At 70.9% G+C, this 55074-nt stretch carries 49 protein-coding genes and 3 tRNA genes; 15 read left to right on the top strand and 37 right to left on the bottom strand.

The annotated features are described in order from the left end of the window. Nucleotides 1–348 (top strand): HNH endonuclease signature motif containing protein (locus tag I847_RS26965; protein WP_028050431.1); only part of this gene is annotated, 348 nt, incomplete at its 5' end. Between the two features lie 610 nt (nt 349–958). On the opposite strand, the gene I847_RS0121090 is transcribed toward I847_RS26965, so the two are convergent. From I847_RS0121090 to I847_RS0121080, 3 genes are read right to left on the bottom strand one after another with little or no spacing between them, the layout of a single operon-like run. Then, on the bottom strand, nt 959–2254 hold the full coding sequence (locus I847_RS0121090) for an ion channel protein (RefSeq protein WP_028051287.1): 1296 nt from the start codon (nt 2252–2254) through the stop codon (nt 959–961). After that, complete coding sequence (locus tag I847_RS26960) at nt 2251–2400, bottom strand: hypothetical protein (protein ID WP_155856257.1); 150 nt, start codon at nt 2398–2400, stop codon at nt 2251–2253. The genes I847_RS0121090 and I847_RS26960 overlap by 4 nt, the downstream gene beginning before the upstream one ends. A 19-nt stretch (nt 2401–2419) precedes the next feature. Beyond that, nucleotides 2420–3451, bottom strand: a complete 1032-nt coding sequence (locus I847_RS0121080; RefSeq protein ID WP_081681212.1) for a cation diffusion facilitator family transporter — start codon at nt 3449–3451, stop codon at nt 2420–2422. 78 nt (nt 3452–3529) lie between these two features. Here I847_RS0121080 and I847_RS0121075 point away from each other — a divergent pair, with 78 nt between their 5' ends. The 3 genes from I847_RS0121075 (at nt 3530) to I847_RS25240 (ending at nt 5868) form a co-directional block, all read left to right on the top strand. Next, nucleotides 3530–4315, top strand: a complete 786-nt coding sequence (locus I847_RS0121075) for a VOC family protein (RefSeq protein WP_028051285.1) — start codon at nt 3530–3532, stop codon at nt 4313–4315. Between the two features lie 66 nt (nt 4316–4381). Continuing rightward, entirely contained in the window at nt 4382–5104 is a 723-nt protein-coding gene (gene trmB, locus I847_RS0121070) for a tRNA (guanosine(46)-N7)-methyltransferase TrmB (protein WP_028051284.1), read from the top strand. Then, nucleotides 5101–5868 (top strand): LysR substrate-binding domain-containing protein, encoded by a 768-nt coding sequence (locus tag I847_RS25240; protein WP_028051283.1) that lies wholly within the window; start codon nt 5101–5103, stop codon nt 5866–5868. Before trmB ends, I847_RS25240 begins: the two co-directional genes overlap by 4 nt. Nucleotides 5869–5913: 45 nt before the next feature. Here the strand turns inward: I847_RS25240 and I847_RS0121060 are convergent, their stop codons facing one another. Together I847_RS0121060 and I847_RS0121055 are read right to left on the bottom strand one after the other, a co-directional pair. After that, nucleotides 5914–6336, bottom strand: coding sequence for a DUF5997 family protein (locus tag I847_RS0121060; RefSeq protein WP_028051282.1), 423 nt, complete (start codon nt 6334–6336; stop codon nt 5914–5916). Nucleotides 6337–6398: 62 nt separating this feature from the next. Beyond that, nucleotides 6399–8870, bottom strand: a complete 2472-nt coding sequence (locus I847_RS0121055) for a glycogen/starch/alpha-glucan phosphorylase (protein WP_028051281.1) — start codon at nt 8868–8870, stop codon at nt 6399–6401. A 167-nt stretch (nt 8871–9037) separates the two neighbouring features. Here I847_RS0121055 and I847_RS0121050 point away from each other — a divergent pair, with 167 nt between their 5' ends. Then, nucleotides 9038–9430, top strand: a complete 393-nt coding sequence (locus tag I847_RS0121050) for a phage holin family protein (RefSeq protein WP_028051280.1) — start codon at nt 9038–9040, stop codon at nt 9428–9430. A 90-nt stretch (nt 9431–9520) separates the two neighbouring features. On the opposite strand, the gene I847_RS0121045 is transcribed toward I847_RS0121050, so the two are convergent. Next, nucleotides 9521–10045 (bottom strand): hypothetical protein, encoded by a 525-nt coding sequence (locus I847_RS0121045; RefSeq protein WP_028051279.1) that lies wholly within the window; start codon nt 10043–10045, stop codon nt 9521–9523. Nucleotides 10046–10353: 308 nt separating this feature from the next. Between I847_RS0121045 and I847_RS26025 the strand changes: the two genes are divergently transcribed. Beyond that, complete coding sequence (locus I847_RS26025) at nt 10354–11229, top strand: universal stress protein (protein WP_051275146.1); 876 nt, start codon at nt 10354–10356, stop codon at nt 11227–11229. A 29-nt stretch (nt 11230–11258) separates the two neighbouring features. On the opposite strand, the gene I847_RS25230 is transcribed toward I847_RS26025, so the two are convergent. Then, a complete protein-coding gene (locus I847_RS25230; protein ID WP_051275145.1) occupies nt 11259–12791 on the bottom strand; it encodes a GAF domain-containing sensor histidine kinase in 1533 nt (510 codons plus the stop codon). Between the two features lie 95 nt (nt 12792–12886). Between I847_RS25230 and I847_RS0121030 the strand changes: the two genes are divergently transcribed. Then, nucleotides 12887–13411, top strand: a complete 525-nt coding sequence (locus I847_RS0121030) for a flavodoxin family protein (RefSeq protein WP_028051278.1) — start codon at nt 12887–12889, stop codon at nt 13409–13411. Here the strand turns inward: I847_RS0121030 and I847_RS0121025 are convergent. From I847_RS0121025 to lysX, 4 genes are all read right to left on the bottom strand, one after another. Further along, nucleotides 13377–14033, bottom strand: coding sequence for a response regulator transcription factor (locus I847_RS0121025; protein WP_028051277.1), 657 nt, complete (start codon nt 14031–14033; stop codon nt 13377–13379). The two genes, I847_RS0121030 and I847_RS0121025, sit on opposite strands and share 35 nt — an antisense overlap. Nucleotides 14034–14066: 33 nt before the next feature. Then, nucleotides 14067–14999 (bottom strand): hypothetical protein, encoded by a 933-nt coding sequence (locus tag I847_RS0121020; RefSeq protein WP_155856256.1) that lies wholly within the window; start codon nt 14997–14999, stop codon nt 14067–14069. A 146-nt stretch (nt 15000–15145) separates the two neighbouring features. Beyond that, nucleotides 15146–15943 (bottom strand): hypothetical protein, encoded by a 798-nt coding sequence (locus I847_RS0121015; RefSeq protein WP_028051275.1) that lies wholly within the window; start codon nt 15941–15943, stop codon nt 15146–15148. Nucleotides 15944–16147: 204 nt separating this feature from the next. Beyond that, nucleotides 16148–19507: a bifunctional lysylphosphatidylglycerol synthetase/lysine--tRNA ligase LysX gene (gene lysX, locus I847_RS25225; RefSeq protein ID WP_196804643.1), complete on the bottom strand. Its 3360-nt coding sequence runs from the start codon at nt 19505–19507 to the stop codon at nt 16148–16150. 234 nt (nt 19508–19741) lie between these two features. Here lysX and I847_RS0121005 point away from each other — a divergent pair, with 234 nt between their 5' ends. Further along, nucleotides 19742–20191, top strand: a complete 450-nt coding sequence (locus tag I847_RS0121005) for a DUF6325 family protein (RefSeq protein ID WP_028051274.1) — start codon at nt 19742–19744, stop codon at nt 20189–20191. A gap of 1 nt (nt 20192) precedes the next feature. Then, a complete protein-coding gene (locus tag I847_RS27270; protein ID WP_196804642.1) occupies nt 20193–20366 on the top strand; it encodes a hypothetical protein in 174 nt (57 codons plus the stop codon). Between the two features lie 76 nt (nt 20367–20442). Here the strand turns inward: I847_RS27270 and I847_RS26415 are convergent, their stop codons facing one another. From I847_RS26415 to I847_RS0120985, 3 genes are all read right to left on the bottom strand, one after another. Beyond that, nucleotides 20443–22059 (bottom strand): DUF4157 domain-containing protein, encoded by a 1617-nt coding sequence (locus I847_RS26415; RefSeq protein ID WP_081681210.1) that lies wholly within the window; start codon nt 22057–22059, stop codon nt 20443–20445. 55 nt (nt 22060–22114) lie between these two features. Further along, nucleotides 22115–24010, bottom strand: coding sequence for an ATP-binding protein (locus I847_RS25215; protein WP_051275144.1), 1896 nt, complete (start codon nt 24008–24010; stop codon nt 22115–22117). Nucleotides 24011–24162: 152 nt separating this feature from the next. Next, nucleotides 24163–24235 (bottom strand) — tRNA-Arg (locus I847_RS0120985). A 79-nt stretch (nt 24236–24314) separates the two neighbouring features. On the opposite strand from I847_RS0120985, the gene I847_RS25210 reads away from it, so the two are divergent. Beyond that, nucleotides 24315–25568 carry a low temperature requirement protein A gene (locus I847_RS25210; RefSeq protein ID WP_051275143.1) on the top strand — a complete coding sequence of 418 codons (1254 nt, stop codon included), beginning with the start codon at nt 24315–24317 and terminating at the stop codon, nt 25566–25568. An 8-nt stretch (nt 25569–25576) separates the two neighbouring features. Here the strand turns inward: I847_RS25210 and I847_RS0120975 are convergent. Beyond that, nucleotides 25577–25668 (bottom strand) — tRNA-Ser (locus I847_RS0120975). A gap of 326 nt (nt 25669–25994) precedes the next feature. Here I847_RS0120975 and I847_RS25205 point away from each other — a divergent pair. Then, on the top strand, nt 25995–27536 hold the full coding sequence (locus tag I847_RS25205) for an MFS transporter (RefSeq protein ID WP_051275142.1): 1542 nt from the start codon (nt 25995–25997) through the stop codon (nt 27534–27536). A gap of 64 nt (nt 27537–27600) precedes the next feature. Here the strand turns inward: I847_RS25205 and I847_RS0120965 are convergent, their stop codons facing one another. The 13 genes from I847_RS0120965 to I847_RS0120905 form a co-directional block, all read right to left on the bottom strand. After that, nucleotides 27601–27834, bottom strand: coding sequence for a hypothetical protein (locus I847_RS0120965; protein WP_028051273.1), 234 nt, complete (start codon nt 27832–27834; stop codon nt 27601–27603). 42 nt (nt 27835–27876) lie between these two features. After that, nucleotides 27877–28461, bottom strand: coding sequence for a YdeI family protein (locus I847_RS0120960; RefSeq protein ID WP_028051272.1), 585 nt, complete (start codon nt 28459–28461; stop codon nt 27877–27879). After that, complete coding sequence (locus I847_RS26020) at nt 28458–29504, bottom strand: hypothetical protein (protein ID WP_051275141.1); 1047 nt, start codon at nt 29502–29504, stop codon at nt 28458–28460. The genes I847_RS0120960 and I847_RS26020 overlap by 4 nt, the downstream gene beginning before the upstream one ends. After that, a complete protein-coding gene (locus I847_RS25195) occupies nt 29504–30979 on the bottom strand; it encodes an RNB domain-containing ribonuclease (protein WP_081681209.1) in 1476 nt (491 codons plus the stop codon). The genes I847_RS26020 and I847_RS25195 overlap by 1 nt, the downstream gene beginning before the upstream one ends. A 140-nt stretch (nt 30980–31119) precedes the next feature. Beyond that, nucleotides 31120–32160 carry a J domain-containing protein gene (locus I847_RS26015; RefSeq protein ID WP_196804641.1) on the bottom strand — a complete coding sequence of 347 codons (1041 nt, stop codon included), beginning with the start codon at nt 32158–32160 and terminating at the stop codon, nt 31120–31122. Further along, complete coding sequence (locus I847_RS27265; protein ID WP_028051271.1) at nt 32151–32972, bottom strand: hypothetical protein; 822 nt, start codon at nt 32970–32972, stop codon at nt 32151–32153. The genes I847_RS26015 and I847_RS27265 overlap by 10 nt, the downstream gene beginning before the upstream one ends. A gap of 103 nt (nt 32973–33075) precedes the next feature. Next, nucleotides 33076–33167: transfer RNA gene (locus tag I847_RS0120935), tRNA-Ser, on the bottom strand. A 59-nt stretch (nt 33168–33226) separates the two neighbouring features. Then, nucleotides 33227–34711, bottom strand: coding sequence for a DUF2252 domain-containing protein (locus I847_RS25185; RefSeq protein WP_231384314.1), 1485 nt, complete (start codon nt 34709–34711; stop codon nt 33227–33229). A 46-nt stretch (nt 34712–34757) separates the two neighbouring features. Then, the gene (locus I847_RS0120925; protein ID WP_231384313.1) at nt 34758–35390 is read right to left on the bottom strand and encodes a hypothetical protein; all 633 of its coding nucleotides are present in this window, start codon (nt 35388–35390) and stop codon (nt 34758–34760) included. A gap of 99 nt (nt 35391–35489) precedes the next feature. After that, the gene (locus tag I847_RS0120920; protein WP_028046055.1) at nt 35490–36101 is read right to left on the bottom strand and encodes an ATP/GTP-binding protein; all 612 of its coding nucleotides are present in this window, start codon (nt 36099–36101) and stop codon (nt 35490–35492) included. Continuing rightward, nucleotides 36082–36459: a DUF742 domain-containing protein gene (locus I847_RS0120915; RefSeq protein WP_028051269.1), complete on the bottom strand. Its 378-nt coding sequence runs from the start codon at nt 36457–36459 to the stop codon at nt 36082–36084. Before I847_RS0120915 ends, I847_RS0120920 begins: the two co-directional genes overlap by 20 nt. A 19-nt stretch (nt 36460–36478) precedes the next feature. Beyond that, entirely contained in the window at nt 36479–36928 is a 450-nt protein-coding gene (locus tag I847_RS0120910; RefSeq protein WP_028051268.1) for a roadblock/LC7 domain-containing protein, read from the bottom strand. Between the two features lie 85 nt (nt 36929–37013). Further along, nucleotides 37014–41984: a sensor histidine kinase gene (locus I847_RS0120905; protein WP_034611418.1), complete on the bottom strand. Its 4971-nt coding sequence runs from the start codon at nt 41982–41984 to the stop codon at nt 37014–37016. A 289-nt stretch (nt 41985–42273) separates the two neighbouring features. Between I847_RS0120905 and I847_RS0120900 the strand changes: the two genes are divergently transcribed. Then, complete coding sequence (locus I847_RS0120900) at nt 42274–43254, top strand: NAD(P)H-quinone oxidoreductase (protein ID WP_028051266.1); 981 nt, start codon at nt 42274–42276, stop codon at nt 43252–43254. 24 nt (nt 43255–43278) lie between these two features. Here I847_RS0120900 and I847_RS0120895 read toward each other — a convergent pair whose 3' ends face one another. Further along, a complete protein-coding gene (locus tag I847_RS0120895) occupies nt 43279–44508 on the bottom strand; it encodes an AGE family epimerase/isomerase (RefSeq protein WP_028051265.1) in 1230 nt (409 codons plus the stop codon). A 74-nt stretch (nt 44509–44582) separates the two neighbouring features. Between I847_RS0120895 and I847_RS0120890 the strand changes: the two genes are divergently transcribed. Beyond that, complete coding sequence (locus I847_RS0120890; protein WP_028051264.1) at nt 44583–45086, top strand: bacterial proteasome activator family protein; 504 nt, start codon at nt 44583–44585, stop codon at nt 45084–45086. A gap of 106 nt (nt 45087–45192) precedes the next feature. Here the strand turns inward: I847_RS0120890 and I847_RS0120885 are convergent, their stop codons facing one another. From I847_RS0120885 to serS, 3 genes are all read right to left on the bottom strand, one after another. Beyond that, nucleotides 45193–46053, bottom strand: a complete 861-nt coding sequence (locus tag I847_RS0120885) for a DMT family transporter (RefSeq protein WP_028051263.1) — start codon at nt 46051–46053, stop codon at nt 45193–45195. A gap of 70 nt (nt 46054–46123) precedes the next feature. Continuing rightward, on the bottom strand, nt 46124–46933 hold the full coding sequence (locus I847_RS0120880; RefSeq protein ID WP_028051262.1) for an HAD family hydrolase: 810 nt from the start codon (nt 46931–46933) through the stop codon (nt 46124–46126). After that, entirely contained in the window at nt 46930–48213 is a 1284-nt protein-coding gene (gene serS / locus I847_RS0120875; RefSeq protein WP_028051261.1) for a serine--tRNA ligase, read from the bottom strand. Before serS ends, I847_RS0120880 begins: the two co-directional genes overlap by 4 nt. 194 nt (nt 48214–48407) lie before the next feature. Here serS and I847_RS0120870 point away from each other — a divergent pair, with 194 nt between their 5' ends. Further along, the gene (locus I847_RS0120870) at nt 48408–49547 is read left to right on the top strand and encodes a diacylglycerol kinase family protein (RefSeq protein ID WP_028051260.1); all 1140 of its coding nucleotides are present in this window, start codon (nt 48408–48410) and stop codon (nt 49545–49547) included. 93 nt (nt 49548–49640) lie between these two features. Beyond that, nucleotides 49641–51476 (top strand): M48 family metallopeptidase, encoded by a 1836-nt coding sequence (locus tag I847_RS0120865; protein ID WP_028051259.1) that lies wholly within the window; start codon nt 49641–49643, stop codon nt 51474–51476. Nucleotides 51477–51502: 26 nt separating this feature from the next. On the opposite strand, the gene I847_RS0120860 is transcribed toward I847_RS0120865, so the two are convergent. Genes I847_RS0120860 through I847_RS0120840 form a run of 5 tightly spaced genes read right to left on the bottom strand, consistent with a single transcriptional unit; the run spans nt 51503 to nt 55006 of the window. Further along, nucleotides 51503–51871 (bottom strand): hypothetical protein, encoded by a 369-nt coding sequence (locus tag I847_RS0120860; protein ID WP_028051258.1) that lies wholly within the window; start codon nt 51869–51871, stop codon nt 51503–51505. Beyond that, on the bottom strand, nt 51871–52455 hold the full coding sequence (locus I847_RS0120855; protein ID WP_028051257.1) for a hypothetical protein: 585 nt from the start codon (nt 52453–52455) through the stop codon (nt 51871–51873). Before I847_RS0120855 ends, I847_RS0120860 begins: the two co-directional genes overlap by 1 nt. Before the next feature lie 6 nt (nt 52456–52461). Further along, nucleotides 52462–53718: a hypothetical protein gene (locus tag I847_RS25180; RefSeq protein ID WP_034611415.1), complete on the bottom strand. Its 1257-nt coding sequence runs from the start codon at nt 53716–53718 to the stop codon at nt 52462–52464. Continuing rightward, nucleotides 53715–54473, bottom strand: coding sequence for an ATP-binding cassette domain-containing protein (locus I847_RS0120845; protein WP_196804640.1), 759 nt, complete (start codon nt 54471–54473; stop codon nt 53715–53717). The genes I847_RS25180 and I847_RS0120845 overlap by 4 nt, the downstream gene beginning before the upstream one ends. Before the next feature lie 2 nt (nt 54474–54475). Beyond that, nucleotides 54476–55006 (bottom strand): hypothetical protein, encoded by a 531-nt coding sequence (locus I847_RS0120840; protein ID WP_155856253.1) that lies wholly within the window; start codon nt 55004–55006, stop codon nt 54476–54478. Nucleotides 55007–55074 lie beyond the last annotated feature (68 nt).

Raw genomic sequence — 55074 nt, 5'->3', positions numbered from 1 at the left:
ATCATCGCCCGCGACGTGACCTGCACCTTCCCCGGCTGCCGACAACCCGCGACCCGCTGCGACCTGGACCACATCACCCCCTACGACCCATCCCAACCCGCGCACACCCAAACCACCGCCGACAACCTGCACGCCCTGTGCCGCCACCACCACCAAGCCAAGACCAAGAAACACTGGAACGTGCACCGCAACCCCACCACCGGAGTCACCTGGTGGACCAGCGCCGACGGCCTCACCTTCGCCCGCCACCCCACCCCCGCCCAGATCGACTACACCGCCCTCACCACCCACCCACCACCACCACCACGACACAGCGGCACAGCCGAGGACCGACCACCACCCTTCTGACGCAGCTGCCGCGTGCTTCGGACGCAGCTGCCGCGCGCTTCTGGCGAGTGCCGCCGGCTGCTGGCGAGAGCCGTTGGCTTCTGGCGAGTGCCGCCGGCTTCTGGCGAGTGCCGCTGGCCCATCACGAGTGCGCCGCGCAGCGTGTGCCGCGCCGGGGCTGGACGTCTCGGGAAACGGGCGCAACCCGGGACACGAGGGCGACTCGAGAGCAAGCACGGCTCAAGAGAGAAGCCGCCGCGGGCGTTCGTTGCCGGCGGCCACCAGATCAGACCTGGCCCGTTCACCGACCGGCGACCCGCGACCGGCAGATCACGCCCAGCCCAGCCACCGACCGGCGACCGCAGACCCGCGACCCCTGGATCACACGGGGCCCAGCCACCGCCCCGACCCGCGACCCGCGACGCGCGACCACCGGATCACCCCCGGCCCAGCCACCGACACCCGACCCCAGACCCGCGACCCACGACCCGGTTCACCCCCGGCCCAGCCACCGACACCCGACCCCAGACCCGCGACGCACGACCCGGATCACCCCCGGCCCAGCCACCGGCGGACGATCACAGACCCGGCTAGCGGTGCGTACGTTGACGACGGCTCGGCGACGAACCCGTCACGCCGGTCCTGCCTCGACCACGGCGGACGGCTGAGGCGTCGGCGCAGCCGGTGCGATGAGCTGTGGACGGTTGGTCACGAGGAGCCAGGCGACGAGCGTCGCGAGGATGAACGCGGGAAGCAGGACGAGCTGGGGCACCACGGCAACCGCCATGAAGATGCTGAGCCAGCCGCTGCGGGTGGCCGCCACGAGGATGCCGACGCACGCGCAGCCGACCGCCAGCGGCAGTGAGACGCTCGACCACGCCTGGTGGATCGCGAACCCGAGCGCCACGCCGACGAACAGCGTCGGGAAGATGCGACCGCCACGGAAGCCCGAGGTGGCAGCGACGAGCAGCGCGAACAGCTTGATCACGGCGAACCCCAGGAAGCCTAGGGCGGTGGTGGTCGCAGCCAGGCCCGGGAGCTCCTGCATCTGCTTGAGGCCCTTGAACAGGGTGACCTCGCCGCCGATCGCCCCGAGGACGCCGAGCAGCAGACCGCCGACGGTCAGCATGACGACGGGGTGCTTGAGCTTCTGGAACGCGGTGTGGAACGGCACGAACAGGTACACGGCGATCAGGCCGAACGCGGCCGCGGCGAGCGAGATGACGATGCCGATGCCGAGGTCCTTCAGGCCACCGTCCACATAGGTGCCGACGTCGACGGAGAGGTTCAGGTCGGCCAGGTTCATCGTCGTGAGGGCACCGGTGGTGGCAGCGACGAGCGGTGCGAAGAGCCGGTCCCACAGCGGGATGCGCTTGTCACCGGCGTTCAGCTCGGACAGGAGCAGTGCTGCGGCCACGGGCGTACCGAACATCGCGCCGATCGTGCCGGCGACGGCGACGGCGAGCCAGATGGGGGCATTGACCTGGGGGAACAGCTTCAGGCCCACCCAGACGATGATCCCGACGTTGATGCCGATGATCGGGTTCTCGGGACCCAGGCTCACGCCACCGGCCAGCATCAGCATCAGGGCCACCGCGAGGCCCGGCAGGACGACCGGCCGCAGTGGCGCTGCGACGAGCTCGACCGTCGCGGGGTCGGGGCCCGCGTGACCGGGCGCGTACCGCACGACGAGGCCGATCAGCAGGCCGGTGACGGTGAGCATGATGATCGTCCAGGCGTTGGAGTACGCCTCGAAACCGAACGACGCCGACAGGTCGTCCCACGCCCAGTCGGACAGGTGCTCGGCCAGGGTGCTGAGCGACAGCAGCGACAGCGAGCAGAAGATGCCCATCAGCGCCGCCGGTACAGCCAGCTTGACCAGGCTCCCGACCGGGACGTGGAAGGGTGCCTCGTCGACAGTGCTCACGGGTGTGCCCCTCGGTCGTCCTGGTCCGTCACCCGCTGCTGACCGCGCGTGACGGCTTCCTCCGAGGCCGCGAAGAACCGGACCCCCTCGTAGTCGAGCACGGCGACGGGGATCCTGACCAGGCCCGTCGCGTGCCCTGAGACCACGTGGGGTGTCCTGGGTGCGTCAAGAGTCCGTCGGAGTCTCGTTCACCGGGAGGATCGAGACGTCCTCCGGTTCGGCGAGGGACAGCAGCGCACCGACGATGTGGGAGTTCGCGGCGATTCGCCGTTCCAACGACGCGAGCACGTGAGACGCGTCGTCCTCGGTCGGGTTGCCGACGAGGTCCACCGCTCCGGTGAGGTACAGCATCCGCGCGCCGACGTACTCCAGCCGCAGCTCGGTGACCCGGGCGATCTGTTCCTGCTTCAGCAGCTCGCGCAGCACGGCGTCCAGCAGGTCAGGATCCGCGCTCTCGCCGACGAGGAACCGCCGGTTGCGGTCGATCAGCACGATCGCCACGACGCCGAGCAGTACGCCGACGAGGATCGAGCCGATCGCGTCCGGCGTCGCCGACCCGGTGAGCTGGTGCAGCCCGATCCCCGCGAACGCGATCGCGATGCCGACGAGGGCCGCAGCGTCCTCGAAGAACACCGCCCGCACCGTCGGGTCGCTGGTCGACAGGAGGTGGTCGATCACGTCCCGGTCGAGCCGGGCGGCCGCACGTTTCGCCTGCCGGGAGGCCTGGAAGAAGGACGCACCCTCGAGCAGCGCACTGACCGCGAGCACGATGTAGGCGATGCCGAAGTCGGCGGCAGGCTCCGGGTGGACCAGCTCCTGGATGCCGTGGGTGACCGAGACACCGGCGCCGACCGCGAACAGCCCGATGGCAGCGAACAGCGACCACACGTAGACCTCACGGCCGTAGCCCAGCGGATGGGTCGGGTCCGCCGGCTTGGCCGCTCGCCGCTGCGCGATGACCAGGAAGACCTCGTTGCCGGTGTCCGCCCACGAGTGCGCCGCCTCCGCGAGCATCGACGCCGACCCCGTCACCGCGGCGGCGATCGACTTGGCGACGGCGATGAGGAGGTTGGCACCGAACGCGACGACGACCGTCAGGACGCTCTCGTCCTTCGGCGCCTCTCCGTCCCCGCGCCCCGCGTCCTCGGGCACCGCACCCTCCGGCACCACCGGGATCTTCGGCTCGCTCGCGGACATGTGCCCTGGGTAGCACATCGGGCAGGAACCTGCGCGACTGATCTGCGCCGATGCTGGCCCTGGTGTTTGCTGGTCCATGTGACGACCCACCGTGACGCCTGGCCGCAAGGCTCGCCGGCCTGGGCCGACATCACCGTCCCGTCCCTGATCACCGCCCGGGAGTTCTACGGGCCGCTGTTCGGTTGGACGTTCGAGGTAGGCGGCCCGGAGACCGGCGGCTACACGCAGGCGTTCCTCGACGGGCGTCGGGTGGTCGGGCTGACCGAGCCCATGGAGTCCTCGTCGGCACCCGCTCCTGCGTGGTGCGTGTACCTCGCGACCGACGACCTGCTCGCCACCGCGGACCAGGTGGTGTCCGCGGGTGGCCGGGTGGTTCTCGCGCCCATGGGAATCCTCGGCTTCGGGACGATGGGCCTGTACTCCGACCCGACCGACGCCGTCTTCGGTCTGTGGCAGTCCGGCACGCACACCGGGTGGGACGTCGACGAGGAACCGGGCTCGGTCGCGTGGACGGAGGTCATGGTGCACGACCAGCCCCGTGCCCTGGCCTTCTACCGCGACGTCTTCGGATACCAGGTGGAGGACCTCAGCGCCCCGGGGTTCACCTACGCGTCCCTCTCTCTGGGCTCGGGCCCGCTCGCCGGCGTCGGCCAGTACAGCCCGTCCGCAGGTGCCTCTGCTCCACCGGCGTGGACTCTGTACTTCGCGGTCACCTCCACGGACGACGCCGCCGCCTCGGTCGCGTCCCTCGGCGGGACCGTGGTCAGCCCACCCACCGACACACCGTTCGGGCGCATGTCGATCGCGTCGGGCCCGTTCGGCGAGGTGTTCGCGGTGATGGGACCTCGACGCGACGCCGGATGAGGGCCTTCCCGGCCGGCGCTGCACGCCGAGGTCGGATGTCCGTCCCCAGCCGCCTAGGCTCGGTGCGTGAGCCTCCCGTCCGACGCGTTCCGCCTCGTCGCCGCGCGCCCGCACGAGCCGCTGCGGACGTACCACCCGCGGCGCTCGTCGCTGGGCCACGAGCGTGAGGAGGACCTGCGCGTCCACTTCCCGGTCTTCGGCTTCTCGGTGCACGACGACGTGGCCGACGGTCCGCTGGACACCACGGGGATGTTCGGTCGCTCCGCCCCGCTGGTCCTGGAGATCGGCTCAGGGATGGGCGAGACGACCGCCGCGATGGCCGCTGCCGACCCGTCCCGGGACTACCTCGCCCTGGAGGCGCACCTGCCGGGCGTCGCGTCGCTGCTCGGGCTCGTCGCGCGTGCGGGCCTGACCAACGTGCGCGTCGGGCACGGTGACGCGCTCGACCTGGTCCGTCGCGCTCTGCCGACCGAGTCGCTGGACGCTGTGCACGTGTTCTTCCCGGACCCCTGGCCCAAGGCGCGTCATCACAAGCGCCGGCTCGTGCAGCCCTCCCATGTGGCCCTTCTGCGGTCGCGGCTGGTCGTCGGAGGGGTACTGCACTGCGCGACGGACTGGGTGGACTATGCGGACGCCATGATCGAGGCGCTCTCGGCGGACCCGTTCCTGGAGAACACCGCCTCCGGCTTCGTGGACCGTCCTTCCCACCGGCCGGTCACCAAGTTCGAACAGCGCGGCCTCGACCTCGGCCACGAGGTCCGGGACCTGATCTTCCGGCGCGTCCGATGACCGACGACACCGCCTCCCTGCGCGTCACGTCGTTCCGGATCGCGCTGGTGCCCGGCGTGAACCCGGACCGCTGGCTGCGCGTCTGGCAGGAGCGGCTGGCCGACGTGCCCGTGGAGCTGGTGCACTGCTCGCCGGCCGAGGCGGTCGCGCATCTGCGGGCAGGGTCCGCCGACGTCGCGCTGGTCCGCCTCCCGGTCGCCGACGAGCTCTCCGTGATCCCGCTGTACACGGAGGCCACGGTCGTCGTCGTGCCCAAGGACCACCTGGTCACGGCAGCCGACGACGAGATCGATGCCGCCGACCTCTCCGACGAGACCCTCGTCGTCCCGCTCGACGACACCCTCGGCTGGGCCGCTCCCCCGGGCACACCGTTCGTGGGTGGCGTGGTGGAGACGACGTCCGACGCCGTGGATCTCGTCGCGGCCGGCGTGGGCGTGCTCGTCGTGCCGCAGTCGATCGGTCGCCTGCACCAGCGCCGCGGCCTGACCGTGCGCACCGTCCGGGACGCGCCGGGCTCCGCGATCGGGCTCGCCTGGGTCACCGACCGGTACGACGACCTGACCGAGGAGTTCATCGGCATCGTCCGCGGACGCACGGCGTCGTCCAGCCGCGGCCGCGGCGCCCCGCCGGCCCCGGAACCGCCCCAGAAGAAGCTGCACAAGCCCCGCGACGCGTCGTCGAGAACCTCGTCAAAACCAGCCTCGTCGAAACCCCGCCCGACGGCCAAGGGCAAGCCCAAGCCGAAGCCCCGCCGCCCGCGCTGAGAGGCAACAGCGGGCGCCGCGGGCCATCGGCCGCGGCCGTGAGGATCAGCGCTTGGGCTTCTCCGGGGCTGCGGCTGCTGCCGCTGCGGCTCGGCGGTCGGCCTCGCGGGACTCCTGGCGGCGCTCCTCGCGACGAACCTCGGCGGCGATCTCCCGCTCGCGGACCAACCAGGACGGCGGGTCGGCCTGCAGGGCCTCGATCTCGGCGGTGCTCAGTGGGTCGGTGACGCCGCCGCGCGCCAGGCCCGCGATCGAGATGCGCAGCCGGCCGGCGATCACGGAGCGGGGGTGCGGTCCGTCGCGACGGAGGTCGACCAGCCACTGCGGCGGGTTGCGCTGCAGCTCGGTCAGCTCCTCGCGACTCACGGACGACGCCTGGAACTCCGCGGGCGTCGCCGGCAGGTACACGTCGAGCTTGGCGGCGGCGGTCGACGCCTTCATCTCCTGGGACTTCTTGGGCGGTGTCACAAGGGCAAGGGTAGGCCCGGGCGGCGGACCGGCACGCCCGGGCCCGTCCCTGCGGGCGCGGCTCAGCTCCCGGGCAGCACCGGCTCCGTGTGCCAGATGCGGTCGATGTAGTCGCGCATGCTGCGGTCGGACGAGAAGTACCCCGACCGCGCGACGTTGAGCACGGCGGACCGCGTCCAGCCCTCGGTGTCGGCGTAGGCGACGTCCACTCGGGCCTGCGCGTCGATGTAGGCCTGGTAGTCGGCGAGAACCAGGAACCGGTCCTCCGACAGCAGGTTGGACACGATCGGCTCGAAGGTCGCGCGGTCGCCGTCCGAGAAGTGCCCGGACGCGATGAGGTCCAGGGCCTGCCTCAGCGACCGGTTCGACTCGTAGAAGGAGGTCGGGTGGTAGCCGCGATCGACGATCTCCGCGACCTCGGGCTCGAGCAGCCCGAAGAGGAAGAAGTTGTCGTCGCCGACGAGCTCGCGGATCTCGACGTTCGCGCCGTCGTCGGTGCCGATGGTCAGGGCTCCGTTGAGCGCGAACTTCATGTTGCCGGTGCCGGACGCCTCCTTGCCGGCCAGCGAGATCTGCTCGGACAGGTCCGCCGCGGGAATGAGCTTCTCGGCCAGCGTGACGTTGTAGTTGGCCGGGAACGCGATGCTCAGCCGGCCCTGGAGCTCGGGGGCGCCGTTGATGGTCCGGCCGACGGCGTTGATCAGGCCGATGGTCTGCTTGGCCATCCGGTAGCCCGGGGCCGCCTTGGCGCCGAACGCGAAGGTGCGTGGCGTGACGTCCTCGATCGCGAGCTGCCCGGACCGCACCTGGTCGTAGAGCGTCACGATGTGCAGGAGCTTGAGCGTCTGGCGCTTGTACTCGTGCAGGCGCTTGACCATGACGTCGAGCATGGTGTCGGGATCCAGGGCGATGCCGTCCCGGTCGGCCAGGACGTCGACCAGCCTGAGCTTGTTGGCGCGCTTGACCTGACGGAACGCCTCACGGAAGTCGGCGTCCTCCGCCAACGGCTCGAGCTCGCGCAGGCGTTGCAGGTCGGTGACCCAGCCGTCACCGATCGCCGACGTGATCAGGCTCGAGAGGCCCGGGTTGGCCAGCCGGACGAACCGTCGGGGCGTGACGCCGTTGGTGACGTTGGTGAACTTGTCGGGGTAGTGGTCCGAGAAGTCGTGCAGGACCTTGTCTCGCAGCAGCTGCGAGTGCAGGGCTGCGACGCCGTTCACCTTGGACCCGGCCACCGTCGCCAGGTAGGCCATCCGCACCGACCGCTCGGGGTACTCGGCGATGATCGACATGCGTCGCACGCGGAGCTCGTCGTCCGGGTAGGCGACGCGCAGCTCCGCCATGAACTCCTCGTTGATCTTGTAGATGATCTCGAGGTGCCGCGGCAGGAGCTTGCCCAGCAGGTCCGTGGACCAGACCTCCAGAGCCTCGGGCAGCAGCGTGTGGCAGGTGTAGGCGAAGCACTGCTGGGTGACGGCCCAGGCCTCGTCCCATTCCCACTTCTTCTCGTCGACGAGGATCCGCATGAGCTCCGGGATCGCGATGACCGGGTGCGTGTCGTTGAGCTGGAAGATGATCCGCTCGGGCAGCTTGCGCAGGTCGAAGCCCTCGGGCAGCACCTCGTCGAGGAAGTTGCGGATCGAGCACGCGACGAAGAAGTACTGCTGCTGCAGGCGCAGCTCCTTGCCCTGCGGCGTCGAGTCCTCGGGGTAGAGCACCTTGGTGATGTTCTCCGCGAACGTCTGCGCGCGCACGGCCTGCGCGTAGTCGCCGGCGTTGAAGATCTCGAGGTCGAACGCGCGGGTCGCCTGTGCGGACCAGAGGCGCAGCGTGTTGACGCGGCCGTTCTCGAAGCCGGGGACCATGTAGTTGTAGGGGATGCCGAGGACGCTCCAGCCCGGCACCCACTGAGAACGCGTCACGCCGCCGTCGTCGTACGTCTCGGTGTGACCACCGAAGTCCACCGTCACGGCGGACTCGGGGTGCGGGAACTCCCAGGGCGACCCGAGGGTCAGCCAGTCGTCGGGCTTCTCCACCTGCCAGCCGTCGACGAACGTCTGGCGGAAGATGCCGTACTCGTACCGGATCCCGTAGCCGATGCAGGGCACGTTCATCGTCGCGAGGGAGTCGATGAAGCAGGCGGCGAGGCGACCGAGGCCACCGTTGCCCAGGCCCGGCTCGACCTCGGCGTCGCGCAGCTCGGCCAGGTCGATGCCCAGCGACGCGAGGCCCTCCTCGACGATCTCGTCGAGGTCCGCGGCCAGCAGCGCGTTGTCCAGCTGGCGGCCCAGCAGGAACTCCGCGGACAGGTACGCCACCGACTTGGCCTGCAGCTGGTACTGCCGCCGCAACGTGGCCAGCCAGCGGACCATGAGGTAGTGGCGCACGGTGCGGGCCATGGCCAGGTACTTGTCGTTGACCGACGCCTTGGTCAGGTCGGTGCCCTGCCCGAAGTTCAGCTCCCTCAGGAACTCCCGGACAAAGCCCTCGACAGTGTGCTCACGGGTGGCGATGGGAATCGTTGTGTCCGTCACGCTTGTCACGGTAGCGGCAGAGCGTGAACCGGGCACATGAGTGCGATCACTCGCAACAATCGATCAGGTCACAGCACGTTTGCCGAGGGATTCCCCGACGACGCCCCAGTCCCTAGGGTGAAGCGCAGAGACCGCGCCGCCGGTCTCATCTCACGAGGGGTCCACCGATGATCCGGTTCTTGATTCGTACGGCGATCTTCATCGGCTCGTCCGCGCTCGGGCTGTGGCTCACGTCCCTGATCGTCGACGGCTTCCACGTGAAGGCGGAGGGGTTCCTCATCGCCGTGCTCGTGTTCGCCGTGCTGCAGAGCATCCTGTCGCCCTTCTTCCTGAAGACGACCGCGAAGAACGCGAGCGCGCTGACCGGAGCCGTCGGGCTCATCTCGACGTTCGTCGCGCTGCTCGTCGCCACCGCGATCAACGGGGCGATCACGATCGACGACGCACAGGCGTGGTTCTTCGGCACGATCCTGGTCTGGATCGTCACGATGCTCGCCACCCTGCTCCTGCCGGTCCTGTTCGTGAAGGACCGCGTCGAGAAGAATCGCGCGGCAGCCTGACGCGACGCCGAAGGGCGCGACACCTGGGGATGGTGTCGCGCCCTTCGGGTCCTGCGGTACGGACCAGGCCGTCAGCTTCTCTGGTGGAGATCAGGCGACAGCTGCTGCGTCCTTCTTCTGGCTCCGGGTGATCGCGTAGCCGACGAGGCCGAAGACCACGCCGATGCCCATGACCAGGGCGGCGACGCCGAACGCGACGACCGAGGTGAACAGCGAGGCCCGCAGGAACGAGCCGGTCATGACGACCTGCTTGAGACCGTTGAGCTTCGCGAGGTCGGGGTTGGCGGCCTGGTCGGCGGCCGACACACCGTCGGCGGTCAGCTTGTCACCGAGCGCCTTGGCCTGCGAGCTGACCTCGGCGTAGGTCTGGCCGCCGGTCGCCTTGAGCGAGTGGTGCTTGATGATGTCCGCCTGCGAGAAGGCCTCCCACGGCGTGTCGACGGCGGCGCCGCCGAAGTGCGCGGCGTCCGGCGAGACGGTGATCTTCTCGGCCTTGAGGTTCGAGGAGACCGCTCCCCAGGTGACACCACCGGCGATGAGGAAGACCGCCCCAGCGATCATCGTCAGGATGCCCAGGATGCGCACCACACCGTCAGGCTGGCGTACGGAGGACATGACGCCCTGTCCGGACGTCGCCACGCGCTGCGATGTCACAACCTCGGGGTGGTGGGTGGTGGCCATGGGACCTTCTCCTCATTGCGGGGGGTCTGTTGACCCCGGGGTGGTGTTCCGATGGGTCAACTGTGCGGGGCCGCCACAGGAGGCAGTTAGGGCCGAACGTCCTCTCGTGAGAACGGTTCCAGCGCCCTGGTCAGGGCCGTTGGTCCCGGGACGGGCCACCACCCCGGGGTGCAGTCTCGAGGTCAGCGGGAAGAGTCCACGACGACTTGTCGTGCGCCCCCGCGGGGATCGAGGAGGCTCCCATGCGTACCGACGGATCCGTCGTCATCGCTCTGGACGGTGCGGCCCACAGTGCGGGAACCCTCGCGTGGGGCGTTGCGGAGGCGGTGCGCCGGCGCGCCTCGGTGGTCCTGACCCAGGTCGTCGACACCCCCTGGATGTCCAGCTGGTGGGGCACCTACCCGGTGATCGACGTGGCCGACGCCGAGATCGAGGCGAAGGGCTACCTGTCCCGGCTGCAGCAGCGCGAGGGCAGGCGACACCCGAGCCTGGAGATCTCCGTCGACGTGCGGCACGGGCCGGCCATCCCCGAGCTGCGCGACCTCAGCACGGATGCCCAGCTTGTCGTGGTCGGCGCCGGACAGCCCAGCGCCCGGGGACGCACCGGTGTGCTCGGGGCGCACCTGGCGGCCCACGCACGCTGCCCGGTCGCCGTCGTCCGGCACGCCCCCGACCTGCCGACCCCGCCGGAGGCGCCCATCGTGGTCGGCGTCGACGGCTCGTCGGCGTCGATCGAGGCGGCCCGTGTCGCGGCCCGCGAGGCGTGGATGCGAGGCCGCACGCTCGTCCTCGTGCACGCCCGGCCGACCGTCCCCGACCCGTACAGCACGGGCAGCGTTCCGCCGTTGTCCACGCACGACGTCGACGACCCGACACACCGGGCAGCACGCCGCGTCCAGGACTCGCTGGTGCGCGAGAACCCCGGGCTGGAGGTCCGGCTCGAGCTCGTCGACGACGACCCGGCGACCGCGCTGGTGGGGATCGCGCGCGAGGCAGCGCTGCTCGTGGTGGGCACGCGCGGGCTCGGCAGCTTCCGCGGGATGCTGCTGGGGTCCGTGAGCACCGACGTGGTGCGTTCCGCCACGTGCCCGGTGCTGGTGGTGCACGGGCAGGGCTGAGCACGAGGGTGTGTGCCTGAGGTGGCGCCTCAGGCAGGAAGCAGCGGGACCGTCCAGGCCAGGAGCGTGCCTCCGTCGTCGACCGGGTTCACGCTCATCGAGCCGCCGCGACGACGTGCCCGCTCCTCGAGGTTGGCCAGACCGCTCCGGCGGGTGACGTGCTCGGGGACACCGACGCCGTCGTCCTGAACCTCGACCAGCACGTCGGCGCCGATGAACAGTCGGACGACGACCTCACGGGCGCGCGCGTGCCGGGCGACGTTGGCGAGCGCCTCCCGGACGACCGCGACCGTGTCCGCGCTGATGTTGTCGGGGACGGTCGCCGTGACGCCCTCGATGCGCAGGCGCGGGAGGAAGCCCAGCGTCTGGCGCGAGCGCACCACCTCGGCGTCGACCGCGTGCCGCAGGCCGGTGGTCGACCCGCCTCGCGCGCCGAGCCGGAAGATCGTTGTCCGGACGTCCTTGATGGTCTCGTCGAGGTCGTCCACGGCGCTCTCGAGCCGTTGCGTGACGTCCGGACGGACGGCGTCCTGCGCGGCACCCTGCACGGCCAGGCCGATCGCGAACAGCCGCTGGATCACCATGTCGTGCAGGTCGCGGGCGATGCGCTCGCGCTCCTCGAGCACCGCCAGCCGTGCGCGGTCGGCCTGCGCCTCGGCGACGTCCAAGGCGAGCGCGAGCTGCTCGGCGAACCCGGCGACGCTGGACAGGTCCACCTGCGGTCCGGCATCGCCCTCCGGCCCGGGCCAGCACGCCGTGAGCGCGGCGACCCAGCGCTCGGCGCTCCGCAGCGGCATGGCGAGCACCCAGACGGGTCCGTCGAGTCCGAGATCCTGACCGTCCGACATCCGGCGCAGCACCGGGGCATGGCCGACGAGATCCGCCTCCAGACCGGGCGGGAGGTCGTCGTGGAGCATGACCGCGGAGGCCTCCGCCACCGCCGCGACCCGGGCACGGACCGTCGCCAGCGCGTCAGCGCGCGGGATCCCGCTGGTCAGCGCCTCGCTGCAGGCGGCAGCGGCCTCGAGCCAGAGCTCGTGCTCGCGAGCGCGCCGGTAGGCCCGGGCGTGACCCACCGCAACGCCGGCCGCGGCCGCGAGAGCCGTCGCGAGCTGTTCGTCGCGTGCCGTGAAGTCGCGCGGCTCGCCGGCGGCGTTGTGCTTCTCGGTGAGGTAGAGGTTGCCGAAGATCTCCCCCCGAGCCATGACCGGCACGCCGAGGAACGTGTGCATGGGCGGGTGGTGCGCCGGGAAGCCGACGGAGTCCTCATGCTCGGCGAGCTCGTGCAACCGGATCGGGTGCGGGCTGGTGCTCAGGTGGCCGAGGACGCCCTGACCCGTGGGCAGCGGACCGATCAGCGCCACCGTCTCGTCGTCGATGCCGCGGTGCACGAACTCGACGAGACCACCGTGCTCCCCCAGCACGCCGAGCGCGCCGTAGCGCGCGCCCGTCAGGTGGCATCCGGCCTCGACCAGGCGCTCGAGCACCGTGGAGATGTCCAGCGTCGAGGAGAGCGAGACGACGGCGCTCATCAGCTCCTCGAGGCGCTCGTCGCGATCCATGCTCGGAGCATAAGCCGCCGGATCAGGGTCGTTCGGCCCTGGGGGCACGGGGGGCCGCGCCGAACACTGAAAAGCGACACAGGGAGGTGGAGACGATGCGAGCACTTGTCGTGTACGAGTCGTCGTTCGGGAACACGGGCATGGTCGCCGAGGCCGTGTGGCGCGGCCTGGCGGACCACGTCGAGGACGCGGCGTTGCGGCGCGTCGACGTGGCGCCGACGAGCCTGCCCCCGTCTCTGCAGCTCCTGGTGGTCGGCGGCCCGACGCAGGCCTTCGGCATGAGCCGGCCGTCCACCCGCCAGGATGCGCAGGCGAAGGCAGGTCTCCCGACGACGTGCCCGACGACCGGCGTCCGCGAGTGGCTGCACCAGCTGGAGCCGCCGAACCGGCCGGTCTACTCGGCGACGTTCGACACCCGCATCCACAGCCCGCACGTGCCGGGATCGGCGGCGGTCGGAGCGTGGCGCCTGCTCAACAAGGGCGGGTTCGAGCTGACAGCAGAGGCGGAGAGCTTCTGGGTGGAGGGCCTCAAGGGTCCGCTCCGCGACGGCGAGCTGGACCGGGCGTACACCTGGGGCGTGAGCCTCAGCGGTCTGTTGCTCGGTGCTGTTCGGCGATGAACAGGGCCGCCTGCGTGCGGCCGCGGACGCCGAGCTTGGCGAGCAGGCTCGAGATGTAGTTCTTGACCGTCTTCTCCGCCAGGAACATCTTGCCGGCGATCTCGCGGTTGGTCAGGCCCTCGCCGATGAGGTCCAGCACCGCGCTCTCCTGGGGCGTGAGCAGGTCGAGACGTGCGTCGTGGCCCTGGGACTCGCGGACGCGCTCGAGCACGCGCGCCTTGGTGGCGGGGTCGATCAACGACCGGCCCGCAGCGACGGCGCGGATCGAGTCGAGCAGCTGCGGCCCGCGGATCTCCTTGAGCACGTAGCCTGCGGCACCCGCGGTGATGGCGGCCAGGAGCGCCTCGTCGTCTTCGTAGGACGTGAGCATCAGGCACCGCAGCCCGCTGTCCGACGACGAGAGCTCGCGGCACACCTCGACCCCGCTGCCGTCGGGAAGCCGCACGTCGAGAAGCGCCACGTCGGCCTTCGCGACTGGTGCCCGCACCAGGGCCTCGGCGACCGTCGACGCCTCGCCCACGACGGACATGTCCGGGTCGGCGTCGATCAGCCGCAGCAGGCCCTGACGGACGACCTCATGGTCGTCGAGAAGAAAGACCCGGATCTGCGACGTGGTGGGCACATGCTCAATATGCCTCATCGCCTGTCTGCCGCGTCACTCCCACGTCGACGCGACTGCCGACAGATCCAGGATCTGGTCGGCCGACGGGGTGACGACGGGCCCCGGGGCACCGAAGCCGCTGTAGGTCACCTCGGCTGAGTACGCGCCCTGGGTGTACCGCATCTTGCGCGGCAGGTCGTCTGAGCCCAGCCAGAACGAGTAGGTGATCGTCGGAGGCGCCGGCGTCCCGTCGTCGTTGATGGGTGACGCGACCTTCGACGTGTCGTACGTGACGTCGTAGCGCTGGACGGTCGCTCCGTCGAGCTGCACGGACGGCGGTACCAGGCTGAGCATCGTGATGGCGTCGCTGGTTGCGCCTGTCGGCTGGCCCACCATCCCGTCGATACCGGTCATGCCGGCCTCGGCGTACTCCGGGGCGTTCGGGTCGAACAGGAGGAACTTTCCGTCCGCGGACTCGCCCTGCGCCATGTAGACCTTCGAGCCGATGACGCGGAAGTCGAGCGTCCCGGAGGGCGTCACTCCCGCCATCGCCCAGTCGTGGCCCGCAGCGGTCGTCACCAGCGACCCCTTCAGAACCAGAGCGTCGCCGCTCGGGTCGTTCAGCGTCATCGTGAAGGTGAAGCCGGAGACAGCCGCCTCGGCGGCTGTGAGGCGGGCGGTGAACGTCGCGGCGGTGATCGGCTCGGGCTGTGGCTGCGGTGTGGTCTGCGGATTCAGTGTGGACTGCGGCTTCGGTGTGGGCTGAGGAGCCGTCGTCGAACCGTGGGAAGGCTCCGGCCCCTGCGGCACCGCAGGATCCGCCGGCGAGCCGGGGGCGCCCGAGGCCTCGAGCGGCACCCGCACCGCGGTCAGGGCCATCGCCTGCGCGCCGGGGGGATCTGGGGTCGGGGCCGGCCCGGCGCATCCACCGGCAGCTCCTGCGACCAGCGCGGCTGCCACCGGAACGGCGAGAAGTCGACGACGCACCACGAGCCCCCCGGGACGTATCCCGCGCGAGCGCGCGGTGATGCTCCACGGTCCCACCCGACGACTGCGGACGGCATGTGCCGTGCGAGTGAACGACGGCCTCGGGAACCGGGGCGAACCGGTGGGAACAGGATCGCCAGCCCGCGTCAGGACGACGCCGATGCGCCGGGGATCGCGGTGAGCTGGTCGGCGGGCGGGGCGACCACGGGAGTCGGTGCGCCGAAGCCGCTGTAGCCGATCTGGACCGAGTAGGCGTCCAACGAGAAGCTCATCTTGCGCGGCAGGTCGTCCGGTCCGATCCAGTACGAGTAGGTCAGGGTCGGTGGCACGGACTGGCCGTCGACCGGCGCAGGGATCTTCGTCGTGTCGTACGTGACGTCGTAGCGCTGGACCGTCACCCCGTCCATCTGCTCGGGCCCTCCGACCGCGACGACGGCGGTGATGGCCGCACTGTCCGCGTCGGTCGGCTGGTCGAGCATCTTGTCGAAGTCGGTGAGGTCCTCGATCGAGTTGCTCGGGTCGTTCGGGTCGAGGGCCATGAACTTGTCGTGGGTCGCGGAGTTGAGCTTCACGTAGACCATCGAGTCGACGAACCGGATCTCCATCGGGCCGGACGGCGTCGTACCGGCCATGGCCATGTCATGACCGGTCGCCGTGACCACCATGGAACCGTGCATCGCCACGCTCCCCGCGGTCGGGTCGTTCAGCGCCATCGTGAAGTTGAAGCCCGTCACGGCGGCCTCGGCGGCGGCGAGGCGCGCGCTGATCGTGGCGGCGTTGAACGGTTCGACCGGGGGCGGCGTCGCAGTTGCCGGTGCCGTCGCGGGGTCGGTCGCGGTCGCGGGGTCGGTGGCGGTCGCGGGGTCCTGCGCGGTCGCGGGGTCCTTCGCCGTGGCGGCGCCGGTGGCGGAGTCGGACGGCACCCGCACGGCGGAGAGCGCCATCGCACGGCCACCGGGCGGCTCGGGTGGGGCTCCCTGCGCGGCACATCCGCTGGCGGCTCCGGCAAGCACGGTGCCCACCAGAAGGACGAGAAGTCGACGACGCACCAGACCCCCTAGACCTGCCCGCACGAGACCGCGCGGCGAACCACCACGATCGCATCGGCGAGGTGCGGACGGCGTGTGCCGTGCGAGTGAACGACGGCCTCAGGAACTGGGACGGACCAGCGGAAACAGGATGGTGTCCCGGATGCTCAGGCCCGTCAGGTTCATGACGAGCCGGTCGATCCCCATGCCCATGCCGCCGGTCGGCGGCATCCCGTACTCCAGGGCCGTGAGGAAGTCCTCGTCCACCTGCATGGCCTCGACGTTCCCGGCCGCGGCGAGCAGCGACTGCTCGACGAGCCGTCGACGCTGGTCCATCGGGTCGACCAGCTCGGAGTAGGCGGTGCCCTGCTCGGAGGCGAAGATCACCAGGTCCCACTTCTCGGCCAGGCGGGGGTCGACGCGGTGCTGTCGTGTGAGCGGCGAGCTCTCCTTGGGGAAGTCCGTGTAGAACACCGGCGTCGTGGTGGTGCTCTCGCACAGCAGTCCGTAGATCTCCTCGAGCACCACCGCCCACGAGGCGTCCTGGTCGAGCTCGAGGCCGATGGCCGAGGCGTGCCGCTGGAGCACCTGGACCGGCGTGTCCGCCGTGATCTCGTCCCCCAGCTTCTCCGAGACCGCCTCGCAGATCGTCTTGACCGGCCACGTGCCAGACAGGTCGAACTCCTGGATCTTGCCGGCCGCATCAGGACGTCGCGCGACCGGCGACCCGTGCACGGCGGTCGCGGCTTCCTGGATGAGCTCCTGCGTCAGCACACGCATCGTGGTGTAGTCGCCGTACGTCTCGTACAGCTCCAGCGACGTGAACTCCGGGTTGTGCTTGAAGTCGACGCCCTCGTTGCGGAACTGCCGCCCGACCTCGAACACCTTCTCCATGCCGCCCACGAGCAGCCGCTTGAGGTGCAGCTCCGTCGCGATGCGGAGGTAGAGGTCCATGTCGAACGCGTTCATGTGGGTCTCGAACGGCCGGGCGTTGGCACCGCCGTGGATCACCTGCAGGATCGGCGTCTCGACCTCGGTGAACCCACGGGCGTGCAGCGAGTCGCGCACGCTGCGCACCACGGTCGCCCGCGTGTAGGCGATGTCGCGGGCCGCCGGTCGGACGATCAGGTCGACGTACCGCGAACGGACGCGCGCCTCGGGGTCGGTCAGGCCGTGGTGCTTGTCGGGCAGCGGGCGCAGCGACTTGCTGGTCATGGCCAGTGACGACGCCCGGACGGACAGCTCGCCGCGCTTCGTCGCGACGACTTCGCCGGTCACCCCGATGTGGTCGCCGAGGTCGACGTCGTGCCTCCAGAGCTCGAGATCCTCGGCGCTGACGTCACGGGCGTCGACCATGACCTGCAGGTCGCCGGAACCGTCGCGGAGCGTGCCGAAGCCCAGCCGCCCCCCGTCGCGCTTGCGGATCACGCGCGCCGCGACCGACACGACGACACCCGTGGCCGCGCCCGGCGGCAGGTCGGGGTGCCCGGTGCGGACCTCCGCCAACGTGTGCGTCCGCGGGTACGTCACCGGGTAGGGGTCGATGCCGCGGGCGCGCAGCCGGTCGGCCTTGTCCCGGCGGACGCGCTGCTGCTCGGGCAGGTGGTCGGCCGCGAGCGCGAGCTCGACCGGGTCCGGAGCCTGCGGGATCCGCGCCTCCACCTGGGCTGCGTAGTCGAGCGCAGCCCGCTCGACGTCCCCGGCACCCACGGCCTTCCCGCGACGGTTGAGCAGCCGCAGCCTCGGCCGCGTGAGGAACCCCTCGGCGCTGCCGGCGGCCGTCCCGATCCGCGGCAGGTCCGACGCGTACTCGAAGCAGATGAACCGCGGCTGCCAGTCCGGCTGGTACTTCGCGTTCGACCGGTAGAGCGACTCCAGCTGCCAGTTCCGGCTGGCCAGCACCAGCGACGACCGCCACAGGCGCGCGATCGGCCCGGCGCCCACTTCGGCGCCGCGCTCGAACGCCTCGCGGAACATCGCGAAGTTCAGCGAGAGCCGGCCGGCGCCGAACGCCGCGGCCCGCTCCGCCAGCGCGGAGACCATGAGCTCGACCAGCCCGTTGTCGGCCGTGGGGTCGCGCCGCATCAGGTCGAGCGACAACCCGTTGCGGCCCCACGGGACGAAGCTGAGGAACCCGCGCAGACGCCCCTCCTCGTCGATCGCCTCGACCAGCACGCAGTCGTCGTCCAGGTCGTCGCCGAGCCGGCCCAGCGCCATCGAGAAGCCGCGCTCGTCGCCACCGTCCCCACGCCACCGCGCCGCCGCCGCGTCGAGCGCCGTGAAGCGGCCGGTGTCCAGCGCGGAGTGCCGCTCGACGCGCGTGGTGTAGCCCCGGCGCTGCAGGCGCGCCACCGACTGCCGGACCGCCTTCATGCCCGGGCCGGTCAGCGAGAAGGTCCGCAGGTCGAGGATCGCCTCGTCGCCGATCTCCCACGCCTTCAGTCCCGCCTCGGTGTAGGCCAGCGCCCCAGCACCGCCCGCACCCATCACGGCCAGCGACCAGCCGTTGGTGCGGGCCTGCCGCCGCCAGGCCTCGATCGCCGCGGGCCACCGCAGCGGGTCGCCGACGGGATTGCCGCTGGCGAGGCTCACTGATCCGACGACCCGGTAGGAGATCCCTGCCCGCGCGGTGTTCGCGTCGCCGGTGTCCCAGAGCACCGACTTGTCGCGACGGGTGGCGAAGTACCCCAGCGAGTCCTCCGAGCCGAAGTCGCGCAGGAGGGTGCGCACGCGGGCCTCGTCGGCCGCGTCGAGCGTGTGGGTGTACCGAGGCGTCCGGAACAGCAGGTACGCCGAGCCGAGGACCACCACGGCGCCGATCAGGTTGATCACCGCGCGCACCCAGAACGGCGCCGTCGCCTTGCTGGCCTGGTCCGTCAGGCCCAGGTCGCCGAGCATGCTGTCCCAGACGAAGTAGACCGACGAGCCCGCGCCGCTGGTGTGTCCGAACCGGGTCACCAACCAGGTGCCGACGAACAGGATCACGGCCCCGCCGACGAGGAAGAACGCGGTCGCGGCCCAGAACGAGCCGCGCCTCGTGCGCGCACGGAACTGGCCGCGGCAGCGCCAGAGCTGGACCAGCACCGCGCTCATCAGCACGAACCCGACCGCGTTGAGCCACGATCCGCCGTCGAGCATCTCGGTGAGCCGTGCCAGCTGCGGGAGGACGATCCACCAGACGACGAGCAGCCACCACGCGGCGCGAAGCCGGCGGTTGAGGGCGACGCCGATGCTCGCCAGGAGCGCCGCGTAGACGACGTTCGGGATGATCGGGATGGTGAGCACCGAGACGACGTCGTGCCCGGAGCCGAAGTACGCGCGCAGTGCGGGGACGACCGCTGCGACCAGGACGAGAGCGAGCGCCACGAACATCGCGGCGGCGATCCGGTCCGGCCACCGGTCGTCGATCGGGTGCGGCTCCGGGCGCTGCCCGGCCACCCGAGGCTCGGCGTCGGACAGAACGACCTCGGTACTCGCCACGTGCGTTCCGATCCCTCGTGCTGCGGACCTCGGCTCGTGCCGGTGACCCGTCTGACCAGCCCATCTGACCTCGTCGGACCCTAACCTCGGGCGCGCGACCGGTCCATACGCCGAGTTGCCCGACCCCCTGGTCGCAGCAGCGTCCGCGTGCCACTGTGAGCCTGCACGATCCGCCCGATTTCTCCGGGTCGACGCCCCGTGAAGGCGGCGCCCCATCAAGGCAGAGGATGAACGATGACCGTGACGTCGCTGGACGAGCTAGGCCCCGTGGACTATGTCGTCGTCGAGTTTCCGGCGGGTGAGCAGAACTTCACCGGGGAGATGGTCGAGGAGCTGCTGGCACTCGTGCGGGCCGGCACCATCCGGGTGATCGACGTGCTGATCCTGACCAAGAACGAGGACGGGTCCGTCGACGCGGCCGAGCTGTCCGACATCCCCGAGCTCGGCGAGCTCGAGGCGATCGAGGCCGAGCTGGCTGAGCTGCTGGCGGCCGAGGACGTCGACAAGCTGGCCAACGCCATGGACCCGGGGAGTGTGGCCGGCGTCCTGATCTACGAGAACCTCTGGGCGGCGCCGTTCGCGTCGGCCGCACGCCGAGCCGGTGGTCAGCTGATCGCCGACGGACGCATCCCGATCCAAGCCATCATCGCCTCGATCGAGGCCGACCAGCTCGAAGGAGCCTGACATGCCGCTTCGCCCCGCACGCATCGGACGGGTCGGTGTCATCGGCCACCCCGTCGCCAAGACGGCCGCCGTCGCCGCCGTCGTCTCGTCTCCCGGGCCGGCGCCGATCGCGAAGACCGCCGTGGTCGCCGCCGCCGTGACCCCGGGTCGTGGGATCGGCCGCCGCCGCATCTGACCTCACGACGACGGAGGCCCGCCCACTGAGAGGGCGGGCCTCCGTCGTTTGGCGGCCCCGCGCACCTCGACGACGGTCAGTCGGTCTTCTTCTCGTCCTTCTTCTCGTCTTCCGTCTCATCCTCGGAGAAGTCGAAGTTCATGTCCTCGATCTCGGACATCTCGCTCTCGCTGTCCTCGTCGTTGCGCTTCATCTCCGCTGGGATCGTGAACGAGTAGTCACCCTTGATGATCTCGATCTTCGTGTAGATCGGCTTCTTGTCCCTCGGGCGGAAGAAGCCGAGCGCCATCTTGGGTTTCTGGTGGATGACGTTCTTCAGGAAGTAGGCTTCGTCGACCTCCTTCACCTTGGCCACGAAGAGGAGCCCCGCCTGGGGAATTCCTGGGCCAGGCTTGACGAGCACCTCCTTGTCAGAAACCGCGATATTGATCGCCTTTCTTCGTTTCTGCTCCTCCACGCTGCCCTTGGGTATCGCCTTCTCAGCCTTCTCTTTGGTCGAGAGGTCGACATGGTCCGGGCTGGATGCTATGCCGCCGACGTAGCCGAGTCGCTTCTCCTTCTTCAGCTCGGACTCTTCTCGCGCGTCCGTCGTGTACGACTTCTTCCCCTTGAGGAAGCCGCCATCCTTGATGTCGACGCCCTTAGGTCGGTTCTTGGCGTCGACCGGCTTGGGCGCATACTTTCCGGCACTCACGCCCAGGCCCTCGGCCTCGAAGGAGAGGTACGGAGACGTCACGCTGTCGTCGACGATCTGCTGGACCGGTGTGTCCGTCCCACCGAGAGTCTGGGTCCGGAACACTATGTCGTTCTCGGAGAGCATGTTCTTGACATTGTCGGGGCTCATACCGCGGTACACCAGGTTCGCGATCCCGTCGGCACCCTGCACCACGACCGGGAAATTGACTTCTCGATTCGTCCCCGCACTCGGTAGGCGCGCACTGGGGACCTTGCTGCGTCGCTCCTTGCGCGTCTTCTTGCGGTCAGCGGAGGCCTTGAGCTTCTTCTGCTCGGCGAGCACCCCCTCGTCCTTGCCCGTGTAGGCAAGAATCTCCGCCGGTTTGGCGAGCCGAAACCCCTCGGGGATCTTCCCCTCGTCGGGCCAGGACTTGGGTGTCCGGTCGGTGGGCGATCCGATCCCCTTCTTGATGATCCGAACCATCTGCACAGCCGCGGTGCTGGTGGCGGCCGGCCCCTTCTGCAGCTGTGACGCCGTGAGCAAGCGCGTTCCGCCGCGCTGCCACCGAACGGCCCGCGCGCCCATCACGTCCGCCTCGTGCTCGAGCCCGTGGTCGTCGTTCACCCGGGTCGTGCCCTTCAGCTGCATTGTCGGCCGGACTCTGCCCTGGGCCTGCTGCACCACGTGCCACGCCTCGTGGGGCAGGTGCTCCTCCTGGCCGGGACCGACGTGGATCTCGCTGCCCTGCGTGTAGGCGAGAGCGCCGACCTGGGCCGGCCGGTCCGAGTCGTAGTGGACCGTCACGCCGTCGAGCGACACGCCCGAGAGCTGCTCGACCCCGGTCCGCAGCCCCTCGGGCAGCGGGGCGCCGGACGAGCGCTGTGCGGGGAAGGCGAGCCCGCCGACGACGGGCCGGGCGACGACGATCCGCTGTGTCGGCTGGGCGACGGGTTCCGTCCTGCCCGGCTCGACGTTCGCGGGTGCGGCCCTCAGCCGCGACTCTTCGAAGGTCTTCATCTCGGCGCTCCCCCGTGGACGACACCTGAACGCTACCGCCGCCATGTCCGAGTTGTCAGGAAAGTGTCGGAGCTCGTCGGCCCAGCTTCTGGTACTCCCGGGCCGCCGCCGCCGCGACGAGCTGCTGGCCTACCGGTCGCCCGGCGACCGCAGCGTCATAGGACGCCGCGACCACGATGTTGCGGATGTCGCCCCCAGCCAGCTCGAGGTCCGCGGCGAGCCCGTCCAGGTCGACCGGGTCGTCGGCGTCGTCTTCCCCGGCCTGCGCGAGGTGCTGCGCCCACAGTCGCCGCCGGGTCTCCTGGTCGGGGTCGGGAAAGTGCACGATGAACTGCATGCGTCGCAGGAAGGCCTTGTCGAGGTTTCCGCGCAGGTTCGTGGCGAGCACCGTGATGCCGTCGAAGTGCTCCATGCGCTGCAGCAGGTAGGAGACCTCCTGGTTGGCGTACCGGTCGTGGGCGTCCTGCACCGCCGAACGGCTGCCGAACAACGCGTCGGCCTCGTCGAAGAACAGCACCACGTTGCGGCTCTCGGCGGCGCGGAACACCTTCTCGAGGTTCTTCTCGGTCTCGCCGATGTACTTGTCGACGATCGCCGAGAGGTCGATCTGCATCAGGTCGACGCCGAGCTCGTCGGCGACCACGTGCGCCGCCAGCGTCTTGCCGGTACCGGGCGAGCCGGAGAACAGTGCCGCCAGACCACCGCCCTTGCCTGCCTTGTTGTGCAACGTGCCTCGCGCCATGACCTCCGGACGACGCTCCGCCCACCGCACGAGCCGCACCAGGTCCGCCTCGACGCGTTCTGGGAGCACGAGGTCGGCGAACGACGAGGCCATCGCGCCCTGCGAGATCTGACCGACGGTCAGTCCGGTGGCGGCGTTGCCCGAGCCCACGGTCCGGGCCGCGTCACGCAGCAGCTCCTCCGATATCGGCTGGTCGCGGGCCTCGGCCAGGAGCCGCGCGTAGCGGGTGGTCTGCAGGATCTCCTCCGGGCTGAGCCGCAGACCGACCACCGATCGCGCCGAGCTGACCTCGACCGGCTCCGTCAGGGCCGCGCCCCAGACGGCCGCACGGTCGGCGGCGCTCAGGAATGGCGCGGCGATCGCCAGGGGGGTCGTGGCGAGGAGGTCGGGCGGCCAGGCGCTGCTCCCCACGGCGACGACCGGCACAGGCGACGAGGCGAGGACCTGAACCGCGGGCGAGCCGGCCGAGAGCACGGCATCGCCCCCCGCGACGACGACGCCGGCGCCCATCAGCCCAGCCTCGAGGACCACGGACCTCAGGACGTGCACCACGTCGTTCTGGGGAGCGAGCCGGGCGTCGACGACCAGGCACTCGGCGCCGGCCGCGGCGAACGCGGCGGCAGCGACAGCCACCCCGGCACTGCCCAGCGGACCGTGCACCCACGTCAGCGGCTGCCCGCCCAGGAGCGCCCGAGCGAGCTGGTCCGAAGTGGGGGTGCGGTAGGCGAGGACGTCCATGGCGACGGCGGCGACCGAGGGCTCGGCGTCGTCATCGCCGACCAGGTGCCCACGGAGCCGGTCGGCGACGCCCAGCGTCCGGTCCAGCCAGCCGCCGTCCCCGGTCATCTCGACCAGGCCGACGTTCCGCAACGGCGCGGACGCGTGGAGCTCCGCCGAGCTCTCGACGCTCGCAGTGCCGAGGCCGGCCAGCTCCAGGGCCAGCGCCACGGTCACCCGACCGCCGAGCGTCCGGCCGGTCAGCAGGTCGTAGGCCTGGCCGAACGTGGGGTCCAGGGTCGGCGCGACCGCCACCGCGAGCAGAGCCGCGGCCGCGTCCGAGAGCTGGAAGCACTCGACCACGCCCGCGAACCGCTCGTCGTCGTCCTGTGCGCCCGACGGGTAGTCCTGCTGGAGCGCGATGACGACGACGGCGAGCCGCTCGGCGGTGTCCGGCCGACGAGCCGCCGCAGCGACGACCGCACGGGTCACGCTGCTCAACAGATCCTGCACGGATCGCCCCTGTTCCCCGGCGGGCGGCTCCTGCGATCCCGCCGCAGACCAGAGGCTACCGGCGTTCGCCGGACGGAGGGAGAAACGAACGAGAGCCCGGCCGATGGGCCAGGCTCTCGTCAGGGACTACGTGCGCCCGAAGGGACTCGAACCCCCAACCTTCTGATCCGTAGTCAGATGCTCTATCCATTGAGCTACGGGCGCGCTGGTCCCGCAGGACCGGAGATGACGATACAGGTCGTGAGCCCGACGCCCAAACCGCACGGGTGGCAGGATCGCGCGCATGACGGACCTCACACGCCTGGGCACGGGCGGCGGCCGTCGGGGGATGCGGTCCGACGTGCTGCGGCACGGCGCCGGCGAGGACTCGAGCAGGGTCGGCTACATCGAGCTGTTCTTCGACCTGGTGTTCGTGTTCGCGGTGACCCAGCTCTCCCACATGCTCATCCACCACACCGACGGGCGCACGCTCGTCCAGACGCTCGTGCTCGGCTGGGCGGTGTGGTGGCTGTGGATCGACACCACCTGGGTGACCAACTGGCTGGACCCCGACAAGGTCCCCGTCCGCACGATGCTGCTGGTGCTGATGCTGCTGGGCCTGCTGATGTCGTCGGCGATCCCGGAGGCCTTCGAGGACAAGGCGCTGCTGTTCGCGATCCCCTACGTGCTCATCCAGCTGGGGCGGACGCTCTTCACCGTCTTCGCGATGGGCCGGCACTGGCCGGAGAACGCGTACAACTTCCGCCGGATCACCGTGTGGCTGACGGTCTCGGGCGGGTTCTGGATCGCGGGTGCGTTCGTCGACGGGAACGAGCGGCTGGTGCTGTGGGTCGTTGCGGCGCTGATCGACGTCGCCGGGCCGCGCGCCCTGTTCTGGGTGCCGTTCATGGGCGCGACGGATCCCAGCACGTGGGCCGTGCGCGGCACGCACATGGCCGAGCGGGTGGCGCTCTTCCTGATCATCAGCCTCGGCGAGTCGATCATCGTCACCGGGAGCGCGTTCGCGGCGACGGAGGTCTCCGTCACGACGATCCTCGCGTTCCTCGCGGCTTTCGTCAGCACCGTGCTCATGTGGCTGCTGTTCTTCGACCGGTCGGAGCGACGCGCCACCGAGTTCTTCGCGGCGCAAAAGGACCCCGGGATGGTCGCGCAGACGGCGTACACGTACGTGCCCTACCTGCTGATCGTCGGCATCGTGCTCACCGCCGTGGCTGACGCGCTCGTCCTGGCGCACCCGCTGGGCGAGGAGGGGTCGACCGACGCCTGGACCGCGGGCCTCGTCTGCGGCGCCTCGGCCGTCTACCTGCTGGGAAACGCGTTGTTCCGACGGACGACCGGTGGCCGGTGGTCCGTGACGCACCTGCTCGGCGTCGTGGCGGTGCTCGCGGCGTTCCTGCTGCGGCCCGTCGTGACGCCCCTGACCCTGAACTGGGTGTCGAACCTGCTGCTGGCCGCGGTGATCGCCGGCGACGTGGCGCTCGCCCGCCGAACCGCGCCAGGACGACGAAAGCCCGGTCCTCGTCGGGACCGGGCCTGAATCGAAACTGGCGGAGACGGTGGGATTTGAACCCACGGAAGGCTTACGCCTTCACGACCTTAGCAGGGTCGCGCACTAGACCGGGCTATGCGACGTCTCCAGGACCTGCACAGGCTACCCGTGCGGGTGCCACTCCTCCAAAGCGGGCTGTGACCTGCCCCTTCACTGGGCGTTTCCACCCAGTCGACGAGGAATCTTTCTGTCGTGCGACGGCGTTCGGGGTGCATGACCGTCGTGGTTCAGGCGCTGAGAGGAGCCTGAGAGAATTCGCTCGGAGCGAAGACAAATTCCTTGACCCTCGGATGCATCGGCTGATGCACTGGCCGTAGGCCGCCCGGGTGAGGAATTTCGGGTCCTGCTCCTCCGGACCGTTGACGGTCCCACCTTCGGCGACGCCGCCACCCCCTTCGCACATCGGAGTTTGCTGTGTCCGAACCTGCCCTCACGACCGCCGACGCGGTCGAGTCACCACTCGACGACGCTGCCCTTGCCGCCGCCGCGCACGACCGTCGTCGCTGGGTGATCCTCGGCGTCATCGCCATCGCGCAGCTGATGATCGTGCTCGACTCCGCGATCATGAACATCGCTCTGCCATCCGCCGCCGAGGACCTCGGCATCCCGGCGCAGGACATCTCCTGGGCCATCACGGCCTACACGCTCGCGTTCGGCGGGCTGCTGCTGCTCGGGGGTCGCATCGCCGACTACATCGGTCGCAAGCGAGCCTTCCTCATCGGTCTGGTCGGCTTCGCGGTGGCCTCCGGGCTCGGCGGTGCCGCACAGTCCGAGTCGCTGCTGTTCGCTGCTCGCGCTCTGCAGGGCGCGTTCGGTGCGCTGCTGGCGCCGGCGTCGCTCGCCCTCATCACCGTCACCTTCACCGAGGGGCGCGACCGCGCGAAGGCGTTCGGCGTCTTCGGCGCGATCTCCGGCGGTGGAGCGGCCATCGGCCTGATCCTCGGCGGGATCCTCACGGAGTACCTCGGCTGGCGCTGGTGCCTCTACGTCAACCTTCCGATCGCCCTAATCACCCTCTTCCTCGGCATCAAGTACGTCCAGGAGTCCAAGGCGCCCGGCGATCGGCACCTCGACATCCCCGGCGCCATCCTCTCCAGCGTCGGCCTGGCGACCCTCGTGTACGGCTTCACGGAGGCCTCCAAGCCGAAGGCCGACGGCAGCGGAACGGTGGGTTGGACCGACCCGACCGTCGTGACCCTCCTGACCATCGCCGTCGTGGCGCTCGTCGCGTTCGTGATCGTCGAGACGCGCGTGAAGAACCCGCTGCTGCCCATGCGCATCGTGCTCGACCGCAACCGCGGCGGCTCCTACATCGTGTTCCTGATGATCGGTGCCGGGCTGTTCTCGATGTTCTTGTTCATGACGCTCTACTTCCAGAACATCCTGGGCTACACCCCGCTCAGGGCCGGGTTCGCGTTCCTGCCGTTCAGCATCGGCATCATCGTGGGCGCCGGCGTCGTGTCGCAGCTCCTGCCGCGGGTCGGCCCACGGCCGCTGATGCTGATCGGCATCTCGATGGCCATCGCCGGCATGCTGCTGCTCCTGCGGACCACGCCGGACTCGTCGTACGTCACGACGGTCCTTCCCGCCATCACGATCATGAGCCTCGGCATGGCGGCCGTCTTCATCCCCGCGTCGAGCACGGCGCTCGTCGGGGTCGGCAAGCACGACGCCGGCGTCGCCAGCGCGCTGCTCAACACGTCCCAGCAGGTGGGCGGCTCGCTCGGCCTCGCCCTGCTGAGCACGTTCGCGATCAGCGCGACCGCGTCGAAGCTCACCGAGCTTGCGGGTGGCGCGGAGGCGACGCAGGCGATGGTCGAGACCGCCCGGGTGGCCGGCTATCACGTCGCCTACCTCGGCGGGGCCGTGCTGATGTTCGTGGGCCTGGCCGCTGCGGCGACGCTCATCTCTGCCAAGAAGGACGACCTGCCGGCGGACTCTGCCGTGGCCGTCTGACCCTTCCCGATGAACGAGAGCCGCGCGATCCCCGGGGGATCGCGCGGCTCTCGTGCGTTCGGCGTCAGTCCTCGTCGTCGCCGAGGAACAGGAACTTCACCGCGAGGGTGGCGAAGAAGATCAACGCGAAGATGATGCCCACGAAGAAGACGTAGTCCAGCCCGGGGTGAGGCTCGCCGTCGAACGTGGCGACGCCCCGGAGGATCAGGAGCACCACGAAGATGACGAGGATGCCGATCGAGATGTAGCCCAGGGCCTTGGTGTTCTGGACGGGCCGGTCAGACTGGGTCGAGTTCACACCGGAAGTTGACCACAACTGGGCGTTTCGGACCAGAGGGACTCAACGACGAACCTGCTGGTGGGCCGGGATTCCCTGCTCGGCCAGGTTGGCGGTCTCCTCGACCCGGGCCGTGCGCGTGGCGTCCCGCTTCGCGTCGACGATCCAGCGCAGGATGCCCCGCCGGACCGCCTCACTGAACGACTCCCACTGCGCGCGAGAACCCCGTCTGACCGCGAACGCGAAAACCAGGTCCTTCGGGAGGACCAGGCTGTCCGCGTCGTCGTACCGCGACCACGAGCCGTCCGCCTTGGCCGCATCGATCACCGCACGACCCACGGGCGTCATGCGACCGTCGGCCTCCACCCGCGCGACCCGCTGCTTCGACATCAGGCTCCAGCCACTTCCTGGGCGCCTGCGGGTGAGCCAGAGCATCGTGCGGTCCGCGTCGAGCGTCTGGGCCTGGCCGTCGATCCAGCCGAAGCACAGAGCCTCCTCGATGGCCTCCTCGTAGGTGACGTGCGGTCGACCACTCGGCGGGCGCCACATGACCAGCCAGATTCCCGGCGAGGTCGCGTGGTGCTCGGCCAGCCAGTCGCGCCACTCCTGCGGCGACTCGATCAGGACCTGCTCGGCGTCGTCCTTCACAGCTCGTCCCTTCTGGCAGCGGCCGCGTCGCGGGCTCGCTCCGCCCGTTGCAGCTCGCGTTCGGTCGTCGCGGCTTCCTTCTCGTCGTGCCGGAGGTTGGACTGGGCCTGGCTGACGTCCTTGTCGGCGATCGTCGCCGCCTTGCCCGCCGCCGCGAGCTTGCGACGAACCTCCGCGAGCGTCCGCACCAGGTCGTCCTCCTCGTCGTGGGCCTCCTGCGCCGCACGTTCGGCACGCGCCAGAACGGCCGCGCTCTCGTCCCGGACGTCCTGCGCGGCGTCGTGCTTGCGCTGGGCGTCGGCGACGACCTGGGCCGCGAGCTCGAGCGCTCGGTCGGCCTCGGCGCGCAGGCGCTGCTGACGCTCTGCGGCGCGAGCACGACGGGCCTCCTCCGGGTCGACCGCAGGTGGGACCAGGGTCAGCTTGGGGCGCTGGCTCTTGGGCGCGTCGCCGGCGTCCGGACCTGCCTTCGGCTCTGCCGTCCGCGCTGTCTTCGCGTCCTTCTTCGCCGCAGGCGGACTCGAGGACCGCGCGCTCGAGCCGGTCGTCGTCGTGCCGCTGGTGTCCGCGCTGCCGAAGCCCGACCACTCGCGAGAGGCCGTGAGCCGGCCCGAGGTCACCTCGCGGGCAACCTCCGGGTCCGCGAGCGCCGCCGTGAGCGTTGCATCGAGCTCCTGCGTGACCGCGTCCCCGATGCGCTGGCCGCTCGGTGCCGCGAGCTTGCGGGCGCGCGCCGTCAGCGACCGGACGAGAGCTCGTCGCTGCGTCGACAGCTCCCGCAGAGCCGGTCCGTCGAGCGAGCGCTCCGCGTCGCGCAGGCCCTCTCCGAGCGCGACCACCTGGTCCGCGAAGCCAGGGTCGTCGCGGACGAGCAGGTTCATCAGCCAGGCCGAGACCGTCGGCTTGCGCAGCTCGGTGATCTCCTTGGCCAGGTCCCGGTCGCCGTCCGACCGTGCGGCCTTGGCGGCCGCGTCCCGGTGCTCGATGAAGACGCTCGGCGGGCCGCCGTACAGCTCGTCGGCGATGTCGTCGAGCTCGGACATCACGGCACCTCGTGCCCGATGAGGGGCGCCACCATCTCGAACCTGACCGTGCGCGTCTTCACGTCCGCGCTGGCGACCCTGACGCGCACATCGGTGCCCAGCGGGAGGTCCACGCCCTCGATGCGACCGCGGACCGCGGGATCACGCAGCTGGACCACACCGGCCTCGCGGTCGGCGCGCACGTCGACGATCGCACCGTCGAACACGTCCCCGACACGGCCGGTCAGCAGAGCCGCCTCGACGAGGTCGATGCAGCCCCGCTCGTACTCGCCCGCGTGCTTGTCGCCGGCAGCCATCAGCCCGGGCAGCTCCTCGAGGGCGTCACGGGCCCACGCCGGGACGGGCGTTCCGGCGCTCAGGGCCACGCAGACCTCGCCGACGAACCGGTCGACGAGGCGTCGCAACGGGGCAGTCGCGTGCGCGTAGGGGGCCGCGATCGCCGCGTGCATCGTGTAGGAGGGGACCTCGCCGGCGAACGCCACGTACGCGGCTCCGCGCAGCAGGCTCGTCGCCTCGGTCAAGAGAGCGGCGTGCGCCGGGTTCGACGCGTCCAGGTTCCGGATGACGTCACCGGGCGTCGCGCCGTCCGGCCAGTCGACGCCGAGGGCATGTGCGGACCGTCGCAGCCGCTCGACGTCGCGCGGGTCCGCCTTCGGGAGCGTGCGCAGGACGCCGATGCGCCCGTCGATCATCAGCCGGGCGGCGCACATCCCCGTGAGCAGCGAGATCTGGGCGTTCCACTCCTCGACGGGCAGGGTCGCGCGGCTGCCCAGGGTCCAGGTGCCGTCCGCCTGCTGCTCCACCACCTGTTCAGGCGTCGGAAGGGTGATCCCGCCGCGCGCGATCTCCGCCGCCTGACGCAGGGTCCCGACGACCTGCAGCAGCCGCAGGGTGGCGTCGGCTGTGCCGTCGTCCAGGGCCTTCTGGGCCCCGTTGTACGTCAGCTGTGCACGGCTTTGTACACGCTTGCGACTGACCGTGACGTGCGTCGGCTCGCCCTCTTCGTCGAGCTCGATCGTCCACAGCAGCGCCGGGCTCGTCTGGCCCGGGAGCAGGCTCGCCCGCCCCTCGCTCAGCTCGGGCGGGTGCAACGGGGTCCGGCCGTCCGGGGCGTACAACGTCTCCACCCGGAGGCGCGCCTCGTCGTCGATCGCGCCGCCCGGCACCACCCAGGACGCGACGTCGGCAATCGCGTAGTGGACCCGGAAGCCGTCTGCCGTGCGCTCGATGTGCAGCGCCTGGTCGAGGTCCATCGAACCCTCAGGGTCGATGGTGACGAACGGGATGTCGGTCGCGTCACCGCTCTGCGCGGTCGGCTGCGCCGCCAGGGCCTCGGCGGTCACGGCGGGTGGGAAGGCCTCAGGGATGTCGAGCTCGTGCCGCAGCGCCGCGAGACCCTCACGGACCAGCACGTCGACCGCGGGACCGTCAGGGACGTGCTGGCTCGGTTGCAGCTGGACATGGCGTCGGGGCACATCGAGAGCCTAGGCGCCGGTGCCCTCAGACGCGCTCGAATGCTGAGCTCGCGCGCCCGACGTCGTGCACCTGGCTCGTGCCGGCGCCAAGCCCTGGTCAAGAGGTCCTCTCAAAACCCAGCGCCGAGGGTCGCGACGAGTCAGCCGGTCGACCGGGCGGACGTGTCGGCACTGCCCCGGCGGAGAGTCTCTGACCATGCCTCAGGCGCCCCTTCGGGCGCACTCATCCAGAGGGTCCCGGTCGCCCGGTCGACGAGCGCCCAGACCGGACGCGGGGGGCCGTCGTACACAGCCGTTCCCCGCTCCATCCGGGCGGCGCCGCCGAACAGGTCGCGAGCGCTGAGAAACTCGTTCCACGCGTCTGCGAGCTCGCGCCGCGCGCGGATCTCGGCCAACGCTCCGCTCCAGCGTCGAGCGCGATACACGTGCCGCTCGGTGAGCGCAAGGACGAGGACGCCTCCACCGACCTGCACGAGCGCAGACAGCATGGCGGCGCGTCGAGCCGGTCCGGTCGGGGTCGCGGCCGCGGTCGTCAGCGCCAGCAGCGAGAACGCGCCGACCGTGCCCCAGAAGAAGGCAACCGCCACCTGGCGGCGCGCCGCCAGGTCGAGCGCCAGGTTCTTCCGGCGGGCGGATGACAGATAGAGCAGCACCGCGTACACGATGATCCCGCGCCCCGTGTCGCCCGATGACTCGGCGTCGGGCGACATCGCCAGTGGCGCGAACGCGACGAAGACTGCGACCACCGAGAGCACGAGGAAGAGGAGGTCCTTCGCGCGGGACGGCGGCCGGTTGGGTCGCGGCAGTGGTGCGAGCTCGTCGTCGAGCGACGGCAGGGTGCGGGGCGCGGACAGGAACGGGTCGAGGACATGCTCCCCGGTCGCGCCAGCCGGCGGGGCAGCGTTCGGCTTCGGGCTGGGACGGGCAGGCGCGGTGAAGCCGAACCCGACGTCCTCGCCCCAGGCGTCGGCGCCAGGACCCCGTTGCAGCTCGTCGTCATACACCGTGCGCGCCCGGGCGTCCGAGAGGACGGACCACGCGGTGGCGATCGCCGCGAACTCCGCGTTGCTGCCTCCGAGATCGGGGTGCGACTTCCGGGCGCGACGACGATAGGCCTGGCGGATCGTCGTGACGTCCGCGTCCGACGCGACGCCGAGCACGTCGTAGTGGGTCACTGCCACGGCAGGCGAACGCGGGGGCCCGCGGCTGGCAAGAGGTTGGGTGCCCGAACGTCGAACGTCACCTGCTCGACGAGCCAGTCGGCGCGCGCGAGCGCGTCGTTCTGGTCGGCCACCCGGAAACCTGGGACGGGCGTGCGCTCCCGCGTCGCCTTGACCACCACGGCACATCGTTCGTCGCGCAGCAGGACGACGATGCTCTGCTCCCTCCCGACGCCGTCGGGGCCGGTGATCTGCGTCAGGTGTCCGAGCCAGTCCTTGGGCACCGGGACCGCACGCTCAGCACCCTCACGGACCGAGGCGGGCAGGTGCGTCCAAGCGTTCGCCGCCCCGGCGTGCTCGGGCCGGTGCGACGGGGTGACCGCCTCCCGGCCGACTGGCGCCGCCTGCGCTGCCGGGCGGCGCACGTCGGCGAGCCCCGGCGGCACCCAGCCGACGCGACGCCTGGGTTCGCCGACGACGTCGTACCGCTGGACGGGTCCGGGACGCCACGGCCCGCTGGGGAGCGGACCGTCGGGTCCGACGATCATCGGCCGGTCCGCGACGACGACGTAGATCCGGTCCTTGTGCGCTCGCCAGGCACGCAGCACCTGCGTGACCTCGTGCGCCGACTGCTCGAAGCCCGCGTCCGTGCCGACCTGCTCGGCAATGACCTGGGCGCGGTGCTGGGCTGCCCGTCGCGACGCTGCGGGGACATCTGCCCAGGTCAGGACCGGTGCTCCGAACCCGACCGTGGCAGTCGTGCGTGCGCCTCCCCCGAGGACGGCCAGCTCGCGTCGCCTGACGACGAGCTCTCGTCTCCCGCTCTGCACCACGTCTGTCTCCCCCGCTACCGCCGTGGTCGGCGATCTAGGGGTGCATCGGCGCCTGAAGCTAGCGAGTTGAGTGGATTCTGGTGCGTGTGCCAGAGTTCGGGAGCGGAGGGCGTGGGATTCGAACCCACGAGAACGGGGTTGTCCCGCTCCAACGGTTTTCAAGACCGTCTCTTTCGGCCGCTCAGACAGCCCTCCAGCGCGAGCGGGCCGAATGGGTCCGTCCGCAGCGCGCACGAGTCTCCCACACGAGAGCGTCAGACTCCGGTGGTGGCCTGCACCCGCCCGCTCGCGATGGCATCGAGCAGGAGCGCATGATCGCCCTCGGTGCGGTCGGCGTACTCGGCGGCGAAGGTCGCGAAGGCCTCGTCCGCGGTCTTCGAGGTGCCCAGGTAGGCCGCGATCGCGACGCGGTCCCCTGACCGGGCGTGCGCGCGAGCGAGGGTCCAGGCACAGAGCTCGGAGTAGCGGGCCATCCCCTGGGGCTGCATCGACTCGATGTCTGCCGAGCCCTTCCAGTCACGCAGCTGCCGCAGGTAGAAGTCCCGTTCCACGCCGTCGATGCCGTGCGTCCGCTGCCAGCCGAGCATCGCGTCGCTCGCCGCCTGCATGAGTCGCTGCCCCTCGACCACCCGCTGGCCCGCCTGGGTGTACTCGCTGGCACCGAGGAACTGCTCGAGGACCGACGCCTGCGCCTCCTTCGCCTGCAGGATCAGCAGGTCGTCCTCGTCGATCCCCTGCAGCAGCAGGATCCACGCCCGGGTGCCGACGCTGCCGACGCCCACCACCTTCCGGGCCATGTCGACCACGTGGTACTGCTCGAGCAGGTGCCGGCGGTCGGGCTGCAGGGTCGAGCGGTAGGAGCGGACGAGCTCGGCCAGCCGCTCCGCGAAGTCCCTGGCACCGAGCGGACCGAGGAGCTCGTCGAGGGTGGTCACCAACGGCGGGTCCGAGATCAGGCGTCGACGCCCGCCGACGACGGTAGTGAGCTTGCCGACCGACTGCAGGTGGTCGCGACTGCGCGCCTTGGCGATCATCGACTGCGTGCGCTTGGCCTGCGTCTTGGTGAACTGCGAGGCGTATTCACCCATGAACGTGTCGACGTCGACCCGGGCGTACCAGACGTCGAGCTCGGTCTTCGTCGCGAAGTCACGCATGGCCTCGCGGTACGCGCGGGCTGCGCCGACGACGATCTGGCGACGGTCCTTTCGCGCGACCCCGTTGCCCCGAGCGGCGATCTCGATGGAGGCGACGAGCCGTTTGACGTCCCACTCGAACGGGCCGGGGAGCGTCTCGTCGAAGTCGTTCAGGTCGAACAGCAGCCGGCGCTCGGGGGTGCCGTACAGGCCGAAGTTCGACATGTGCGCGTCGCCGCACAGCTGCACCTCGAGCCCGCTGTTCGGCGTCGACGCCAGGTCGGAGGCCATGATCAGGGCAGCACCGCGGTAGAACGCGAACGCCGAGAGCGCCATCCGCCCGTAACGCAGCGGGACCAGCTCCGGGACACGGACCCTTCCCTGACCCATGAGCAGGTCGATCGGGTCGGGCCGCTTGTCGCCGCCGCCGGCGAGAGCCAGCGCGGAGCGGGGAGTGAGCACCCGGGCAGCGGCACCGCGGGCCCTGCGCTCTTCTCGCGTGAGGTGCTCGACGTGGTCGGCAGCCCGGCGCCTCGTCGCTTGTAACGGAGCGGCCGGGCGAACGGCACCGGCGTCGACGGGCTGCGGTTCCTGGATGGCGCTCACACAGGCAACCTAGGTGCGAACCCGCACCTCGGGGAAGCATTCCACCTCAGTCCGCCGACTCCCACCAGAACGGCGCCATGCCCGGGGAGACGACGAGGAGGCCGTGCAGAGCGGCGACCCTGGCCAGCTGCGTCTCGTAGGTGGCCACTGCGACGACCTCCGGGTGCGCCAAGACCGCGCCGATGTGCAACGCGGTGAACGGCGCGAGGACCCCGGAGACCTTGGTCGCGGCCCGTAGCGACTGGTCGGAGAAGCGGACCACGGTGACGCGCGCCTCGACGTCCCGCGCGACTCCCCGCGCCTCCACGCCGGCCGGCAAGGCCAACCTGCGCAGCTCCGTGAGGCCCAGAGGCGTGGTGACCAGCTCGTCCTCGTGGTCCTTCGCCCACTCCGCCCACTCGTCGTGGCTCGACGACCCGACGACGTACTGCGCGAGCGCCGACCCGTCCGCGTACACCCGCGGACCGGGGCCCAGCGAGGGCGCAGGTCCGAGGCCGCCGAGGGCGGCAAGCGCAGGTGCGTCGTCGGGTGCTGGCCGCGGGTCACCGAGGACCGGCTCGGACGCCCCGTCGGCGCCGGGCGCAGGGTCCGAGTCCTCCGCCGACGCGCGTTGCTGCGGCAACCGGGCGGCCTCGTCGTCGCCACCGGAGCGCGGTGGGACGACGGGGTCGGGAGGCATCGTCACATGATTCCCTACGTGCAGCGCGGACACCCGGGCACGACGACGGCCGACCCCGCAGGAGAGGTCGGCCGAGGTCGTGATCGAACCTCAGGGGGTTCAGCGGCTGCGCAGACGCTCCATCGCGAGCTGCACCAGGGAGATCAGAGCCTGCTTGGTGGCCGCGCGCGAACGAGCGTCCGTGTAGAGCACGGGCACGTGCGCCGGGATCGCGAGCGCGTCACGAACGTCGTCGAGCTGGTGCTTGGCGACGCCGTCGAAGCAGTTCACGCCGACGACGAACGGGATGCCGCGGCTCTCGAAGTAGTCGACGGCCGGGAAGCACTGGTCGAGCCGGTCGGTGTCGACGAGGACGACGGCGCCGATGGCACCGCGGACCAGGTCGTCCCACATGAACAGGAACCGGTCCTGGCCGGGGGTGCCGAACAGGTAGAGCCAGAGCGAGCCCGGCAGGGCGATGCGACCGAAGTCCATCGCCACCGTCGTGGTGGTCTTGCGGTCCGACACACCGCCGGCGTCGTCGACGCCGACCGAGTGCTCGGTCATCGCGGCCTCGGTGTTGAGGGGCTCGATGTCCGAGATGGAACCGATGAACGTCGTCTTGCCGACGGCGAAACCGCCGGCGACGACGATCTTGACGACTGTGGGTGCGACGCTTCCTGCCGTGCCCGCCGGAGCGGCCACAGCGGCGTCAGAGGGCGGAAATGCCATTGAGAACACTCTCCAGCACGCTGAGGGACAAGGCAGGGGACTCACCGGTGTTGACCTCGACCGGCTGAGAGGTGTGCACACGCACGAAATGCTGCTCGACGAGGTCGGACACGAGGATCCGGATCACGCCCAACGGCAGATGGAGCAAGGCTGACAGCTCGGCGACCGAGATGTAGTTCGACGCTGCGTGCTGCAGGATCGCCCGCTTCTCGGGCGGCAGACCCTGGCTGACGACCGCGCCAGGCATGGCCTCGACCAGTGCCTCGAGAGGCAGGTCGGAGCGCGACGAGCGCACGCGACCACCGGTCACGGCGTACGGCCGGACCGTTCTGGCCTCGTACTCGATGTGCTCACTCATCGTCGTGGGATCCGTCGGCTCAGGCCACGGGAGCGCGCGTGGCGCCATCGACGGGGAGCTGGCCGCGCATCTCGGAGATGAGCTGCGGGGTGAGCGTTGCCTCGGTCCGGGAGACGAGCATCGCCATCTCGTAACCGATGAGTCCCACGTCGCAGGACGACTCGGCGACCACGGCGAGGACGGAGCCGTTGGAGACGCTCATGAGGAAGAGGAACAAGTTGTCCATCTCGATGATCGCCTGACGCACCTCCCCCGCACGAAGCTGGCGCGCTGCGCCACGGGTCAGGCTTGACATCCCGGAGACGATGGCCGCGAGCTGGTCGCCGCTGGTGCGGTCGAGCTGCTCGGACATCGCCATGAGGAGACCGTCCGCAGACACCACGAGTGTGTGGCGAGTGCCGGGCACGGTCCGGACGAAATTGTCCAGGAGCCAGCCGAAGTTGGCTGCCTCGGTGCTGAGCGCGGTCACACTTCCTCCTTGCTGGTGCAGTCGATGACTGCGGGGTAAGACGTCACCAGGGCTGGGACGACGGTTGAGGGGTTTCGATCTGCCATCAGCTCGCGCCGTTCTGGCTGGTGGGATCGTCCGTGGCCTGGCGGCCTCGGTTGGTCCCGGACTGGAAGCTGGACAGGCGGGAGCGGAGCTGGTCCGCGTCTCGCTGCACGGGCTTCCCTTCGTCCTCGGCGATCGTCGACGCCGGGACAGCTTGGGCGACACGCTTGGTCAGCCGCTCCGCCGAACCACCCGACGCGGACGGCCGGTAGGCCGACAGCTGGGACAGCTCGGAGAGAGCCTGCTCCTGGATGTCCGAGCGGAGCGCGAGCATCGCGGCCACCTCGTCGTCCAGCGTGCCCACCCGCGGGGCGACCGACGGCGGCAGCGCAGGCTGCGGGACCGTCGAGTGCGGCGCGGGGTTCGGACGGGAGTTCCAGTCCGGCGGCGACCAGGCACCGGCGGCCGGGTGCGCGGCGGCGGGGGACGGAGCCGGTGCAGCGGCCGGGGCCGGCGCTGCCTCCGGGCGAGCCGTCTGCACCGGCGCAGCCCACTGGTTGGTCGACGCCATCCACGACTGCGGCTCGGGTGCGGCGGCCGGGGCCTCGGACGTCCACGCGGACGTGCGGACCGGGGCGGCCTGGCTCACCGGAGCCTCGTAGGACACCGGCGCCGGGGCACCAGCCGGGGCCACGTCTGCCGGCTCGCCCTTCTTGCGGCCGAACAGACCCCAGCGTCGGCGACCCTTCGAGTCGTCGGTCGCGGGCTGGACCAGCTCGCCGAACGCGGGCTGCGGAGCCGGGGCGGACGCAGCGGCGAACGCCTCGGGAGCCCAGGCCGGAGCCTCGGCGACGGGGGCGGCCTCAGCCGCGGGCACCGGCTGCTGGTCGAACGAGGGCGCGTAAGGCTGCTCGTACGTCGGCGCGTACGACGTCGGCTCGAAGACCTGCTCCTCGACCGTCACGGCCGCCTCGGCGTCGATCGGCGTGAACAGCTGCGTCGGCGACTCGACCTCCGGGTGCGCCTCCTCGAACGTCGCCCAGGTCGGTCCGACCTGCTCCGGCGCGGCCCAGGTCGGTGCGACCTGCTCCGGCGCGGCCCAGGTCGGTGCGTCCTGCTCGGGCGCGGCCCAGGTCGGTGCGTCCTGCTCGGGCGCGGCCCAGGTCGGCGTCGCCTCGGCGACGGGCGCCTCGACGAATGCCGGGACCGGGGCCCAGACGGGCTCCTCGACCTCGGCGACGTCGTGCGCGGCGACCGGCTCGGACTCGACGAACACTGCCTCCGGCTCGACGGCGGCGACCGGCGCGGGCGCCTCCCAGACGGGAGCTTCCCAGGCCGGAGCCGGCCAAGCGGAGTCCGCGACGGGCTCGGGCTCGGCCTGGAAGTCGGGCTCAGCCTCGGCGACCGGCGAGACCTCGGCAGCGGCTACCTCGGCGACGGGCGCGGCCTCGGCAACGGGGGCGACCTCGGCGACGGGCTGCGGCACGACGGGCATCGAACCGGTGTGCCAGGCCCGTGCCTCGTCGAGCGTGCGCTCGAACGGCACGTACGCGGCGGGCGCCTCAGCAGCAGGCGCCGCCCAGCCGGCGTAGCCGCTGTAGCTGGTGAACGTCTGGACGGGCGCGACCTCGGCCACCGGCGTCGCCTCGACGACGGGTGCAGCCTCGGCGACAGGTGCAGCGTCGGCGACCGGCAGGACCTCGGCTGCGGGCTCGCCCGCAGCGGCAGACTCGATGGCGACGATCGGCTCCCAGGCGGGCGACTCGGCGACGGCGAGGTTCCAGGCCATGGTGTCGACGACGGGCGCCTCCCATGCCGGGGCGTCGGAGGGTGCCGCGGTGGGTCGGACCTCGAGCGCCGGCGCCGCGTCGGCGGCGACCTCGTCCGTACGGGGCTCGGCGGTGGCCTGCCAGGCGAGCGTCGGCGCCCAGACGGCGTCCTCGGCCTCGGCGGCCGGGGCGGACCACGCGGGCGTCGGCTCCCAGGCCGGAGCGGCCTCGTCGGCAACCGGTGCGTCGTCGGCAACAGGCGCCTCCCACACAGGAGCAACCTCAGCAACAGGCGCTTCCCACACAGGAGCAACCTCAGCAACAGGCGCCTCCCACACAGGAGCAACCTCAGCAACAGGCGCCTCCCACACAGGAGCAACCTCAGCAACAGGCGCCTCCCACACAGGAGCAACCTCAGCAACAGGCGCCTCCCACACAGGAGCAACCTCGGCAACAGGCGCCTCCCACACGGGAGCGTCGTCGGCGGTCGGCGGTGCCCACGCGGGCACATCCTCGGCGACGGGAGCGGACCAGGCGGCGGGCGCCTCCCAGGCCGGGGCCTCGGCGGCCTCGGCAGCAGGCGCGTCCCACGCGGGGGTCGGCTCCCAGTCGGGTGCCTCCTGCGCGCTCGGCGGGGCCCAGGACGGGTCCGGCTCGAAGACCGCGACGTCCTCGCCCTGCACGATGTGCTCGGCGATCACGATCTCGGCGGCAGCCTCCATCGAGGCGGCCTCACGGTGGTCACCGTCGTTCGCGTCCCACGCCTCGTCCTCGTCGTCCGCCGCGAGAGCGGGGATGACCATCGGCTCGACGGGCGCGGCGTGCACACCGGCCGACATCCACGGGGCGCGGACGTTCGAGGTGGAGCGCTCGCCCTCGGCCGACTCGGCCTCGGCCAGCTGCTCGGGAGTGCGGCCACGGAACCCGGAGAACAGACCGGCACGAGCGGCGGGAGCCGGAGCAGCAGCGCTGGGAGTCTCCATCGGCTCCTCGGGCTTCGCCCAGGCCGGCGTCGAGGCGCGGCTGCGGCTGGGCAGGCCACCGCCCGCGGGGGCGGCGGTCGGCGGGGTCCAGTTGGAGTCCAACGCGGCCGCAGAGATCTCAGGCGCGATGTTGCCGTCGGGGGCCTCGGGCAGGACGAGGTTGTCCTCGTCGAACGTCTTCTTCGAGCGCGACGGCAGGCTGTGGGACGGCTCGAGCTCGGTGACGGGGATCGGGCCCTCGTCGTGCGTCGCGTCGTCGTCGCGGCTGCGGCGCTTCGGGAGACCCAGCGACGTCTGACCGTCGGTGAGCGCCGAGAGGTCGACCTCCTGGACGACGGGAGCCTCGATCTCGGGCAGGCCGGGGTCGACCCGAGGTGCCGCGAGGGCTGCGGGTGCACCGCTGCCGTACATCGCGTTCTCGGTCGAGACGAACAGCGTCGCCGGGAAGCGCACGATCGTCTCGGTGCCGGTGCCGTGCGGGGCCTTGGCGAGCTTGACGTCGGCACCGAGGCGCTGGGCGATGCGGCCGACGACGAAGAGGCCGAGGCGCTGGTTACCCAGGGAGTCGCTGGCGGAGGTGGACGAGATCTTCGTGTTGGCAGCCGCGAGCTCGACCTCGCTCATGCCCAGGCCGTGGTCGAGCACCCGGACGATCACGTAGGGGCCGGACACACCGGTGCTGACGGTGACGGGCGTCTCCGGCTCGGAGAAGATCGTCGCGTTCTCGAGGAGCTCGGCGAGCAGGTGAGCGGCGCCGAGGGCGTTGAAGCCGTGCATGTGCGGGTCGACCTGCAGGTCGAGCTCGATGCGGTCGTACTGCTCGATCTCCGAGGAGGCCGTACGCACGACGTCCGACAGCGGCATCGAGTCGCGCAGTCGTCGGCCGGTGTCGATGCCGGCGAGCACGAGGAGGGACTCCGCGTTACGACGCATGCGGGTGGCGAGGTGGTCGAGGCGGAAGAGGTTGGCCAGCGTGCTGGGGTCCTCCTCGGCGCGCTCGAGGGAGTCGATGAACGACAGCTGCCGGTTCAGGAGGACCTGGTCGCGGCGGGCGACGTTGACGAACATCTCAGCGATGGAGCCACGCAGAGCGGCCTGCTCCTGGGCGACCTGCACGGTCGTCTGGTTGACCGCGTTGAAGGCGGTGGCCAGCTGGCCGACCTCGTCGTTGGAGTTGACGGGGATCGGCGCGAGCGTGATCTCCGGGCCCTCACCGGGCACGGCGACCTGCTCGACGAGTCGGGGCAGCTGCTCCCGGACGTCGGCGGCGGCCACGGTCAGGCGGCGCAGCGGGACGACGATGGCGCGGGAGACGGTGAGGGCGAAGAACAGCGAGACGGCGAGGGCCGCACCGACCAGGCCGAGGGTGACGAGCGTCTGGCTGCGGGCGTCGTTCACGGCGCGCTGCGCGATCTCGTCGGCGTGGTCGAGGAGCAGGACGTTCAACCCCGACAGGTTCGTCGTCTGGTCCTGGACCTCTTTCGACCACACGTCGGGGTCGACCTGGGTCAGCTGCGTGGCGTCGCCTGCGGTGAGGATGGCGCGCATACGCGTGAAGTTCGAGGTGGGGTCCTTGGAGGGCAGGACGAGGTTTTCCACGCCGAGACCGTCGACCTCGTTGCGGGCACGTGACCGGGCCAGCTCGGTTGCGGCGGCCTGGTTGGTGTAGCCACGGACCATCGACGGGTTCGCAGCACTCGACGCGAGGACCGCGATTCCGTCGATCATCTCGCTGACGAGGTTGTCCGACGTGCCGGCGACCTCGCGGTAGGCCGTGACATACGAGGCGAGGTCACGGTTGTTGAGGCTGTTGGCGGCCGACTCCATGAGCGACGTCTGGCCGGCGATGATGTCGTTGTAGTCGCGCTGGATGACCGCGCGCTGCGAGTTGCTGTCGACGAGCTGTCGAGCCGCGGGCAGGATCGTGCTGTTGGTCAGCTGCAGGTCCTGGAACTGCTGGATGGCGGAGTCCGGGAACCGGGAGAAGTCCAGCTTCTCGCTGACGGGTCGCGCCTTCGTGAGCGCGGCGTCCGTGGCGGCGCGCGCCTTGTCCAGCTGGTCCTTGGTGGCCCCGGTGAGGGACAGGACGCGCTCGGTCTCCATGGCGGCCGACACGGGCGCGAACGCACGGATCGTGTCGACGACACCGGCGGACGCCTGGGCGTACCGCAGCTGCTCGATGGCGTTGAAGGAGATGAACGCGCCAGCGCCGAAGATCACGAGCATGGGGACGGCAAGGACAGCCATCACTTTGGCGCGGATGCCGAGCCGTCGCAGCATGTCGTTCCTTTCCGTCTTACGACAACGGGTGTTGCCACCAGGTCGATCCGGTCCAGCGTCTGTCGACCCACGAGGAGTCCCGTTCGCTGTCATCGGCTCTTATGTGTCGGACCATTAGCCCGCGGCCAGAGTTTGCCACGGACGTCACCCGCTGGGATACGACCAGATACTCCCGACGTGCGGGCTACCTGTGCTAACGGGGGTGAGGTCCTGATTGCGGGACGTCGCTCGGAACCTACCGGTCGGTACCGAGAAGTGCGCGGATCTTGCCGAGAGTTACTGTGCGCTGGTGCGCGCTGTCGTGATCTCCGAGAAGGGTGGCCCGGAGGTCCTCGCCGTCCGCGAGGTGCCCGAACCGGAGGCCGGACCGCGTGACCTGACGGTGCAGGTCGCCGCTGCCGGCGTCAACCGTGCAGACATCCTGCAGCGCCTCGGACAGTACCCACCACCGCCGGAGGCACCCTCGTGGCCCGGGCTGGAGGTGTCCGGCACGGTCCTCGAGGTCGGCGCGGGTGTGGCTGGGGACGGCTGGCGCGTGGGTGACCGGGTCGCGGCCCTGCTGCCGGGTGGCGGGTACGCCGAGCGTGCGGTGGTCCCGGCGGGTCTGGCTCTCCGCATTCCCGATCGCGTCTCGACGATCGACGCGGCGGCTCTCCCGGAGGGCGTCGCCACGGTCTGGTCCAACTTGCGGGCGGCCCGGCTCTCACCGGGTGAGACTCTCCTGGTGCGCGGCGGCTCCGGCGGGATCGGGTCGCTGGCGGTCCAGATCGCCCACGCCCTGGGTACCCGGGTCCTCGCGACGGCGGGCGGGCCCCAGCGCACCGCCCGCCTCGGGGCTCTCGGCGCGGCCTCGTCCTTCGACCACCGTCTGCCCGACCTGGCGGGCCGTGTCCTCGCCGCGACCGGCGAGCGGGGGGTCGACGTCATCCTCGACGTGCTCGGCGCGGGCGGCCTCGCGGAGAACCTCGCGATACTCGCCCAGGACGGCCGGCTCGTCGTCATCGGGCTCCAGCAGGGCAGGCGCGGCGAGATCGACCTCTCGACCCTCATGGCCAAACGTGCCGCGGTCCTGGGCACGATGCTGCGGTCACGTCCCCTCGATCAGCGGATCGCGATCGTCGATGGCGTCCGACGGCACGTGTGGCCGTTCCTCGACGACGGCTCCGTGCACCCTGTCGTGCACACCCGCCTCTCCTTCGACGAGGCCCCGGAGGCCCACCGCCTGCTCGAGTCCGGCGAAGCCTTCGGCAAGGTTCTGCTCCTGCCCTGACCCGTGAGGTCCCCGCCGGGCGGGTCAGTCCAGGAGGCCCGCGGCCAGCGCCGGGACGATCACGGGGGTCAGCGGCAGGCGCGGGATGAGCGTGGCCTGGAGTGCGTGGTAGAGATCGGCCTTGCCGGCCCAGACCGTCCGGGACACCTCGTTCGTCGGACCCAGCTCGTGCCACCACGAACCACCGACCCGGTCCAGGTGGTACTCACCGATGTACTCCCACCACTGGGTGTAGGAGTCGTCGAACCGCTGCTCGCCGGTCGCTGCGTGCAGTGCCGCAGCGGCAGCGGTCGCCTCCGCGGCGACCCAGTGCATGCGCTCACGCACGACGGGCCGGCCCGACCAGTCGACCGTGTAGACGAACCCCGGGGCGCCGTCGACCTCCCAGCCCTCGGCGACGGCGGCGTCGAAGAGCGCGGTCGCGTCGGTGAGCATCCAGGCCGGTGCGACGTCGCCGGCGGCGGTGAGAGCCGCTCGGGCGTGCAGCGTGAGCCGGGCCCACTCGAGCCAGTGCCCGATCGTGGCGCCGTAGGGGCGGAACGGGTGGGCTGGCTCGTCGATGTTGTAGTCGAGGTCCGGGTTCCACCGCTCGTCGAAGTGCTCGGGGATGCGCCATTCGTTGCCGGCCGCGAAGCCGTGCACCACGCGGCTGACGATCCGGTACGCCCGGTCCAGCCAGACGCGGTCACCGGTGACGTCGGCGGCGGCCAGGTAGGCCTCGACCGTGTGCATGTTGGCGTTGACCCCGCGGTAGCCGTCGAGCGTGCTGAACGTGCGGTCCCACTGCTCGACGGACAGGCCCGCCTCGTCGTCCCAGAAGTGTTCCTCGGACACCGCGAGCGCCTCGTCGAGGAGCTCGCGCGCACCGGGCCGGCCCGCTGCGGTCGCGCTGGACGTCGCCAGGATGGCGAACGCATGCGGGTAGGCGGCCTTGCTGTCGTCGACCGGGGTGCCGTCGCGGGAGACCTCCGCGAACCAGCCGCCGTGCTCGTCGTCGTGGAACGCACCGCGTAGCGCGTCGAGGCCGTGGTCGACGAGCGCGGCGGACCCGGCGCGCCCGAGCAGATGCCCGATGGCGTAGACGTGCGTCATCCGGCAGGCGACCCAGAGCTCGAGCGGTCCCTCGACGGGCTCTCCCGCCTCGTCCTGCCGTGCGAAGCCGCCCGGGACGACGCTGCGCCGGCCGAAGTCGAGCAGCCGATCGGTTTCGGCTTCGAGCCAACGAGTGTGCGCAGGGTTAGTCAGCCAGGCCATGCAACCACCCTAACGAGATGTCCTCAGGCGACGAGCGTCGGGCGGATTCGTCGTCGTCGGACGAGAATGCCCAGATGACTGAGAGCGAACCCCGGACGCCCCGCGTCGTCATCGTGAACCCGTCCGACGAGACGCCGACCGAGGGCGAGGACGTCTCCTCGCTGGTCGAGCAGCCGGCCAAGGTCATGCGCATCGGGACGATGATCAAGCAGCTCCTCGACGAGGTCCGCAGCGCACCCCTGGACGACGCCGCCCGCCTGCGGCTCGCCGAGATCCACGAGCGTTCGCTGGCCGAGCTGGAGGAGGGGCTCTCACCCGAGCTCGTCGACGAGCTGCACCGCATCACCCTCCCGTTCGTCGAGGAGCAGGCGCCCTCGGACGCCGAGCTGCGGATCGCCCAGGCCCAGCTGGTCGGCTGGCTCGAGGGGCTGTTCCACGGGATCCAGACCGCCCTGGTGGTGCAGCAGATGGGCAACCAGATCCAGGTGGCCGGCCCGCGCCGCGCACTTCCACGGGGCCCGGGGGTGGGATTGTCGTCCGACGAGGAGCCCCAGCGCTCAACCGGCCAGTACCTCTGAGTGCCACGCTTCCGCCGCCGCCCCAGTTCGTGCGTTCGCGTCGAGTTCGTGCGTTCCTACACACGAAGTCGACTCGAACGCACGAACTCGCGCCCCAGCGGACCCGTCAGGCCGGAGGCGGGGGCTCCTCGGTCTCGGTGTTCAGACCCGTCAGGACGATCGCGCCCGTCACCAGGAGCAGGCCGACGACGTCCAGGCCGTGCGGCACCTGCCGCAGGGCGACGGCGCCGACGACGGCCGCCATGGCGGGCAGCATCGCGAGCAGGACCGCGAAGGTGGCGGCCCGGACGCGCCGCAGCACCAGCTGCTCGATGGCGTACGGGATGACCGAGGAGCAGACGGCGATCACGACGACCAGCAGCGCCAGACGGCCGTCGTGCAGCACCGGAACCGCGCCGGACGCGAGGAACGGCGCGAACACCACGGCACCGGCGGCCATCGCGACCGACAGGCCGGTGACTCCCCCGGCCCGCCCGCGTGCGACCCGTCGGCCGAGCAGGATGTACGCCGCCCAGCACGCGGCCGCGAGAAGGATCGCGACGAGCCCGATCGCCGCCCCGGAGCCGCCGTTCAGCGACACGCCCGCGAGCAGCACCACACCGAGCGCGGCGATGCCGATGCCGACCCGGTCGCGCCAGCCGTGCCCCGTGAACGCGGCGACCGCCACGGGGCCGAGAAACTCGATGGCGACGGCCGTGCCCAGCGGCAGGTGGTCGATCGCGATGTAGAAGGTCACGTTCATCGCCGCCAGCACCACGCCGAACACGATCGCGGTGCGCAGCGCGGGCCACGTCCACACGCCTCGCGTCGACCACGGCCGGCGCCACAGGAGGAGCACGATCGCGGCCACCGACACCCGCAGCCACGCGACCGTCGCCGGCGTCAGCGTGCCGAACACCCGCACCGCCACCGCGGCCCCGAGGTACTGCGTCAGCCCGGACAGCGCGAAGAGCAGCGGGGCGGGCACGGGGAAAGGCTAGGCGGTCAGAGCTCGGGTCCGGCGGTCACAGAGCGAGGTTCCGACGAAGGACGCGCGGTCAGGCCACCAGGCTGCGCAGGACCGCGAGCGCACCGTCGTCCTCGATGCCGCCGGTGACCTCGTCGGCGGCCAGGCGGGTGGGCTCAGGCGCATGCCCCATGGCCACACCGCGCGCCGCCCAGCGCAGCATCTGGATGTCGTTGGACCCGTCGCCGATCGCCACGGTCGAGTGCGGTTCGACGCCGAGCCGGCGCCGGATCTCCTCCAGGGCGCTCGCCTTGGACACCCCACCCGGTGTGAGGTCGAGCCAGGCGCTCCACCCCACGGCGTACTCGACCTCGTGCAGCCCCACCCGGGCGACGACGGCGTGGAAGTCGTCGGGGCTGCTGCCGGGCGCGCGGATGATGACGCGGGTCGCGGGGGTGGTGGTGAGCTCCTCGAACGAGACCCGCTCCAGCTCGCCGGACAGCTCGCCGTCGGGGAAGTCGCCGGAGACGCGGAAGCCGACACCCAGGTCCTCGACGGCGTACAGCGCGTCGGGCAGCTCCATGACGATCGCCCGCAGGGCGGGCCCGGGGTCGAACGTGACGGTGTTCGTCACCTCGTAGCCATGCTCCGCGGCCGGGTCGATCCGGGCAGTCACCGCCCCGTTGGAGCAGACCACCCAGCCGGAGGTCAGTCCGAGCTCGGTCGCCACCGGGACCGCCGAGTGCACCCCGCGACCGGTGGCCAGGACGACGTGCACCCCGGCGTCCCGCAGCCGCTCGACCTCCGCGACGACACCTGGCGAGATGACCCCGTCGTACGTCATGAGCGTGCCGTCGACGTCCAGCGCGACGAGCCCCGTCGGCGTCGGGCGGGGCGTCATCGCGTGGGCTCCAGCACCTCGAGGCCTCCGAGGTACGGCCGCAGGCCCTCCGGAACACGCACAGAGCCGTCGGCGAGCTGGTGGTTCTCGAGCAGCGCGACCAGCCAGCGGGTCGTCGCCAGGGTGCCGTTGAGCGTGGCGACGGGCCGCATCGAGCCGTCCGCCGTGCGCTCACGGATGCCGAGCCGGCGGGCCTGGAAGGTCGTGCAGTTGGAGGTCGACGTCAGCTCGAGGAAGCGCTGCTGGCTGGGCAGCCACGCCTCGCAGTCGAACTTGCGCGCCGCGCTGGAGCCCAGGTCGCCGGCCGCGGTGTCGATCACGCGGTAGGGGAGCTCGGCCAGCCCGAGCATCTCCTCCTCCCACGCGAGGATGCGGCGGTGCTCGTCGGCGGCGTCCTCGATCGTCGTATAGCTGAAGGCCTCGACCTTGTGGAACTGGTGCACGCGGATGATCCCGCGGGTGTCCTTGCCGTACGAGCCGGCCTCGCGCCGGTAGCAGGCCGACCAGCCCGCGTAGCGCTTGGGGCCGGTGCTGAGATCGAGGATCTCCCCCGAGTGGTAGCCGGCGAGGGCGACCTCGCTGGTGCCGACGAGGTACAGGTCGTCGGCCTCGAGGCGGTAGACCTCGTCCGCGTGGGCGCCGAGGAACCCGGTGCCGGCCATGACCTCGGGCTTGACCAGCGTCGGGGTGATGACCGGTGTGAACCCTGCGCTCAGAGCCTTGTCCACGGCCGCGTTCAGCAGCGCCAGCTCGAGCCGCGCACCGATCCCGGTCAAGTAGTAGAACCGGGCCCCGGACACCTTGGCGCCGCGCACGGTGTCGATCGCGGCGAGCCCCTCGCCGATCTCGAGGTGGTCCTTCACGACGAAGTCCGCGCCGAACTCTGCCTGGAAGTCGCGGCCCTCGCCGACGTGCTTGAGCACGACGTAGTCGTCCTCGCCGCCCGCCGGGACGCCGTCCTCGACCACGTTGGAGATGCGGCGGCTCAGCTCGGTGGCCAGCGCCTCGGCGGCGTCGGCGTCGGCCTGCAGCGCCTTGACCTGCTCGGCCAGGTGCTTGCCGCGGCTCAGCAGGGCCTGCTTCTCGTCGCCGGAGGCCTGCGCCACCTGCTTGCCGAGGGACTTCTGCTCGGCGCGCAGCGTCTCGAAGTCGGTCAGCGCGGAGCGCCGTCGGGCATCGGCGTCGAGGACCTGGTCGACCAGGTGGGGGTCGTCGCCCCGCGCCACCTGGCTCGCCCGGACGACGTCAGGATCCTCCCGCAGGAGCCGCAAATCGATCACCCCCAGACCCTACCGACCCGGCGACCCACCGCCCGCCGGTCTCCCAGCGCGCGCCGAATTCGTGCGTTTCAGTCGAGTTCGTGCGTTTCAACGCACGAACTGAGCTCGGACGCACGAACTCGCCGGTTCAATCCGGACGTGCCGCGCCGGGTATCGACGGATGCATCCCGGCATCGGGGCCGTAGATTCGGCGCATGACATGGGAGGCCTGGGTCATGGCGAGCCTGGGCGTCGCCGTGCTCTCGGCAGTCCTGCTCGTCCTCGCGCTCTGGCTGCGCAAGAAGGAGCTCCGCCGCCGGATCGAGTCGCCGCGCGGGAGCGCCAGCCGACGAGCACTGCAGCTCGCGCGGGACGTCGAGGGCAAGGGCCAGCTCGTCGCGTTCGTCGCCAATCCCTCCAAGCCCGACGTCGCACTGCTGCGCGCGGCGATCGAACGCAGCCGGCGCGAACGCCACCTTCCCGAGCCGCTCTGGTACGAGACGACCGTGGCCGACCCGGGTGTCGGGCAGACCCGCAAGGCGGTGGCCGAGGGGGCGGACGTGGTGGTGGCGGTCGGCGGCGACGGGACCGTGCGCGCGGTCGCGGAGGGGTTGGTCGGTACCGGGATCCCGATGGGCCTGATGCCGCTCGGCACCGGCAACCTGCTGGCCCGCAACCTCGACCTGCCGCTGAGCGACCCGCTCGAGGCCATGCGGATCGCCCTGGACGGCCGCGACCGGACCATCGACGTCGGCTGGCTCAAGGTGATCACGTGGGAGTCGGAGGTCGACGGCGGCACCGTCGGGGAGGAGGAGACGCAGCGCGACCACCTGTTCCTGGTCATCGCGGGCCTGGGGTTCGACGCCGCGATGGTGGCGGACACCGACGAGCAGCTCAAGCGCCGCGTCGGCTGGATCGCGTACTTCGTCGCCGGGTTCAAGCACCTGCACGGCCGACGGACGCGCATCCACCTGGTGCTCGACGACCAGCCGATGCGGTCGGCCCGCCTGCGCAGCCTGCTCATCGGCAACTGCGGCAAGCTCCCCGGCGGCATCACCCTGCTCCCGGACGCGGTCCTCGACGACGGCTGGCTGGACATCGCCGCCATCGACACGCGCGCGGGCATCGCGGGCTGGGCGCAGCTGTGGGGCGAGGTGATGATGCAGGGCGTGGGCGTCCGCAACGACCTGCCCGCCAAGATCGGCCGCATCGACCACACCCGCGCGCAGGAGGTCCGACTCGTGGTCCAGGGCGGTGAGCACGTGCAGGTCGACGGCGACCTGGTGGGCCGAGTGGCGGAGCTGAGCGCGCGCATCGACCCGGGTGCGCTGGTCGTGCGGGTCGGCGCGGTCTGACGCTCACACGACCAGGCGATGGTCGCTGTCACCGCCGGTCGCTAGTATCCGCGCATATGCCGCAGCGGGCGGCCATCCAGGGGGAGCTCGGCCATGACCACCACGCTGCGCGCCGCGATCTCCGTCCTCATGCTCGCCGGCTTCTACGTCGTCGCGTTCGGCCTTCTCGGGCTCATGGTCTGGGGAAGTGTGTGGGCGTTCCACAACGGCGAAGGGTTCAACGGGTTCAAGCTCGCGGCCGGGTCCCTGTTCGTCTCGATCTCGATCGTCGTCGCTCTCTGGAAGGTGGCCCACGCGCGTCCCAAGGCACCGACCGGGCCGACGCTCACGGAGTCCGACGCACCGGCGCTCTGGGCGACCATCCACGAGCTCGCGGCCGTCGCCGACACGCGTGTTCCCGACGAGATCCGGCTCGGGCCCGTCGTCAACGCCGCGGTGTCGGAAGAGTCCCGCCTCCTGGGCCTCGTCGGCGGCCGGCGGACCCTCTACCTCGGCGTGCCGCTGGTGCAGGCGCTCGACGTCGGGCAGCTGCGCTCGGTCCTCGCGCACGAGCTCGGGCACTACTCGCGCAGCCACACCCGGCTCGGGCCGCTGGCCTACCGCGGCCGGCAGGCCATCGGCGCCACGGTCGAGCAGCTCGACAAGAACCTCGTCGGCATCATCCTCAAGCAGTACGCCAAGCTGTACCTGATCGTCGGTGCGGCCGTGAACCGTCGCCAGGAGCTCGAGGCGGACCAGCTCTCCGTGCAGGTCGCAGGCCGAGCGACCGCCCAGGGCGCGCTCCGGGAGATCCCGTTGGCCGACGCCGCCTGGAACTTCTACCTGGACCACTACGTGAACGCCGGGTGGGAGGACGGCTACGCGCCCACCGCGGAGGCCTTCTTCGGCGGCTTCGGCGACATGCTCGTCGGGCGCGCAGGCGAGCTCGAGTCGTTGCGCGCGGACGCGCCGCCCGCGGAGCAGTCCCGCTGGGACTCGCACCCGTCCATCGCGGCCCGCGTCGCTGCGATGGACCGGATGCCCGACCCTGCACCCCTGCGAGACACGCGGCCCGCGAAGGTGCTCGTCCAGGACTTCGCCCGACACGCCGCCCACGTGGCGCAGCACGTGCTCAAGGTGGAGGACCGCACCCAGCTCGAGTGGTCGGAGGTGACGTCGCGGTCGATCATCGCGAACCGGGAGCGCAGGGCCGCCATCGTGTGCCGCGCCGCAGCGCGAGTGGCTGTGACCCCGCAGGGCAACCTCGGCACGGTGCTCGACGTCATCGAGTCCGGCCAGCAGGTCGCCCTGAGTTCGGTGCTCGGCCTCGACGGACCGCTGGACGAGCCGCTGCGGGTCGTGATCGACCTCGCCCTCGTGACCTCGGGGGCGGCGCTCTGGGAGCACTCATGGAGCGGGGCCGCCAGACTGGTCGACGCCGCGGGCCGAGACGTCGACGTCACGTCGCTCGTCGCGTTGGCCGCGGACCCGGCGACGGTCCCGGCGGCGCGCACCCGGTTGGCTGAGCTCGGGGTCGACCTCGGCGCGGTCGTCCAGATCCCCGAGACGCCGACGGCGCCGGGGGCCGAGGTCGTCGGCGGGATCGGGAGCATGAAGGTGGACGGTTCGAAGCTCGACGTCCTCGTGCTGGACAACGGGCTGATCCTGGTGCCGATCCCCGCGAGCGGCGCCGGTACCGGCAAGGACCGGATGGTCAACGTGCTGCGCTCCGCCAGCGTCGAGCAGCTCATCACGACGCACCGGTTCGTGCCGTTCGACGATCTCGCATCCGCCGTCGTCCACAAGGAGATCCCGGTGAAGCTGACCCTCGCGTTCCGCGACGGCAGCACCATGGAGCTCCAGGAGCCGTGGACGGGCGAGACGCTCAGCAAGGACAGCGCCAAGCAGCTGATCGCCCACGTCCGGGCCTACGCCCCGGCGGTCGGCTAGGTTCCGCGGCCGGGCGCGGCAGCCGTCTACTTCTCGACAGCTGTCACGGCAACGAGCCGCACGTCGGTCCCGTCGGCGGCGATACCCGCCAGCTCGTAGCCGTCGACCGTCGCCCCCACCCGGACGTCGAGACCGCGTGCCGGGTGGATCGGCCCGCACACCTGATCCACGCCGTCCTTCCCCAGTGGTTCGATGCAGCCCACGCTCCCGTCCGGGTCGAGGGAGACCACCGAGCCGTGGATGGTGACCGGTGCATCGTCGGCACGCTGCGAGGACTCCCCCCACGCTCGCCCGAGCAGGAGCGCCGCCACGACGACGCCGAGACCGAGCACCACCCACGTCCCGGTGCTCGCCCTACGCCGCCCTGTGCCCGTCGCCTCGTTCATGAGAGCCATCACAGTTCACCTCGTTGTTGACGGACGAAGGCCCACGACCCGACGCCCAGCGCCAGGATGCCGATGGCCGTGCTCGCGGCGTTTGCCGGAGCCAGGAGGAACGCCCACGACCGGGGCGCAAGCGTCAGCGGATCGAGTCCGACGACATACGTGACCGCGACGAGCACGACGGGAGCGACCCACCCCAGATCGACCGACACGAATGTCACCGCGAGCAAGAGGGCGGCGTCGAGCATGAAGCCGTTTCGGGCGGCCGCCAGCGCAAGGGAAGAATCAGTGTCCAGCGCCAGCACCACGAGCGCGGCGATCATTGACGCGGACGCGATCGCCGCCGCGAGAATGGTCCTGCCGCGCCGAGCATGGGCCACATACATGGCCTCGAGGTCAGGCGCGGGCGCGGGCATCGACGGCGCGAATGCGACCACGGTCAGCACCGGGCTCAGGAGAACCAACCGGATCGGGATCGGGTCGTGCTGAAAAGGTGCACTGACGACGACGGCCGAACTCATGCCGACGAGCAGAAAAGCGACGGCCAGGACCAGGCCGACGGTCTTTCCCCTGCGCGCCCGCAGATAGTTCCACACGAGCCGTCACGGTCCCCACGGCGCGAGCTGGGCGAAAGCACACGACTCCGAGAGGGCCAGCGTTCGCGTGATCCAGTCGCGCTGGACCGCCTCTGGTTGGCGCAGCAGGGGCGCCACATCGCTCGAGGCGCCGTCTGCGGGCAGGAAGTGCGCGCGCACGAGCAGCACCTGCTGGAGCTGGTCCAGCGCGTTCCGGGCCGCCAGCGGAGGCGCCTCGTCGGACCAGAGGCAGTCACGGTTCCACGCGAAATAGTGCACGAGCGCGACGGGATCGGCACCGTCCGGCGTGACCGTTCCGCCGTTGAGGACGAACTCCTGCCCGGGTTCGGAGGTCTGTCGCCCGCCGAGCGCCTGCACGAACTTCGCCGGCGCTCCACCTCCGGGGCCGCCCGCTGCGTCGCTGAGAGACCGGAAGACGGCGTCGACCGCGGTGTGGGACGGGGTGTTCTCCGGCAGCAGGCACACCTCGGGGTCATGGCCCGAACACACCCGGCCGGAGTCGCTGGCGTAGGCGAACCGGTCCTCGCCTGAGCTCGCGAGCGTAGAGAGGGAGCCCACGACGGCGACGAGCGCGACCACGCCGATCGACGCACGAACGACGACCCGCGAGACCGGTCTGACGACGACGAAGGGCAGGAGCGCGAGGCTGACCCCCAGGACCGTCTGGGCGACCACGACCTCCGGGTTCCACGTCAACCCGGCGAGAGACGCCGTAGCCCCACCGACCTCGAACCACAGGGTCGGGAGCGAGCCGTTGGCGCTCTGCACCGACGCGAAGAACAGGCCGACCGTGACGACCGGCGGCAGAAGGCGGCTGTACGAGAGCTGACCGACCGCGTAGCCGAGGCCGAGGTAGCCGGCGAGGGTCGCGAGCTGCCAGACGAGCACGACGAGCGGAGGGAACCCTGCCGCTCCGGCGAGCACGACGGCGACCGACGCCACACACACCGTCACGAGCTGACTCGCGCCGGCCCAGGTCATGGCCCCCGCGAACTCGAACGCGTAGGCCCGCGCTCCCCCGCGGGATGCGCCGAGAAGCTCACCGAACCTTGCCCGCACGTACTGGGAACGCCACGCGGCGAAGCCGGCCAGCACCGGGCCCACGAACGGGATCGCGGCGCCGGCCCAGTCGATCGCCCAGCGCCACTCCATCCGCCACTCGGAGCCGGAGAAGTAGAACAGGACGCACAGCTGGAAGCCCAGCAGGATGGGGAAGAGGAAGCGGGCGGGAGTGGTCCGGACAGCCAGGATCCAGGTCCTCATCGGTGCTCCGGTCTACCGGCAGCCTGGCTCGACGCGACACACTCGATGAATGCGCGCTCCACGCGAGGGCCGTCGGCTGCCTCGCCGGCAAATTCTGCGAGCGAGCCGGAGAAGCGCAGGACGCCGGCGTCGAGAACCGCGACCTGATCCGCGAGACTCGCCACGTCCTCGGCCAGGTGCGTGCTCAGAACGACGGCCGCGTCGTCGGCGACCTCGGCGACGAGCTCCCGCATCGACGTCCGCTGCAGGGGATCGAGACCGGCCATGGGCTCGTCGAGGACGAGAACCGGCGGTTGCCCGAGGAGCGCGGCAGCCAGTCCGAGCCGCCGGAGCATGCCGCCTGACAGGCGATGGGTCGACACCTTGCTCTTGTCGGCCAGCCCCACTCGCTCGAGAAGTCCGGGAGCAGCCTGCGCGACGTCGCGCGATGCCAGTCCCTTGAGGTAGCCCGCGTACCGCAGGTAGTCCGTCGTCGAGAGCCCACGCACGGGGCGGACGTCCTGAGGCAGGTAGCCGACGAGCTTCCCGAGGCCTCGGACGTCGAGCGGTCCGCGCGCCCCGCCGTCGCCGACGTGCAGGACCGTGCCCTGCGACGGTCGGAGGATGCCCACCATGACTCGGATCAGGGTCGTCTTGCCCGCGCCGTTGACACCGAGCACTGCGGTGACACCGTCGTCGACGCCGAGCGTGACGTCGTCAAGGGCGCGCACCTGGCCATAGGCCAGGTGCACGCCCTCCAGTTCGAGTCCTGGCACGACTAGTAGCTGATTCCGACGTACCGGTTCCCCGAGCACGGGTCGGCCGTGACACGGGACTCACAGATGTGGATGCCACCGCGCATGGAGTCGGAGTTGGCGTCGAACGGCTTCCGAATGGTCCAGAAGATCCACGCCGAGTCCTGGATGTCCTTCGTCGTCACCGTGCCGTAGCCGTTCCAGCCGCTCGAGCATCCGGTGGAGACCGAGCCGTCGGCCATGACGCCGGAGATGTAGCAGAACGTTCCGTTCTTCGAGTAATCCACGGAGACGTGCACGCCGTGACCGTTCAACGTCGCACGGTCGCGCGTCGGCGCCTGGATCTTCATGAAGTCGCCGCTGGCGTCGGCGGTGTCCGCCCACACCAGGTTGTTCGCACTGGTCGTACGGTCGATCTCGCCGAGAATCGTGCTTCCGGACTGAACGTATAGCCCGGTGTAGTGGGCCGTCGCGGCGGCGGCACTGCCGGCGCCGACCAGCGCCATTGCGCTCGAGACAATGACGACCTTCGCAATCTTCGAGAACAGTTTCATGCTCCCTGCCTTCTGTCCTTGGTGTGCGCGAGAGCCGTCGACCTATTACTCGCTAGTAACGAGAGAAG

The organism is Cellulomonas sp. URHD0024, assembly GCF_000426185.1.
Classification (GTDB): domain Bacteria; phylum Actinomycetota; class Actinomycetes; order Actinomycetales; family Cellulomonadaceae; genus Cellulomonas.
This window is presented reverse-complemented; position numbering and strand designations above follow the sequence as displayed.

What these genes read in the sequence shown, in the direction of transcription:
- I847_RS0121080 (WP_081681212.1), bottom strand. Translation starts at nt 3,451, where the DNA reads ATGTCCGCGAGCGAGCCGAAGATCCCGGTGGTGCCGGAGGGTGCGGTG.
- I847_RS25240 (WP_028051283.1), top strand. Translation starts at nt 5,101, where the DNA reads ATGACCGACGACACCGCCTCCCTGCGCGTCACGTCGTTCCGGATCGCG.
- I847_RS0121050 (WP_028051280.1), top strand. Translation starts at nt 9,038, where the DNA reads ATGATCCGGTTCTTGATTCGTACGGCGATCTTCATCGGCTCGTCCGCG.
- I847_RS0121045 (WP_028051279.1), bottom strand. Translation starts at nt 10,045, where the DNA reads ATGTCCTCCGTACGCCAGCCTGACGGTGTGGTGCGCATCCTGGGCATC.
- I847_RS26025 (WP_051275146.1), top strand. Translation starts at nt 10,354, where the DNA reads ATGCGTACCGACGGATCCGTCGTCATCGCTCTGGACGGTGCGGCCCAC.
- I847_RS25230 (WP_051275145.1), bottom strand. Translation starts at nt 12,791, where the DNA reads ATGGATCGCGACGAGCGCCTCGAGGAGCTGATGAGCGCCGTCGTCTCG.
- I847_RS0121030 (WP_028051278.1), top strand. Translation starts at nt 12,887, where the DNA reads ATGCGAGCACTTGTCGTGTACGAGTCGTCGTTCGGGAACACGGGCATG.
- I847_RS0121015 (WP_028051275.1), bottom strand. Translation starts at nt 15,943, where the DNA reads ATGGCGCTCTCCGCCGTGCGGGTGCCGTCCGACTCCGCCACCGGCGCC.
- I847_RS0121005 (WP_028051274.1), top strand. Translation starts at nt 19,742, where the DNA reads ATGACCGTGACGTCGCTGGACGAGCTAGGCCCCGTGGACTATGTCGTC.
- I847_RS27270 (WP_196804642.1), top strand. Translation starts at nt 20,193, where the DNA reads ATGCCGCTTCGCCCCGCACGCATCGGACGGGTCGGTGTCATCGGCCAC.
- I847_RS26415 (WP_081681210.1), bottom strand. Translation starts at nt 22,059, where the DNA reads ATGAAGACCTTCGAAGAGTCGCGGCTGAGGGCCGCACCCGCGAACGTC.
- I847_RS25210 (WP_051275143.1), top strand. Translation starts at nt 24,315, where the DNA reads ATGACGGACCTCACACGCCTGGGCACGGGCGGCGGCCGTCGGGGGATG.
- I847_RS26020 (WP_051275141.1), bottom strand. Translation starts at nt 29,504, where the DNA reads ATGTCCGAGCTCGACGACATCGCCGACGAGCTGTACGGCGGCCCGCCG.
- I847_RS0120925 (WP_231384313.1), bottom strand. Translation starts at nt 35,390, where the DNA reads ATGCCTCCCGACCCCGTCGTCCCACCGCGCTCCGGTGGCGACGACGAG.
- I847_RS0120920 (WP_028046055.1), bottom strand. Translation starts at nt 36,101, where the DNA reads ATGGCATTTCCGCCCTCTGACGCCGCTGTGGCCGCTCCGGCGGGCACG.
- I847_RS0120915 (WP_028051269.1), bottom strand. Translation starts at nt 36,459, where the DNA reads ATGAGTGAGCACATCGAGTACGAGGCCAGAACGGTCCGGCCGTACGCC.
- I847_RS0120905 (WP_034611418.1), bottom strand. Translation starts at nt 41,984, where the DNA reads ATGCTGCGACGGCTCGGCATCCGCGCCAAAGTGATGGCTGTCCTTGCC.
- I847_RS0120895 (WP_028051265.1), bottom strand. Translation starts at nt 44,508, where the DNA reads ATGGCCTGGCTGACTAACCCTGCGCACACTCGTTGGCTCGAAGCCGAA.
- I847_RS0120890 (WP_028051264.1), top strand. Translation starts at nt 44,583, where the DNA reads ATGACTGAGAGCGAACCCCGGACGCCCCGCGTCGTCATCGTGAACCCG.
- I847_RS0120880 (WP_028051262.1), bottom strand. Translation starts at nt 46,933, where the DNA reads ATGACGCCCCGCCCGACGCCGACGGGGCTCGTCGCGCTGGACGTCGAC.
- I847_RS0120870 (WP_028051260.1), top strand. Translation starts at nt 48,408, where the DNA reads ATGACATGGGAGGCCTGGGTCATGGCGAGCCTGGGCGTCGCCGTGCTC.
- I847_RS0120865 (WP_028051259.1), top strand. Translation starts at nt 49,641, where the DNA reads ATGACCACCACGCTGCGCGCCGCGATCTCCGTCCTCATGCTCGCCGGC.
- I847_RS0120860 (WP_028051258.1), bottom strand. Translation starts at nt 51,871, where the DNA reads ATGGCTCTCATGAACGAGGCGACGGGCACAGGGCGGCGTAGGGCGAGC.
- I847_RS25180 (WP_034611415.1), bottom strand. Translation starts at nt 53,718, where the DNA reads ATGAGGACCTGGATCCTGGCTGTCCGGACCACTCCCGCCCGCTTCCTC.
- I847_RS0120840 (WP_155856253.1), bottom strand. Translation starts at nt 55,006, where the DNA reads ATGAAACTGTTCTCGAAGATTGCGAAGGTCGTCATTGTCTCGAGCGCA.